Origin of the sequence: Prevotella sp. P4-98 (assembly GCF_002251405.1) — a bacterium.
In the GTDB taxonomy this organism is placed as follows: Bacteria; Bacteroidota; Bacteroidia; order Bacteroidales; family Bacteroidaceae; genus Prevotella.
In genome coordinates this window covers 1-57,671 of sequence record NZ_NPJC01000038.1, presented here as the reverse complement: position 1 = coordinate 57,671, position 57,671 = coordinate 1, and the positions used below count along the sequence as shown (strand labels likewise).

45 protein-coding genes and 2 pseudogenes (1 of these 47 running past the window's edge) are annotated in these 57,671 nt (G+C 45.3%); 20 read left to right on the top strand and 27 right to left on the bottom strand.

The genetic code is table 11. The features are described 5' to 3' along the window. The 8 genes from CIK96_RS06085 to CIK96_RS06050 all read right to left on the bottom strand — a co-directional run. Positions 1-138 carry the 5' portion of a molecular chaperone DnaK gene (locus CIK96_RS06085; RefSeq protein WP_094389907.1) on the bottom strand. Its footprint begins 246 nt before the window's first position, so the window shows 138 of its 384 coding nt (coding positions 1-138); it begins with the start codon at positions 136-138; its stop codon lies off the left edge, out of view. 27 nt (positions 139-165) lie between these two features. Continuing rightward, the gene (gene ileS, locus CIK96_RS06080) at positions 166-3,600 is read right to left on the bottom strand and encodes an isoleucine--tRNA ligase (protein WP_094436172.1); all 3,435 of its coding nucleotides are present in this window, start codon (positions 3,598-3,600) and stop codon (positions 166-168) included. A gap of 86 nt (positions 3,601-3,686) precedes the next feature. Then, positions 3,687-4,265 (bottom strand): YigZ family protein, encoded by a 579-nt coding sequence (locus tag CIK96_RS06075; RefSeq protein ID WP_094389905.1) that lies wholly within the window; start codon positions 4,263-4,265, stop codon positions 3,687-3,689. A 49-nt stretch (positions 4,266-4,314) separates the two neighbouring features. Further along, positions 4,315-5,562 (bottom strand): DUF1015 domain-containing protein, encoded by a 1,248-nt coding sequence (locus tag CIK96_RS06070; protein WP_094389904.1) that lies wholly within the window; start codon positions 5,560-5,562, stop codon positions 4,315-4,317. A 349-nt stretch (positions 5,563-5,911) separates the two neighbouring features. Beyond that, on the bottom strand, positions 5,912-6,829 hold the full coding sequence (locus CIK96_RS06065; protein ID WP_094389903.1) for an NAD(P)-dependent oxidoreductase: 918 nt from the start codon (positions 6,827-6,829) through the stop codon (positions 5,912-5,914). Between the two features lie 11 nt (positions 6,830-6,840). After that, complete coding sequence (serC, locus tag CIK96_RS06060) at positions 6,841-7,908, bottom strand: 3-phosphoserine/phosphohydroxythreonine transaminase (RefSeq protein ID WP_094389902.1); 1,068 nt, start codon at positions 7,906-7,908, stop codon at positions 6,841-6,843. A gap of 161 nt (positions 7,909-8,069) precedes the next feature. Further along, positions 8,070-9,389, bottom strand: coding sequence for a DEAD/DEAH box helicase (locus tag CIK96_RS06055; protein ID WP_094436204.1), 1,320 nt, complete (start codon positions 9,387-9,389; stop codon positions 8,070-8,072). A gap of 59 nt (positions 9,390-9,448) precedes the next feature. Next, positions 9,449-10,066, bottom strand: coding sequence for an OmpH family outer membrane protein (locus CIK96_RS06050; RefSeq protein WP_094389901.1), 618 nt, complete (start codon positions 10,064-10,066; stop codon positions 9,449-9,451). Between the two features lie 306 nt (positions 10,067-10,372). Between CIK96_RS06050 and CIK96_RS06040 the strand changes: the two genes are divergently transcribed. Together CIK96_RS06040 and CIK96_RS06035 are read left to right on the top strand one after the other, a co-directional pair. Continuing rightward, positions 10,373-11,833, top strand: coding sequence for an aminoacyl-histidine dipeptidase (locus CIK96_RS06040; protein WP_094389899.1), 1,461 nt, complete (start codon positions 10,373-10,375; stop codon positions 11,831-11,833). Continuing rightward, complete coding sequence (locus tag CIK96_RS06035; protein ID WP_094440058.1) at positions 11,830-12,204, top strand: hypothetical protein; 375 nt, start codon at positions 11,830-11,832, stop codon at positions 12,202-12,204. The genes CIK96_RS06040 and CIK96_RS06035 overlap by 4 nt, the downstream gene beginning before the upstream one ends. A gap of 27 nt (positions 12,205-12,231) precedes the next feature. Here the strand turns inward: CIK96_RS06035 and CIK96_RS06030 are convergent, their stop codons facing one another. The 5 genes from CIK96_RS06030 to ftsY form a co-directional block, all read right to left on the bottom strand. Continuing rightward, positions 12,232-14,442 (bottom strand): bifunctional (p)ppGpp synthetase/guanosine-3',5'-bis(diphosphate) 3'-pyrophosphohydrolase, encoded by a 2,211-nt coding sequence (locus CIK96_RS06030; RefSeq protein WP_094440057.1) that lies wholly within the window; start codon positions 14,440-14,442, stop codon positions 12,232-12,234. 76 nt (positions 14,443-14,518) lie between these two features. Then, positions 14,519-15,727: an HU family DNA-binding protein gene (locus CIK96_RS06025; RefSeq protein ID WP_094440056.1), complete on the bottom strand. Its 1,209-nt coding sequence runs from the start codon at positions 15,725-15,727 to the stop codon at positions 14,519-14,521. Then, on the bottom strand, positions 15,724-16,008 hold the full coding sequence (locus CIK96_RS06020; protein ID WP_094389895.1) for an HU family DNA-binding protein: 285 nt from the start codon (positions 16,006-16,008) through the stop codon (positions 15,724-15,726). The genes CIK96_RS06025 and CIK96_RS06020 overlap by 4 nt, the downstream gene beginning before the upstream one ends. After that, positions 16,005-17,306 (bottom strand): 30S ribosomal protein S12 methylthiotransferase RimO, encoded by a 1,302-nt coding sequence (gene rimO, locus CIK96_RS06015; protein WP_094436160.1) that lies wholly within the window; start codon positions 17,304-17,306, stop codon positions 16,005-16,007. The genes CIK96_RS06020 and rimO overlap by 4 nt, the downstream gene beginning before the upstream one ends. Beyond that, positions 17,299-18,255, bottom strand: coding sequence for a signal recognition particle-docking protein FtsY (gene ftsY / locus CIK96_RS06010; protein ID WP_094389893.1), 957 nt, complete (start codon positions 18,253-18,255; stop codon positions 17,299-17,301). The genes rimO and ftsY overlap by 8 nt, the downstream gene beginning before the upstream one ends. 279 nt (positions 18,256-18,534) lie before the next feature. Here ftsY and CIK96_RS06005 point away from each other — a divergent pair, with 279 nt between their 5' ends. Beyond that, positions 18,535-19,308 (top strand): EFR1 family ferrodoxin, encoded by a 774-nt coding sequence (locus tag CIK96_RS06005; protein WP_094440055.1) that lies wholly within the window; start codon positions 18,535-18,537, stop codon positions 19,306-19,308. A gap of 21 nt (positions 19,309-19,329) precedes the next feature. Here the strand turns inward: CIK96_RS06005 and CIK96_RS06000 are convergent, their stop codons facing one another. The 3 genes from CIK96_RS06000 to CIK96_RS05990 are packed head-to-tail and all read right to left on the bottom strand — an operon-like array spanning position 19,330 to position 21,784. Beyond that, a complete protein-coding gene (locus CIK96_RS06000; RefSeq protein ID WP_094440054.1) occupies positions 19,330-20,004 on the bottom strand; it encodes a YggS family pyridoxal phosphate-dependent enzyme in 675 nt (224 codons plus the stop codon). A gap of 4 nt (positions 20,005-20,008) precedes the next feature. Further along, entirely contained in the window at positions 20,009-20,497 is a 489-nt protein-coding gene (locus CIK96_RS05995) for a DUF4494 domain-containing protein (RefSeq protein WP_094436156.1), read from the bottom strand. A 45-nt stretch (positions 20,498-20,542) separates the two neighbouring features. Beyond that, a complete protein-coding gene (locus CIK96_RS05990) occupies positions 20,543-21,784 on the bottom strand; it encodes a hypothetical protein (protein WP_094440053.1) in 1,242 nt (413 codons plus the stop codon). A 171-nt stretch (positions 21,785-21,955) separates the two neighbouring features. Between CIK96_RS05990 and htpG the strand changes: the two genes are divergently transcribed. Next, positions 21,956-24,010, top strand: coding sequence for a molecular chaperone HtpG (htpG, locus tag CIK96_RS05985; RefSeq protein WP_094440052.1), 2,055 nt, complete (start codon positions 21,956-21,958; stop codon positions 24,008-24,010). Positions 24,011-25,232: 1,222 nt separating this feature from the next. Next, complete coding sequence (locus CIK96_RS13220) at positions 25,233-25,382, top strand: hypothetical protein (RefSeq protein WP_158214837.1); 150 nt, start codon at positions 25,233-25,235, stop codon at positions 25,380-25,382. A 1,134-nt stretch (positions 25,383-26,516) separates the two neighbouring features. Here the strand turns inward: CIK96_RS13220 and CIK96_RS05980 are convergent. Continuing rightward, the gene (locus CIK96_RS05980) at positions 26,517-27,476 is read right to left on the bottom strand and encodes a LytTR family DNA-binding domain-containing protein (protein ID WP_158214836.1); all 960 of its coding nucleotides are present in this window, start codon (positions 27,474-27,476) and stop codon (positions 26,517-26,519) included. Between the two features lie 193 nt (positions 27,477-27,669). On the opposite strand from CIK96_RS05980, the gene CIK96_RS05975 reads away from it, so the two are divergent. The 3 genes from CIK96_RS05975 to CIK96_RS05965 all read left to right on the top strand — a co-directional run bounded on the left by CIK96_RS05975 (position 27,670) and on the right by CIK96_RS05965 (position 31,346). Then, a complete protein-coding gene (locus CIK96_RS05975) occupies positions 27,670-29,856 on the top strand; it encodes a TonB-dependent receptor domain-containing protein (RefSeq protein ID WP_158214835.1) in 2,187 nt (728 codons plus the stop codon). Between the two features lie 109 nt (positions 29,857-29,965). Continuing rightward, the gene (locus CIK96_RS05970) at positions 29,966-30,298 is read left to right on the top strand and encodes a heavy metal-binding domain-containing protein (RefSeq protein ID WP_094391715.1); all 333 of its coding nucleotides are present in this window, start codon (positions 29,966-29,968) and stop codon (positions 30,296-30,298) included. A gap of 37 nt (positions 30,299-30,335) precedes the next feature. Continuing rightward, a complete protein-coding gene (locus tag CIK96_RS05965; RefSeq protein WP_094440049.1) occupies positions 30,336-31,346 on the top strand; it encodes an acyltransferase in 1,011 nt (336 codons plus the stop codon). A gap of 779 nt (positions 31,347-32,125) precedes the next feature. Here CIK96_RS05965 and CIK96_RS05960 read toward each other — a convergent pair. Genes CIK96_RS05960 through CIK96_RS05950 form a run of 3 tightly spaced genes read right to left on the bottom strand, consistent with a single transcriptional unit; the run spans position 32,126 to position 34,291 of the window. After that, positions 32,126-32,611, bottom strand: coding sequence for a hypothetical protein (locus CIK96_RS05960; protein ID WP_094440048.1), 486 nt, complete (start codon positions 32,609-32,611; stop codon positions 32,126-32,128). A gap of 56 nt (positions 32,612-32,667) precedes the next feature. Next, positions 32,668-33,693, bottom strand: coding sequence for a nucleotidyl transferase AbiEii/AbiGii toxin family protein (locus CIK96_RS05955; RefSeq protein ID WP_173815649.1), 1,026 nt, complete (start codon positions 33,691-33,693; stop codon positions 32,668-32,670). Further along, complete coding sequence (locus CIK96_RS05950; protein ID WP_094440047.1) at positions 33,680-34,291, bottom strand: DUF6088 family protein; 612 nt, start codon at positions 34,289-34,291, stop codon at positions 33,680-33,682. The genes CIK96_RS05955 and CIK96_RS05950 overlap by 14 nt, the downstream gene beginning before the upstream one ends. A gap of 1,057 nt (positions 34,292-35,348) precedes the next feature. Between CIK96_RS05950 and CIK96_RS05940 the strand changes: the two genes are divergently transcribed. After that, complete coding sequence (locus CIK96_RS05940) at positions 35,349-36,626, top strand: replication-associated recombination protein A (RefSeq protein ID WP_094389485.1); 1,278 nt, start codon at positions 35,349-35,351, stop codon at positions 36,624-36,626. A gap of 2 nt (positions 36,627-36,628) precedes the next feature. Continuing rightward, complete coding sequence (locus CIK96_RS05935) at positions 36,629-37,246, top strand: trimeric intracellular cation channel family protein (RefSeq protein ID WP_094440075.1); 618 nt, start codon at positions 36,629-36,631, stop codon at positions 37,244-37,246. Between the two features lie 474 nt (positions 37,247-37,720). Here the strand turns inward: CIK96_RS05935 and CIK96_RS05930 are convergent, their stop codons facing one another. From CIK96_RS05930 to CIK96_RS05905, 6 genes and pseudogenes are all read right to left on the bottom strand, one after another. After that, on the bottom strand, positions 37,721-38,527 hold the full coding sequence (locus CIK96_RS05930) for a hypothetical protein (RefSeq protein ID WP_094440045.1): 807 nt from the start codon (positions 38,525-38,527) through the stop codon (positions 37,721-37,723). Next, positions 38,451-40,418, bottom strand: a complete 1,968-nt coding sequence (locus tag CIK96_RS05925; RefSeq protein WP_094440044.1) for a YgiQ family radical SAM protein — start codon at positions 40,416-40,418, stop codon at positions 38,451-38,453. Before CIK96_RS05925 ends, CIK96_RS05930 begins: the two co-directional genes overlap by 77 nt. Positions 40,419-40,430: 12 nt before the next feature. Further along, positions 40,431-40,778, bottom strand: coding sequence for a hypothetical protein (locus tag CIK96_RS05920; RefSeq protein ID WP_094440043.1), 348 nt, complete (start codon positions 40,776-40,778; stop codon positions 40,431-40,433). A 43-nt stretch (positions 40,779-40,821) separates the two neighbouring features. After that, positions 40,822-43,701 (bottom strand): xanthan lyase, encoded by a 2,880-nt coding sequence (locus tag CIK96_RS05915; RefSeq protein WP_094440042.1) that lies wholly within the window; start codon positions 43,699-43,701, stop codon positions 40,822-40,824. Continuing rightward, positions 43,701-44,254, bottom strand: a pseudogene (locus CIK96_RS05910) (1-acyl-sn-glycerol-3-phosphate acyltransferase). The gene CIK96_RS05915 and the pseudogene CIK96_RS05910 overlap by 1 nt, the downstream one beginning before the upstream one ends. A 9-nt stretch (positions 44,255-44,263) precedes the next feature. Further along, positions 44,264-44,533: a hypothetical protein gene (locus CIK96_RS05905; protein ID WP_094435084.1), complete on the bottom strand. Its 270-nt coding sequence runs from the start codon at positions 44,531-44,533 to the stop codon at positions 44,264-44,266. Positions 44,534-44,734: 201 nt separating this feature from the next. On the opposite strand from CIK96_RS05905, the gene CIK96_RS05900 reads away from it, so the two are divergent. The 10 genes from CIK96_RS05900 to glmM all read left to right on the top strand — a co-directional run bounded on the left by CIK96_RS05900 (position 44,735) and on the right by glmM (position 56,887). After that, on the top strand, positions 44,735-46,381 hold the full coding sequence (locus CIK96_RS05900) for a diphosphate--fructose-6-phosphate 1-phosphotransferase (protein WP_094435086.1): 1,647 nt from the start codon (positions 44,735-44,737) through the stop codon (positions 46,379-46,381). A gap of 8 nt (positions 46,382-46,389) precedes the next feature. Continuing rightward, complete coding sequence (locus CIK96_RS05895) at positions 46,390-47,274, top strand: glycoside hydrolase family 25 protein (RefSeq protein WP_094389477.1); 885 nt, start codon at positions 46,390-46,392, stop codon at positions 47,272-47,274. 34 nt (positions 47,275-47,308) lie between these two features. Then, on the top strand, positions 47,309-47,821 hold the full coding sequence (locus CIK96_RS05890; protein ID WP_094440041.1) for a DMP19 family protein: 513 nt from the start codon (positions 47,309-47,311) through the stop codon (positions 47,819-47,821). A 10-nt stretch (positions 47,822-47,831) separates the two neighbouring features. Continuing rightward, positions 47,832-48,311, top strand: a complete 480-nt coding sequence (gene smpB, locus CIK96_RS05885) for an SsrA-binding protein SmpB (RefSeq protein ID WP_094389475.1) — start codon at positions 47,832-47,834, stop codon at positions 48,309-48,311. Then, the gene (gene metH, locus CIK96_RS05880) at positions 48,312-51,083 is read left to right on the top strand and encodes a methionine synthase (RefSeq protein WP_094440040.1); all 2,772 of its coding nucleotides are present in this window, start codon (positions 48,312-48,314) and stop codon (positions 51,081-51,083) included. Then, entirely contained in the window at positions 51,080-52,597 is a 1,518-nt protein-coding gene (locus tag CIK96_RS05875) for a glycoside hydrolase family 10 protein (RefSeq protein WP_094440039.1), read from the top strand. The genes metH and CIK96_RS05875 overlap by 4 nt, the downstream gene beginning before the upstream one ends. 140 nt (positions 52,598-52,737) lie before the next feature. Next, positions 52,738-53,679 carry a nucleotidyltransferase gene (locus CIK96_RS05870; RefSeq protein WP_094440038.1) on the top strand — a complete coding sequence of 314 codons (942 nt, stop codon included), beginning with the start codon at positions 52,738-52,740 and terminating at the stop codon, positions 53,677-53,679. Continuing rightward, positions 53,679-54,713 carry a bifunctional oligoribonuclease/PAP phosphatase NrnA gene (locus CIK96_RS05865; protein ID WP_094389471.1) on the top strand — a complete coding sequence of 345 codons (1,035 nt, stop codon included), beginning with the start codon at positions 53,679-53,681 and terminating at the stop codon, positions 54,711-54,713. Before CIK96_RS05870 ends, CIK96_RS05865 begins: the two co-directional genes overlap by 1 nt. 70 nt (positions 54,714-54,783) lie before the next feature. Continuing rightward, complete coding sequence (locus tag CIK96_RS05860) at positions 54,784-55,446, top strand: DUF4827 domain-containing protein (RefSeq protein ID WP_094435096.1); 663 nt, start codon at positions 54,784-54,786, stop codon at positions 55,444-55,446. A gap of 25 nt (positions 55,447-55,471) precedes the next feature. Further along, positions 55,472-56,887, top strand: coding sequence for a phosphoglucosamine mutase (gene glmM, locus CIK96_RS05855; protein WP_094440037.1), 1,416 nt, complete (start codon positions 55,472-55,474; stop codon positions 56,885-56,887). A gap of 105 nt (positions 56,888-56,992) precedes the next feature. Here the strand turns inward: glmM and CIK96_RS05850 are convergent. Continuing rightward, a pseudogene (locus CIK96_RS05850) lies at positions 56,993-57,671 on the bottom strand (transposase); the annotation flags it as partial.

Sequence of the window (57,671 nt, the reverse complement as noted above, 5' to 3'; positions counted from 1 at the left end):
AACATCATTAGAGTCTTGATTCATCAGAACTCGCATCATCTGATCGTAATCACGTTTGGCCAATGCCAACTTTTCGTTGATAATCTGACGGAACTCTTCCAGTTCTTCATCTGTGTATCTGGTCTTTTCTGTTGCCATAATACTTAAATTTAGGATTTGTTATAATCAGGATTTTGTTACTTGTATATTCAGTTTGAAATCATCAAATTCCACTTCTATGCCATCATTGGGGCTGATAGTAATATCATCGGCGAGAACCTGTGTCTTGATATAATCACCAAATCCCTTAACAGCCTGCTCAATTTCTGCATTTGGTGCAAGAACGATTTGAATACGGTCTGTGATTTCCAAACCGCTATCCTTACGGATATTCTGCACACGGTTGATAATTTCACGAGCCATACCCTCTTGCTTGAGCTCATCGGTGAGTTCGACCTCAAGGGCAACGGTCAATGAACCCTCGTTAGCAACAAGCCATCCGGGAATATCTTCACTAATGATTTCTACGTCTGCCAGTTCGACATCAAGATTCTGTCCGTCAACCTGTATGGCAATAGTACCTTTATTCTCCAAATCAGCAATCTGTTCCTGAGAGAGTCCACTCATCTGTGCTGCAACACCTTTCATGAGTTTACCATACTTCTTACCCATTGTACGGAAATTGCATTTCACTTTCTTGACAAGGATACCTGCACCTTCAACAAAGTTAAGCTCCTTGACATTAACTTCATTAAGTATAAGATCTTTGACAGCCTCTATGTGACGCTTTTGTTCTGCAGTGGCAGGAATCATGATGCTCTGTAGCGGTTGACGTACCTTGATATTGACCTTACGACGCAAGGCAAGAACCATAGACGTAATCTGTTGTGCCATTTCCATTCTTGCTTCAAGGTCAGCGTCTATCAATGCTTCATCTGCAGTAGGATAAGCATCAAGGTGTACGCTGTCTTTCTCTCCACCAAGGTCACGATACAACTGATCAGAATAGAACGGTGCAAATGGAGCCAACAAGCGGCTTACAGTCATCAGACAGGTATAAAGAGTCTCGTAGGCTGAACGTTTGTCGTCACTCATTTCCTTACCCCAGAAACGTTTACGATTAAGACGTACGTACCAGTTGGAAAGGTCGTTGTTTACAAATGCATCTATTAGACGACCTGCACGTGTTGGATCATAGTTTTCGAGTTCTGCAGTTACTTTCTTAATCAATGTATTCAAGCAAGACAGAATCCAACGGTCAATTTCTGGACGTTTTGCAAAGTCTATCTGCTGCTGGCCTGGTTCAAAACCATCTACGTTTGCATACAAAGCAAAGAAGCTGTATGTATTGTAAAGTGTTCCAAAGAACTTGCGACGCACTTCATCCACTCCCTCTGGGTCAAACTTCAAGTTGTCCCAAGGTTCTGAATTGGTCATCATGTAAAGACGTACGGCATCTGTACCATATTTCTCTATCATATCGAAAGGATTCACCACATTGCCGACGTGTTTCGACATTTTGTTTCCTTTTGCGTCCAACACAAGACCTGATGATATTACATTCTTGAAAGCTACCGAATCGAAAATCATCGTAGCGATTGCATGCAGTGTGAAGAACCAACCACGTGTCTGATCGACTCCCTCGTTGATAAAGTCAGCGGGGAAAGCTTTCTTCTTATCAATAGCATCTTGATTTTCAAATGGATAGTGAATCTGTGCATAAGGCATAGAACCAGAATCGAACCAAACATCGATCAAGTCTGCTTCACGCTTCATTGGCTTACCAGATTGGCTAACCAGAATAATATAATCAACGTAAGGACGGTGCAAGTCTATTTTGTCGTAGTTTTCCTGCGACATATTTCCTGGCACAAAGCCTTGGTCTTTCAATGGATTTGACTTCATGAAGCCTGCAGCCACTGATTTTTCTATTTCATTGTAGAGTTCTTCTACACTTCCGATACAGATTTCTTCTCCTTCTTCTGAACGCCAAATAGGCAAAGGAGTACCCCAGAAGCGTGAACGTGACAGGTTCCAGTCATTGAGGTTGTCAAGCCAGTTGCCAAAACGTCCACTTCCTGTTGATTCAGGTTGCCAGTTGATGGTTTTGTTAAGTTCGCTCATTCTCTCCTTGCAAGCCGAGCTTCGGATAAACCAAGAATCGAGTGGATAATAAAGTACTGGTTTGTCGGTACGCCAACAATGTGGATAGCTATGGACATGTTTCTCAATTTTGAAAACCTTGCCAGCAGCTTTTAGGTCCATACAAATACTGATGTCGAGCGTTTCGTCTTTATCGGTAAGTGTGTCATCGTAGGCATTTTTGACATAACGACCACTATATTTACCCCACTCTTCCAGATTAACATACTTGCTAACAAAATCAGCATCGAGATCTTCAACCAAATAGTATTTACCTTCGAGATCGACTACAGGACGCTCTGCGCCTTTCTTATCGATCAAGACAATGGCAGGAACACCAGCTTTTTTGGCAACAAAAGCATCATCAGCACCAAAGTTTGGTGCAATATGTACGATACCTGTACCATCCTCAGTGGTCACATAATCACCAAGGATAACACGGAATGCGCCTTCACCGATTGGCGAAATCATGGGCAGCAACTGCTCATAATGAATATTCTCGAGATCGGTTCCTTTATAATGTTCTACAACACGCCAAGGAATAATTTTATCACCAGCCTTATACGCTTCAAAATCAGCATTTTTACCTTCTTGCTTAAAGTATGCGTTCAAGCGTGCTTCTGCCATTACGACAGTAACGGGAGCTGCTGTATAGGGATTAAAGGTTTCAACAGCCACATAATCTATTTTAGGACCTACGCAGAGTGCTGAGTTAGCCGCAAGAGTCCAAGGCGTAGTTGTCCAAGCAAGGAAATAAAGCTCGCCCCATCCTTTTTGTTTGAGTGCATCAACGACAGCATTTCCTTCTGCCTCTTTGATTTTGAACATTCCTGTACAAGTAGTATCCTTTACATCACGATAGCAACCAGGTTGGTTCAACTCATGTGACGAGAGTCCCGTTCCTGCTGCTGGCGAATAAGGCTGTATAGTGTATCCCTTATAGAGAAGGTTCTTCTGGTAGAATTGCTTAAGAAGCCACCACAGGGTTTCAATATACTTATTGTCGTAAGTGATATAGGGATGGTCAAGATCCACAAAGTAACCCATACGTTCAGTAAGATCACGCCATTCTGCGGTGTACATCATCACATTTTCACGGCATTTACGGTTGTAATCTTCTGTAGAAATATAGCGTTCGCTCTCTTTATTATCAATATCTGCCTTAGTAATTCCGAGTTCTTTCTCCACTCCAAGCTCCACAGGCAGTCCATGAGTATCCCACCCTGCTTTACGATGTACTTGATAGCCCTGCATGGTCTTGTATCTATTGAAAGTATCTTTTATAGAACGGGCAAGTACGTGATGGATTCCAGGATGTCCGTTTGCTGAGGGAGGTCCCTCAAAGAATACGAATTGTGGGCATCCCTCTCGCTCGTCAATAGAGCGTAAGAAAACGTTCTTATCTTTCCACATCTGCAGGATATCATTGTTAACCTGCGTCAAGTTCAAACCGCCGTGTTCGGCGAATCTCTTTGCCATAGTTTTATTTTGTTTTTTTGTTTCCTTTATTAAATAATGTGCAAAGGTAACTTTTTTTTCTGAAATATCCAAAATTATACGCTGTATTACAACAATTTCGCCAATCTGTCACGTAATTGTTGCGCCTCACTTTTACGGATAGCCATACGGATGACACAGGTATTATCATATGTTTGTGAAATAATACGTGGATTCATATCTTTGACTATACGCATTACATCGTTCATTTGTGGATAGGTAAAGGTATAGCTGACTTCTTCTTCCACCTGTCGCAACTCCATCTTCGCATGCGCCAAAGCATCTGCTGCTGCTTCACGGTAAGCCACAATAAGTCCTGAAGTTCCGAGATTGACACCGCCATAATATCTAACGACAACAATAAGGATATCTGTCAGTTCGTTTGAATTGATTTGTCCCAAGATAGGTTTTCCTGCTGTACTACTTGGTTCGCCATCATCATTTGCACGAAAATCAGCACGTTCGGCACCAAGCATATACGCATAACAAACATGGCGAGCATCGTAGTACTTTTTTCGATACCCTGCCAAGATAAGTTTTATTTCATCATGATTTTCCACATGATGAGCGAAAGCGAGGAACTTGCTCCGTTTTTCGGTGTAGTATCCCTCGCTTGTCGCTGATATTGTTTTAAATTCGTCAGTCATCTAACGTTTTTCAAGGACGTCCCAAAAGACGCCATTATTAACCGTATGTTTATGACAGTTTATGGATTACAAGTCCTGAGCGCAATTTTGGTTCAAACCAAGTTGCCTTTGGCGGCATAATTTTTCCACTATCGGCAATATCCATGATTTGCTGCATTGTTACAGGATAAAGTGCTAAAGCTGCACGCATTTCTCCACTGTCAACACGGCGTTTGAGCTCACCAAGTCCACGAAGGCCCCCCACAAAGTCAATACGCTTAGAAGAACGGAGGTCACCAATGTTGAGAATCTCGTCGAGAATCAAACGACTGGAGATATCCACATCAAGCACCCCGATTGGGTCAGTATTGTCGTAAGTACCCTCTTTTGCTGTCAAAGCAAACCAGTGTCCGTCAAGATAGAGTGAGAATTCATGCAAACGTTGCGGTTTGTAGATTTCTTCTCCTTTGTCTTCAACGATGAAATTAACCTGTAAGGCAGCAAGAAACTCTTCCGAAGTCAATCCATTGAGATCTTTAACAACTCGGTTGTAATCAAGGATGGTGAGTTGGCTGGCTTGGAAACAAACAGCCATAAAATAATTATACTCTTCAGTTCCTTTGTGGTTAGGATTCTGCTTTTGCTTCTCAGCTCCCACAAGTGCAGCAGCCGCAGAGCGGTGGTGACCGTCAGCAATATAAAGGCTGGGCATCTTGGCAAATTCCTCGGTGATGGTCTGAATATCAGCCTCATCAGCAATTACCCAGAACTGATGTCGGAATCCGTCTATCGGAGCTATGAAATCATATTCAGGCTCTGTTGCTGCGTAGCGTGCAATAAGTTTATCGAGCACATCATTGTCTGGATATGCAAAGAACACCGGTTCAATATTAGCATCGTTGACACGTACATGCTTCATACGATCCTCTTCCTTATCTCGACGGGTCAGTTCATGTTTCTTGATATTGCCATTTATGTAGTCATCTACATAAGCACCAACGACAAGACCATATTGAGTTTTGCCGTTCATAGTCTGAGCATAGATATAATAGTGTTCATCGGCATCTTGCACAAGCCATCCCTTATCTTGGAACTTCTTGAAGTTTTCTGCAGCCTTTTCATAAACACGCGGATCATACTCTGAAGTACCTACAGGAAAATCAATTTCCGGTTTGATAATATGGTAAAGACTCTTCTCATTGTCTCCTGCTTCAGCACGTGCTTCTTCAGAATCGAGAACATCGTACGGACGACTCTCCACTTGTTCTACAAGTTCTTTGGGAGGGCGTACACCCTTGAACGGTTTGATTGTTGCCATAGTTGTTTTTGTTTTTGAGTAATACTTGATGCAAAAGTACACAAAAGATACGAGAATGCAAAATGTTTCGCATCATTTCTCTTGTTTATCCGAGCTTTATATCAGGAGTTTCTATTTTGTTGCTATTTTTTCGTATTGCATACTGTACACCAAACATTATTTACCAGTTTACAAAAAAAGAAAAAGAAATAACCTAAAACAAAAAAAAAGAGCCGCCAGAAGCCTCAAAAGCCTCACGCCAGATTGCCCTTATTCTTGAGTTAGCTTATGTCCGATAAAAGACAAAAAAGAACCATCGTGACATACGGCCGAAACCACATATCACGATGGTAATATCAGTTTAGAAAAATTATTTGTTTACCTGGAATTTTGTGCAACCATCCTTAAAGAATGCATTGATTTGCTTTGCAGCAGCAATACCAGCATTGATATTAGCCTCAGCAGTCTGTGCACCCATTTTTTTCGGAGTAGAGAAGTAACGACCTTCAAATTTACGGAATTCCGCATCAGCTTCAGGCATAATGTCTGTTACATATTTCAGGTCTTCTCTTTCTGCCATGAGTTTCAAGAGTTCGGGTTCGTTGATAACTTCCTTACGAGCTGTATTTACGAGCACGCCACCCTTCTTCAGTTTGTTTACCAATGCATAATTAATGCTCTGCTTGGTTTCCGGAGTAGCAGGAATGTGCAACGAAACAACATCGCAAGTTTCAAAGAGAGCATCCTGATTGGCTACTGCATGCACGCCAGCCTGTTCAATGACTTCTGCTGGACAGAAAGCATCATAGGCATAAACATCCATTCCAAATCCTTTGGCGATACGGGCTACGTTACGACCAACGTTACCAAAAGCCAGTATACCGAGTTTCTTACCAAACAGTTCCGAACCGCTCTTACCGTTGTAGAAACCACGAACAGCCATTACCAACATGCCAAATACAAGTTCAGCAACTGCATTTGAGTTTTGGCCTGGTGTATTCTCAGCCACTACCTGATGAGCTGTGGCAGCTGCAAGGTCAATATTATCATAACCAGCTCCTGCACGAACCACAATTTTCAATTGTTTTGCCGCATCAAGCACCTCTGCATCAACCTTATCAGAACGGATAATCATTGCATCGGCATCTTTCACTGCATCAAGCAATTGCGCTTTTTCTGTATATTTCTCCAGCAACACGAGTTCGTTGCCGGCAGCCTCTACTTCGGCCTTGATACCATTGACAGCAGCTGCTGCAAATGGTTTTTCTGTTGCTACTAATACTTTCATTGTTGTCAGAATTAATGTTTAGCTTCAAATTCTTTCATACAAGCTACAAGAGCCTCGCAACCTTCAATGGTCTGAGCATTGTAGCATGATGCACGGAAACCTCCTACAGAACGGTGTCCCTTCACACCTACCATACCCTTAGATACAGCGAAGTCAAGGAATTCTTTCTCCAGTTCTTTGTACTCGTCGTTCATTACGAAACAGATATTCATCAGCGAGCGATCCTCTGTTGCTGCAGTTCCACGGAACAACTTGTTGCGGTCGATTTCTCCGTAAACGATTTCTGCGCGCTTCTGAGCCAACTTATCCATTGTCTCTACGCCGCCGTTTTTCTTAATCCAACGGAGAGTTTCAAGAGCAGAATAGATGGGGACCACAGGAGGAGTGTTAAACATAGACCCCTTTTCTACGTGTGTACGATAGTCAAGCATGGTAGGAATCTCACGAGGAGCTTTACCCAATTTCTCGTCTTTCACGATTACAATTGTTACACCAGCCATAGCCAGATTTTTCTGTGCTCCAGCGTAGATTGCATCATACTTCTTAACGTCAATAGGACGGCTGAAAATATCAGAAGACATGTCTGCAATTAAAGGTACATTTACATCCAGATCCTTACGCATCTCAGTACCATAGATGGTATTGTTGGTTGTAATATGGAGATAATCAACATCAGCGGGCACAGTCCAATCCTTTGGAATGAAAGTATAGTTGGCATCTGCTGAAGAAGCCACCTCTACTACTTCGCCAAACAATTTTGCTTCCTTCATGGCTTTCTTTGCCCAAACACCTGTGTTCAAATAAGCAGCCTTCTTAATAAGGAAGTTGTATGGAATCATACAAAACTCCAGCGAAGCACCACCGCCGAGGAAAATCACAGAATAGCCCTCTGGAACTTGCAGCAGCTCCTTGACAAGAGCCACAGCTTCATCCACTACAGGCTGGAAATCTTTGGCACGATGGCTGATCTCCATCAGAGAGAGACCTGAACCATTGAAGTCTAAACACTGTTGAGCGGTCTTTTCAATCACCTCACGTGGGAGCATTGAGGGACCGGCGTTAAAGTTGTACTTCTTCATTTTGATTGTGAATTTGAGTTAGTATTTATTTTATTATTCTGTCACTGTTTTGTTAGACGGCGCGAAGTTACACTTTTAATTTGAATTGGACAAATTTTTGCACAAAAATCAAGCATTTTTAGTTATTTTCTTACATTTTGCCACTCAGAAGTAGCAAATTTCTATCTTACAGGCTCTATTACCGTCTTAATTCCTTTAATTTTTTCGCCTTGGGTCTGACGCAGAACCTGATTCATTTTTGCCCGACTAACCGCTACATATGTATAACGGTCATTCACATCGATCTTGCCGATTTCAGCAGCTTCAAGTCCTCCCTTCTTGCAGAGGAATCCGACAATATCCCCACGGCTCACCTTATCTTTTTTTCCTTTACCTATATATATAGTGGCCATCCGAGGCACAGGCACGTTTTTTTTCTCGTTGCTCGGGACATACGACTCTACGTTTCCTTTCACATAGTCTGGAATATGTTCTTCAGGTCCAGTAATAAAGAATGCTTTGCCTTTCGCATCCCAACGGGCAGTACGCCCCACCCGATGAACATAACCTTCTTCACTCTCTGGCATGTGATAATGAACGATATTGGCAATATCAGGAATATCAAGTCCACGCGAGGCAAGATCCGTACTTACCAACACATTAGCCGAACCGTTAGAGAATCGGTAGAGTGCAGCCTCACGCTCCTTTTGTTCCAACCCGCCATGGAAACAACTTGTAACAAATCCGTTGTTTTTCAAGAATCCATCCACACGTTCTACACTATCACGGTAATTAAGGAATACGATGGTACTACTATCTCCAAATCCCAGCAACAATTGCCGCAACGTTTCCAACTTATCTTTGACAGGACTCTTGACTTCGTAAAGTGTTACACGGTCCGAGGTTTGTTCCTGATTATCGAGGAACGAGAGTGTATGGGCTTTCGCCAATGAAACAAAAGCAGGGATTTCTTCGGCATCTGTTGCAGACAATAAAATGCGGCGACGCAAACCTGGTAAAGATTGAATAAGCCGTTGCATTTCATCCTGAAATCCCATCTGCAAGCATTTGTCAAACTCATCTATAATGAGCCAACGCACACCATAGCGAGAGATATTTTCCTTACCAAGATGATCGTTCAGGCGTCCAGGTGTTCCAAATACCACTTGTGGCTTAACATCCTTCAGCATCCGGTGTTCTTCCATGGCAGTACGTCCCCCATAACAACTGGCAGAACGGATTCCACATCTCATACTTCGAAGCACCTGGTCAGACTGCAGGGCCAATTCTCGGCCAGGCACCACGACCAAGGCCTGCACGTCTTCCGATGAGCTATCGATCATCTGAACCAAAGGCAGAAGATATGCTAATGTCTTACCCGAACCTGTGGGCGAGAGCACTACCACATCATTTTTCTCATGAAGGATAACTTCCCCCACCTGCTTTTGCATTTCGTTAGCCTCTTCGATATGCAATTCCCGGAATATCTTCTGAATGTCCATCTTGAGCATAAATCAAAACAGGCGTGCCACAACAAGACACGCCCATTTTAATCAGTTTATTATTTCTTATCTTCTTTCTTGTCAGCCTTTTTAAACGTTGACTTATAATGCTTATTCAAACCGTTTATCACGTCTTGCGTAATATCATAACGTTTTGCTGCGTACAGGATATTGTCACCCTGCTTGGTCAGAATAATATCGTATTTCTTATCCTTGTTGTAAGCGGCAAGGAAATGCTGCAAACTGTCACGAAGACCGTCATTATAGGTTTGGGTCTCGTTGGCCAGTTCGTTTTCCAGGCGAGCCTGCAACTGTTGCAAGTCATTCTGTTGACGCTGAATGGCCAACTGCTGGCTTTCTGCCTGTTCTCGGCTTGCAAATCCATTATTGTTAAGTTTCTGCTGGAAATTGTTCATTGCATTCTGCAACTGCTGTCCCTTTTGATTAAGGGTATTGCGTGCGTTATTGCTTTTTTTCTGAAGCACAAGAGTGAAATCCTTGCAGAAATCATACTGTGTCATCAGAGAATCAACCTCAACGTAGGCGATTTTAATTCCTGACTCACTACCATTAGCTTCATTTGCAGGCTGCTCATCCATCTTTGGTGCAGCGTTATTACAAGAAGCGAGTGCAACAATGGCAGCAAAGGCCATTGTGCTGAAAACGTACTTTTTCATTGTTTTTTTCTATTTTTATTTTATTATTTTTCTATTCGCTCAGAAACTGCAAACCGACTTTTCCGACGCATTTCGCGATCTTGATCCATGACACAATGGATTCCCCGATCTTTCATGGCCTTACTGTCGTGAATATGTTGCGACTCAAAGCGGCCATTTTTCCGAAATATCAACTTCACACATAAAAAAGTGACGCTGATAGCAATTATTAACGCTGTCGATAGCAATATTTCAATCATTTTTCTTACTTTTGTCGCTGCAAAGTTAAACAAATAATTCTGAAATCCACAATAATAAACATTAATAATGAATAAAAGTGAGTTAAAACCTGCTGTTGTCTTCGAACAATTCGCGAAGATCAACGAAATTCCACGTCCATCAAAACGTGAAGAGAAAATGATTGAGTACTTGACTAACTGGGGTAAAAGCCATAGTCTGGACACTCATGTCGATGAAGTCGGCAACGTCATTATCCGCAAGGGAGCCACTCCAGGCTATGAAAACCGCAAGACGGTCGTACTGCAAAGCCACATGGACATGGTTTGCGATAAACTTGTCGATGTAGAGTTTGATTTCGACAAAGACCCCATCAAGACCTATATTGATGGCGAATGGCTTACTGCTGAGGGCACCACTCTTGGTGCCGACGACGGTATTGGTTGCGCCATTGAACTCGCCATTTTGGAGAGCAATGATATTGAGCATGGTCCAGTGGAGTGTGTCTTTACCCGTGATGAAGAGACTGGTCTGAGCGGCGCTGTGGGTATGAAGTCCGGATTCATGACAGGCGATTATCTCATCAATCTTGACTCAGAAGATGAGGGCGAGATTTTTGTATCATGCGCAGGTGGTCGCAACACCACAGTAAAATTCACCTTCAAGCGTGAAGCAGCTCCTGAGGGCAGCTTTTTCCTCCGCGCCCAAGTCAAGGGTTTGGTAGGCGGTCACTCTGGCGACGACATCAACAAGAAGCGTGCAAACGCTATTAAACTGTTGGGACGTTTTCTTTTTGCCGAGATGATGAAATACGAAGGCATCCGTTTGGCCCAGTTCAACTCCGGCAAACTTCACAATGCCATTCCCCGCGACGGTTCTTTTGTCATTGCCGTCCCCAATGCTTTGAAGGAGAACATCCGCGCAGACTGGAATATTTTTGCCAGCGATGTAGAAGACGAATTCCACGTGACCGACCCATCTATGGAATGGTTCATGGAATCTGCCGATGCCGAGCCTGTTATTGAGGAGCAGGTTGCTCGCAATTTCATCTATGCCGTACAAGCCGTTGACAATGGTATTTTAGCCATCTGCCAAGACGAGGCTTTGGGCGGTATGGTTGAAACCTCCAGCAACTTTGCCAGCGTTGCAACATCTGAAAACGAAATCAACATCGTCACCTCTCAACGTTCAAATGTAATGTCCAATCTCGACAACATGTGCAACACCGTAAGTGCAGCCTTCATGCTGGCAGGAGCCGAAGTACATACCGGTGACGGTTATCCTGCTTGGAAGATGCGTTCAGACAGCGACCTTCAGAAAATCGTCGTTGCATCGTATGAGAAGCTCTTCGGCAAGACACCTGTTGTACGCGGCATTCATGCAGGTTTGGAGTGTGGTCTTTTCTCTGAGCGTTATCCCAACCTCGACATGGTGAGCTTCGGTCCCACCCTGCGTTTTGTCCACACCCCCGACGAGCGTCTCTACATTCCTACCGTACAGATGGTATGGGATCATCTGCTTGATATACTGAAAAACATTCCTGCCAAATGATCAAGTCATTATCCATTACAATAGTCTCACTCGTGCTGTTACTCACATCTTGTGGGCAACAGCACGAGGCTGAGGCCTTGGTGGAGGACTTCATGGATAAGAACATGAAAGATGAGGTCAGCATCAATGCCCGTCGCTTCACCGACATTGACTCTACATTTCTACTTACCAACGACGTCATCCAGAAGATGCGCAACAAGGCGGCAAATGGAGGTCAACGCTACAAGAAGGGCATAAAATATGCGGATGGCAATCCCACCCGCAAATTATTCATCACCCGTGTGAAATATTATGTTGACACATTGGAATGTTCCGACACTTATTATCTCAACGCCGACCTGACACACATTGTGGCATTCAAAGAAAACTGAACCTTGTTTTCCAGGATGCTGTTTCGGTCAAATGCGTTCCACTTGCTTCACACCTTTCACGGTGCGAAGCTTTTTTATTAGTGTTTCCAACCGTGTCGTGTCGTCCAGCATGACCACCAGACTTCCACTAAAGAGACCATCGTGTGAGTCGATATTGATACCTCTCAACACCAGTTTCTCTTCACGCGAGATGATGTTGGTGAGATTGTTCACAATACCAATATCATCGTTTCCTATCACCCGAAGTGTAATGGTGTACTGCGAGGCCCCCTTTCCGCTCCATTTAGCTTTCACGATACGATATCCGAAACGTTTGCGCATCTCTGGTGCATTGGGGCAATCCTCCCTGTGAATCTTGATACCTCCTGTGACGGTTACAAAACCAAACACCTTGTCTCCATAAATCGGTTGACAACAGCGTGCAAGCTGATAATCCACTCCTTTGAGATTTCGGTCGATAACAAGCACGTCACTTTGTATGGCATCTTGATGCAGATGAGTATTGTCCAACACGAAGTCGGCAGCAGTCTGTGCCACATTATTTCCTGTGACAGGCTGTTCTCCCTGCTGGATTTCCACATATTTATCTATGACGGAGTTGACATCAAGCAACCCATCAGCAATCTGCTTGTAAAAATCGCTAACCTCTTTGAATCCCAGTTTTTTGATGAGGTGCTGCATGGTAGAGTCTTCCAACTCCAGTTTTCTGTTTTTAAACTTTCTTTCCAGCATCTCCTTGGCAAAGAGTCCCTCTTTCACCTGGGTTTCTTTCAGCGCCAGTCTGATTTTCGATTTGGCCCTTGATGTTTTTACAATATTGAGCCACTCCTGTCTTGGTTTCTGATTCGTCGATGTGATGATTTCCACCTGGTCTCCGCTTCTCAGCTGCTGACGTATGGTCACCACCCTATTATTGATGCGTGCTCCAGTACATGCGTTTCCTATCTTAGAGTGTATGTGATAGGCGAAATCAAGAACTGTTGCCCCTTTCGGGAATTTATAGAGATCACCTTTCGGTGTAAAGACAAAGACTTCATCTTCGTAGAGATCCATTTTAAACTGGTCCATGGCCTCTACTCCGTCACTTGTCTCAAGCATCTTTCTGACATTCGTCAGCCATTCGTCGAGTCCGCTTTCCCCTTTTATTCCTTTGTATCTCCAGTGTGCCGCCACACCACGTTCCGCCACTTCATCCATGCGTTCGGTTCGAATCTGCACCTCCACCCATTTCTTTTCCGGTCCGAGCACGGTGATATGCAGACTTTCGTATCCGTTTGACTTCGGCACGCTCAGCCAGTCACGCAGTCTTTTGGGGTTTGGCTGATACATATCCGTCACGATCGAATAGACCTGCCAACAAAGCATTTTTTCCTTTTCGAGTGGTGAGTCAAGGATGACGCGTATGGCAAAGAGGTCATAAACACCCTCGAAGTCACACTGCTGTTTCTTCATTTTTTGCCAAATAGAATGTATGGATTTTGTGCGTCCTTTAATATGGAAGCTCATCCCCGCCTCTTTCAGTTTATCGCTGATAGGTTTGATGAAGTCAGCAATATAGGCATCTCGTTTTTCTTTCGTTTCGTTGAGTTTTTCTCGAATATAATAATACGCATCGTGCTCAAGATATTTGAGCGACAGGTCTTCGAGTTCACTTTTGAGTTTATAGAGACCGAGTTTATGTGCGAGTGGCGCATAGAGATATATGGCCTCTTCGCTGACTTCTCGTTGCAGTTCTTTATCCTGAGCGTCCCGTATTTGCCTCATGAGGTTCACTCTGTCGGCAATCATAATCAGTATGACGCGCATATCTTCCGCAAAGGACAGTAAGAGGTTTCTGAAGTTTTCTGTTTCTATCACAGGATTCTTCAGATAGAGTTCTTTGATACGTTTCAGTCCTCGTAGAATGCGGAACACGGCAGTCCCAAACTCTTTTTCTGTTTCTTCCGGTGTGATGAGTCCACACTCCACACACGGGTTGAGCAACACAGCGAGTACCGCATCGCGTTTCAGTCCTATTTCCTCTACTATCAGTTTAGCGGTCTGAAAGGCCAGCATTACGGGATTCAATCCAAACACGTCACGTTGCAGTTCCTTCGACTCTATCAGCCATGTGATTTTTTGCCGCATTTTCTCTTCATCACCCTCTTTGAGCGATGTAGCTATTTCTTTGCGCAACAAATTGTAGAGCGTCATTGACGTATCTTTCTCTTGTGTTGTGAAATCGATTTTGTCTCCCATAAGGCTAATCCTTTCTATTTGTTAACGTTATCCTTTTAGGCCTGACAACATTCTATGTTCGTGTTGTGGCCTGTTTTTAATCGTCTCGCTGTTTCTTTTTCTTCAGTTTCAAAGCAGGAATCTTGATGGTCTGTCCCTCTTTGAGTTCAGCACTTGCATTCATTTTGTTGAACACCTCAATATAGCACACCATATCGTCGCTTCCGAGTTCACGCCGTGCTATGCGTTTTAAGTTATCTCCAGCGCGTACCTTGACTTCTCTGTCCAGTCCGGTTATTTTGTATGCTCCTGTACGCACACGGGCGTCCATCTCCGCATATTTGTCGTGCAGATTCTGACTTGTTTTCTCTTGAGGCTGTTCTTCTGAAGCTGCCTCATCTTCGTGCTTTGCCTCGGTCTTAACGGCAACCGAGTCGGCTTTCAGACTATCGTTTACCAATGTGTCTGTCACAACAGGATTGACCTTGACCACAGAAACTGTATCAGCCATTGCTGTCTGACTTGGAATTTGTCCGACACCATATAAGTAGCCGCCTACTGCCGATGCTACCATCAGCACCAAGACCAAGAATGCCCAACCAATATTGCGATGCCAATGCGATTCTTCTTCATCTTCTTCGTAGCATGTCTGCACAGCTGATGTATTTTCTTCCGATTCCTCATCGGCAGAAGGTACTGTAGGTTCGGGAACCTCTCGGGTTGGCTCGGGAGCAACTATGGGAGTTGGTTCAGGAGCAACTTCGGCAACTGGCTCGGGAGCAACTACTGGAGCTGATTCAGGAGTAGGTTCGGCAACTGGCTCTGGAGCAGGTTCAGGAGTAGGTTCGGCAACTGGCTCTGGAGTAGGTTCAGGAGCAGGTTCAGGCGTTCCCCCTTCACTTACAACATCAACCAAGGATTCCGATTGTTCAGAGTTATTTGTTTCGTCGGTAGTTTCTTCACTCTTCATGTCGGTAAACTCAACATCATCGTTAAGCACAACGGTTTCAAATTGCGAGAAAGGTTTGTTGACCAGTTCCTTCATCACCGCATCGGGTGTGAATGTAATTTTTGCATGACTGTCTATCAACACACGTTCACCGGTTCTGACATTGATACTCTCTCTTGCTTCTACCCGTATCATTTTGAATGTGCCGAGTCCCTTCACCTTGACAATTCCCTCTTCGTTGAGTCTGTCGTGAATCAGATCGAACATAGCCGTAGTAAACATCATGGCCTCTTTAGGTTCCAATCCGTTTTTTTCGACCAACACCTTGGCAATATTGTTGAGTGTGAGTTTATTCATAGTCTGTCTCCTTTCAGTTTTTCTTTCCAGGTTTGTGTAGGCTTGAATGTCAGCACCAGTTTAGGTGGTACAAGCATACGTACTCCCGATGCAGGATTGACCATGATGCGCTCCATTTTCTTTTTCGTTTCAAAGAGTCCGAAATTGGGCACCACCACGCTGTTGTCATCCACGAAGGCGTCGCTCATGGCAGTAACGATATTACTCACGAGTTTCTGGGTGATTCTCTGGTCGTAACCAGTGCGCTGTGACAGCATGCTGATAAATTCCTTATTGTTCATAGTCGTGTTGTTGCATATAAGTCAAATTCCTCTGCGTCGGTAATCCGAACATCATAGAACTCCCCGATTGTCAATTCTGTTTCGCTAACTGGTATCAGGACCTCCGGGTCAACCTCTGGTGAGCAGAATTCGCTTCTTGCAATATACCATTCCCCTTCTGTTCTGTCGATGATGACGCGCATGATTTTACCCACCTTTTCCGCCTCCACCTCTGCGCTAATATTCTGTTGAATGCGCATCAGTCTATCGAGTCGGTTCTGCTTCACGTCGTCTGGCACATCGTCTTTATAGTGTTTAGCCGAGTATGTTCCGTCTTCTTCGGAGTATGCAAAAGCCCCCATTCTTTCGAATCGTGCCCATTTGGTAAACTCGATGAGTTCCTGGAAGTCCTCATCTGTTTCCCCAGGGAATCCCACCATGAGTGTTGTTCTGATGTGTATTCCCGGCACTTCCTCTCTCATTTTTCTGATGAGTTCATAGGTTTGCTCCTTGCTGACGTGTCTATGCATTCTGTCGAGCATATTGTCGCTGATGTGTTGCAAAGCAATATCGAGGTAGTTGCAGACATTCTTTTTCTCTCGCATCACTTTCAGCAGTTCCCATGGGAAGTGTGCTGGATAGGCATAATGCAGTCTGATCCACTCCACGCCTTCTATGTCTGCCATTTTCTCCACGAGTTCGGCAATATGCTGCTTTCCGTCAATATCCACCCCATAGTAGGTCAACTCCTGTGCAATAACCTGAAACTCCTTCACGCCTTGTTTTACGAGATATTTCACCTCGTCGAGTATTTCCTCAATAGGTCTGCTTTTGTGTCGTCCCGTGATAATGGGAATGGCGCAGTATGCACAGTTTCTATCACATCCCTCAGCTATTTTCAGATACGCATAGTGTTTGGGAGTAGTAAGATGTCTGTGTGCCCCATCCGGCATTGACTCTTCCAGGTCAGCCAACAGTTGTTTGTAGTTGAATTTTCCATACCATCCATCCACTTCCGGTATTTCCGCCTCAAGGTCAGCCAGATATCGTTCCGAAAGACATCCCATGACAAAGAGTTTTTCGAGTCGTCCTTCCGTTTTAGCCTGTGCCATTTCGAGTATTGCGTCAATGCTTTCCTGCTTAGCATCTTCAATGAATCCACAGGTATTGATGACCACAATATCTCCTTGAGGTTGCTCACTATCGTGAGTCACCTCGTAGCCTTTGGCTTCGAAGAGTCCTATGAGATTCTCGCTGTCAACAAGATTTTTCGAGCACCCCATGGTGATGAAATCTATGGTTTTCTTCTTTTTATTCATGCTTAAAGAGTGAATCTACGAACTGGGTTTTATTAAACAGTTGGAGGTCGGTCATACCTTCTCCGAGTCCGATATATTTCACAGGCACTTTGAGTTGGTCGCTGATACCTATTACCACTCCTCCTTTTGCTGTTCCGTCGAGTTTGGTAATGGCGAGTGACGAGATTTGAGTGACTGCCGAGAACTGCTTAGCCTGTTCGAAGGCATTTTGTCCTGTAGAACCGTCGAGCACCAGCATCACCTCGTCAGGTGCTTCAGGCATCACTTTCTTCATCACGTCTTTGATTTTCTTGAGCTCATTCATGAGACCCACTTTATTGTGTAGTCTTCCTGCGGTGTCTATCAGTACCACGTCTGCGCCATTGGCTTTAGCCGAACTGATGGTGTCGAACGCCACACTGGCAGGATCACTTCCCATCTGTTGTTTGACAACGGGCACTCCCACCCTTTCTCCCCAGATGCAGAGTTGTTCTACGGCAGCAGCGCGGAAGGTATCCGCAGCTCCCAGATACACTTTCTTGCCCGCCTGTTTGAATTGCCATGCGAGTTTTCCGATGGTAGTGGTTTTTCCCACTCCATTGACTCCCACCACGAGGATGACATAGGGTTTGTGGTCTGTTGGCAGATCCCACGAGTCGTTGTCGTCTGTATTGTTTTCAGCGAGAAGTGCAGCAATTTCTTCACGGAGTATTCCATTGAGTTCACTTGTGCTGACATATTTATCCCGAGCGACTCTTTCTTCGATTCGCTCAATGATTTTGAGTGTAGTATCCACTCCCACGTCGCTTGTGATAAGCACCTCTTCAAGGTCGTCCAACACATCGTCATCGACTTTTGATTTTCCAGCTACTGCACGTGCCAGTTTGTCGAACACGCTTGTTTTCGTTTTCTGCAGACCTTTGTCCAGTGTTTCTTTTTTGTCTTTATTAAAGAATCCAAATATTCCCATGATTTTTAATTTTTCTTTTTGCAAAGGTACGATTAAGCGAGCAGAATACAAAAAGAAAAAGCAATTTTCTTTTTTTATTATCGAGCGAGAGTACCTAAGAGCATAGCTCAAAGGTAGTGCAAACCGAGCGAAATACAAAGAAAAACACATTTTTTCTTTTATTTCCGAGGTGCAGCCTACCTAAGACCGCAGGTCATAGGTAGTGCAAACCGAGCGAAATACAAGAAAAACATTCGATTATTGTGCGCATTTACATCAATAATCATTACCTTTGCACCCATGATATTCTATTTCTCCGGAACAGGCAACACCCGATGGGTTGCCCAACAATTGTCACAAGCCACGGGCGAGCGCTTGGTGGATATTGCCCAAGCATTAAGACAGAATGCTCTCCACTACACGTTGGAGCACGACGAGCGTTTAGGCTTTTGTTTTCCCACTCATGGATGGCAACCGCCCCACATCATGCGCAACTTTATCGAGAAAGTCGCGATCACCTGTTCCACAAACACTTACACCTACGCCATCACCACCTGTGGCGATGACACGGGTGAGACCATGACCATCTTCAACAACGACTTACGGAAGAAGGGCTTCCATGCCTCCACCTTGTTTTCGGTCATCATGCCCGAAACCTATGTTTGCCTGCCTTTCATGCTGACCGACACACCAGCGCGCGAGCATCAGAAGATTGCCGAGGCACGCACTGTCGTGGAGCGTATTGCCGAGACCGTCAAGCGTTGCGAGACCGGTGTGGTTGAACTGGAGCGTGGTGCTACTCCCCGCCTCTATTCCTATGTGATTGGTGCGTTTTTCAACCGTTGGATGATAACCGACCGCAAATTTACTGTCGATAGTCAGTCCTGCATCCAGTGTGGTCTTTGTGCCAAGGTTTGTCCTGTGGGAGATATAGCAGGTGCACCGCCCGTGTGGTTACACAACGGACAATGCACCTGTTGTTTGTCTTGTTACCACCATTGTCCCACGCATGCCATCAATTACGGCAGCATTACGCGGAAGCGTGGCCAGTATTATTTCAAGTCCGACCAATAACCGTGGGCTGTTCCCAGGTGGTCAATAGACCCTTGGACCGAAAATAGCAGTACCCACGCGCACCATCGTGCTTCCCTCTTCCACGGCAATAGGATAGTCGTGGCTCATGCCCCATGAGCGCTGTGTGAAGTATGGCGATTCAGCAAAATAGCTTTGCTTCACCTCATCGAAGAAGTTGTGTGCGGTACGAAATTCCTGGCGTATCTGCGCTTCGTCCTCCACATAGGAAGCCATCATCATGAGACCGCAGATGCGCACATGCGCCATATTGCGCCATTCGCCCTCTTCGAGCAGTTGGCGACAGGCATCGAGTGTCAGTCCGTATTTAGTTTCCTCTTCGGCAATATGGAGTTCGAGCAGCACGTCAATCACGCGGTTGTTTTTAGCACCCTGCTTCTCTATTTCCTTGAGCAGTTTGAGCGAATCCACCGCTTCTATCATCGACACATACGGAGCGATATATTTCACCTTGTTGGTCTGCAGATGTCCGATGAAATGCCATTGTATGTCGTTGGGCAGCACCTCCACCTTCTGTCGGAGCTCCTGCTCATGGCTTTCGCCAAACACGCGCTGTCCTTCTTCGTAGGCAGCCTGGAGATACTCCACGGGATGGTACTTGCTGATAGCCACCAGACACACTCCTTCGGGCAGTCGTGAGCGCACTTCGCGAAGATGACCTTTCACATCGTAATCCATATTCTTATGCGTTTTGCTGTTCGTATTCGGGTTTGTCGTCCACCTTTGTCTTGTTGTATTCAAACACATCCATCAGGGTTGTTTCAGCCACCGATGCGATGACGTAGTCGATCATGGTTCCGCCCATCACGGCATCTATGTTGCCCACAGCGCCTTTCAGCGTTCCAGCCTGCACCAGGTAGTTGACAGCTGTACGCTTCTCCTTTTCCGTTTTTTCGTCGATGGTGATAAACTGCAGTTTAGCCTTATACCATCTGTCAGCCATTTCCTCGTCGCTGAAGAAGATTTCCTTATATGGAGCTATTTTGATGTCTTTGATAGTAAACTCGCCACTGATGTATGAGGACATTTCCTCCATGATGCGTTTCTCAGCTTCGGTGAAACTGAGTGCATCAACGGTGTATGACTCGGTCACCTTCTTCTGAAGTCCATCTTCCATGGTTTTTTCGTATTGAATCTTACATTCAAACCAAATTGCTGTTCTGCTTCTCATTTTTTCTGATTATTATTTATATGTGTAATTGTATGAAAAATTCTATTATTTCTGCACCCCGTTGGCATTAGACCCCATGCCAATGGCAGCTTTCTTCTGATTGGTCAGCCGTTCGATGATTTCCGTAGCGATGGCGTGACTTCTGGCGGGGTCGATGGCAGCATCGGCAGCCAGCTCCTCCTGTGCTTTGAGCAGTTCTTTCACGTTTGATTCGCTCATCGCTCTGAAGTTTTTCTCCGTATTGCCCATATTCTTGCTGTTGTAGATCTTGGACAGTATGCGGTCGGCTTCCTTTTCATAGCGCTTGCGGAATATCTCTTCCGCCTTGGCATTGTATTCACGCTGGGTAGCCACAGCCTCTTCCGACATCGAGTCGGCAGGCACCACTCCGAGGTCTTCCGGTCTGAATCCATCGTCTATCAAGTCGTCGGTGGCGGTATGTGGGGCTGGTTTGACAAACTCGATATTCTCCTGTTCGGGCATGAGGTCGAAATAGAGCCCTACCACGAGCAACGCCACCACGGCAGCCACAGCCAGCGTCACCAGCGACCGATAGGTTCCCCGTCTGCGGTCTATGCTGCGTAGCATGTCTTCTGGCGAGGCATAGCGGTCCTCCGGCATCTGTGCGGTGGCTTTTTTGAAAGCCTTCCGGTAAGCAAACGGCAGTTGTGCATCGGCAAAGACCGTCTCCAACAGTTTTCCTATCGAATAGATGTCGCAACGCTCGTCCACGGTTCCACCTTCGAGCACCTCCGGTGCCACATAGTCAGCTTTTCCGTCGGCATAGAAAGCCTTCTGGTCGCTCAGCGCCTGATAGTAGGAACCACACGAGAGGAGCATGACGGCCTGATCGCCCTTTCGGAGGAATACGGTCTGTGGCGAGAAGCACACATAGCGCAGTCCGTGACTGTGCAGGAAGGCGGCAGCCTCCAGCAGTCCGCGCGTAAACTGCTCCATGAAATGGGGTTCAGCCACAATGGCAGGATGCTCGTTGAGCACATGACACAAAGGCACATACTGACCAGGTTCCAAGTCGAGTCGTGTAATCTCGCCCTGTTCCACCACAGGACGGAAGTGTATGATGTGACTGTCAGCAAGTGACAGGTTGCGGTCACACTCGGCTTTCAGAGCTTCACCAAACTTGATGTTGTCGAGCATTTCTTTTCGCACATGGACCACACTGCGATACTTACCGTCGATCTGCATGCGGCAGAATTCGCCAATCGGCAGTTCTGTCTGATAGAGTCGTCCTTGTCGGCGTGTGGCCAGAAGTTCTTCGTAGTTCATCGTTGATGCTTTTAGAATTATGTGGCACAAAAGTAATCATAATTTCTGAACCGAACAACAATAGTGCTGTTTTTTTCATCCCTTTTCTCAAAAATCGATGACAGCATCAGAAGATTGGCACGCAATTTGCAAAGTGTATGTCATAGCAAACAAAACATAAGATATACTATCATGCAAAAAGGTAATATTGGGGTTACTACAGAGAACATCTTCCCCGTCATCAAAAAGTTTCTCTATAGCGATCATGAGATTTTCCTTCGTGAAATGGTGTCCAACGCTGTCGATGCCACTCAGAAGCTCAAGACACTCGCTCAGCAGGGTGAGTTCAAGGGAGAACTGGGCGACCTTGCCGTGCGTGTCAGCCTCGATACCGAGAAAGGCACTATCACCATCAGCGACCGCGGTATCGGTATGACCGAAGAGGAAATCGACAAATACATCAATCAGATTGCATTCTCTGGCGTGAACGACTTCTTGGAGAAGTACAAGGACAATGCCAACAATATCATCGGACACTTCGGACTCGGTTTCTACTCTTCGTTCATGGTGGCGAAGCGGGTGGATATCATCACCAAGAGCTACAAAGATGGCGCAAAGGCTGTCAAATGGTCATGCGACGGCAGTCCTGCCTACGAGATCGACGAGGCAGACAAGGCTGACCGCGGTTCCGACATCGTGCTCCATGTAGATGACGACTGCAAGGAATTCCTGGAGAAGAACAAGATTGAAGAATTGCTCAATAAATACTGCAAGTTCATGGCCGTGCCCGTGGTATTCGGCAAGAAACAGGAGTGGAAAGACGGTAAGATGCAGGATACCGATGAAGACCATGTCATCAACAGCGTAGAACCCCTCTGGACCAAGGCTCCCTCAACCCTCAAGGATGAGGACTACAAGTCGTTCTACCGCACCCTCTACCCCATGCACGACGAACCCCTTTTCTGGATTCACCTCAATGTGGATTACCCCTTCAACCTCACGGGTATTCTCTATTTCCCACGCATCAAGTCCAACATCGAACTGCAGCGCAACAAGATTCAGCTCTACTGCAACCAGGTGTTTGTCACCGACCAGGTGGAAGGCATCGTGCCAGAGTTTCTCACCCTGCTCCATGGCGTCATCGACTCACCCGACATTCCTCTGAACGTCAGCCGCAGCTACCTCCAGAGCGACCGCGAGGTGAAGAAGATTTCCACCTATATCACCAAGAAGGTTTCCGACCGCTTGCAAGCCATCTTCAAAGAAGACCGCAAGGGCTATGAGGAGAAATGGGACGACCTGAAACTCTTCATTAACTACGGTATGTTGAGCGACGAAAACTTCTACGACCGCGCCAAAGACTTTGCCCTGCTCAAAGATACCGAAGGCAAATACTTCACTTTCGAGGAATACAGACAACTCATCGAGAGCACTCAGAAAGACAAGGATGACACCCTCGTCTATCTCTATGCCACCGACCGCGAAGAGCAGTACAGCTACATTCAGGCTGCCAAAGACAAGGGTTACAGCGTGCTCCTGCTCGACGGACAGCTTGACGTGCCTGCCATCCAGATGCTCGAACAGAAGTTTGAGAAGAGTCGCTTCACCCGTGTCGATGCAGACATCATCGACCGCCTCATCGTGAAAGACGATGCGCCAAAAAGTACCTTGAGCGACGACGAGTCTGCCAATTTGTCATCTGTGTTCCGTTCTCAGCTTCCCCATCTCGACAAGACCGAGTTTATGGTCGAAGTGCAGGCGCTCGGTGCCAATGCCCGTCCTGTCATGATCACCCAGAACGAATACATGCGTCGTATGAAGGAGATGAGCCGCTTCCAGGCTGGCATGAATTTCTATGCCCAGATGCCCGACTCGTTCAACCTCGTGCTCAACAGCGACCATCCCCTTGTGAAACGCGTACTCGACGAGTGTGGTTCATCTACTGCCGATGCCCTCAAACCCATCGAGAGCGAATTGCGCGGACAAGAGGCTCGTTTGGCTGCCCTGCGCCAGTCGCAAGAAGGCAAGAAGCCCGAAGAACTCTCACAGGAGGAGAAAGACGACAAAGCCAACACCGAGAAGGCCATCGCCGAGCAGAAAAACAAGAAGCAGCAGTTGTTTGCCGACTTTGGCAAGCAGAACGCTGTCGTACATCAGCTCATCGACCTTGCACTTCTGCAGAACGGCATGCTCAAGGGCGAAGCGCTCGACAAGTTCTTGCAGCGTAGCGTTGAGCTCATCAAATAAAGCGTTTTCATACGCTCCATGATCACAATCCCGACCCGCTCTCAACCGGTGTGGTCGGGATTTTTTTTGTTTCTTCTCGTCGGTCTTTATCTTTTTATCGACCTCGCCCCCCCCTACCATTGCCACCCGTTTTTGCTTTTCAAAAACTGTTATACTGTTATATTGTCACGCTTATATTGTCACACTGCGTTAACATGTCCTTGATGCGTCCCATTGGAAAATGGCAAGTCGTTTTCCCGTTTTTTCGATTAGTTTGTTGTAGCAATAAATTAGCAATATCGCACCCATTCCCACATCGTCGGTTTCTCCTTTTCAGTTCCCATGTTCCTCCCATTTTGTCCCATCGTTGTCCGCCTAATTTTGGGATTTAGTGCGGATTCACTGGTGACCTACTAAGGAGTTGCCCACGTCTGTGTGCGGACGGAATGTTCAGTGCGATGAGTGATTCTCTCTTGAATCGCAGTGCCGCCTATCTTGGACTGCGGTGCAAAGATAGTGCAAACCGAGTGGAATGTAAAAGAGAAACTCGTTTTTCTTTTCATTTCCGAGGTGCCGCCTATCTTGGACGCCAGTGCAAAGGTACGAAGAAAAATAATCGGTTCACCCATTTGTCCGTCAACTTGTGACCATTTTTCCCACGGCTTGTTACATTTATCTGTGTATCAATGCGTTACAAAGTCTAATTTTGGAGTGTAAATCTTGGCGGTTATTGTATGTTGCTGAATATAAGGCAGATAGGTGGAGCACTATACAATTATTGGCTTGAAACTGTGGTAAGATCATGGGTATGATGTTAGGCGCTGTAAAGAAAAGAGCCAAAAACGGCATTTTTCAGTAAAACGCAAAAAATGGCAATAACAAATAACAGATAACAGATAACAGTTTTGATAAACCGAAAATCAAAACTTCGAGCCAAAAATTTATATATAATATATATATATATTTATATATATATATATATTTATATAAGTTATATATGTTATAATTTGAAAATTGACTTCTTCTCTCTCTGAGGTGCTATTTATTTGCTTTACGGAAACTGTTATCTGTTATCTGTTATTTGTTATTTTCGTCATAAAGTAAATAGTTTTCATCGCTCACCAGTATAGATTTAATCCAAAATAGAAAATTCAAGCGCTATTCTTCCCATTTCCTTTTTGTGGTCTCGAAATTATTTACTACTTTTGTCGCTAAAATAAAAAGCCCACAAAAAATCCTGATCATGACCACATACAGATTCGCGATTACCGGACTACGTCACCATGACTTTGCCAACAGACTCGAAGAACTCTACGACAAGGCTATGGGGAAGCGTATGTCTAAGAAAAGCATTCCATTTTATGGCACCTTTTCTCTCCATGGCAGAGTTTAAGCGAGCTTAACTCTGCTCATTTGGCTTAACGAAAACGTTCTTTGAGTGCCATAATCAGGTAAAGTTATTAACAATATATTATCACTTTCCTAACATTGTGTATGGACAAAAAACGTACATTTCCGACATCATAAGAGCAAAACCAATGTCAATCGCAAGCGTTACAGTTTGACAGTTGACAGTTTCCATAAACCATTTTTGCGTTCAAGCGTTACAGTTGACCTATGGTGTAAATCTAAAATAAAATCTTAAAAATAATCTTTAACAAAAATCTTTTCTGTGTCATCCGTGTGATCCGTGTGCTCCGTGGATTTTTTTAGGGAATGTCACAGGGACTGGTCATTGACATCATGACTTATAATTCTTACAGCTTACAGTATTACAGTTATTGAAAAGGAAAAATAGGTTTCAGATTCTTAAAACACGAGGACTGTTCCTGTTTTCTTGGACCATGCCAATTCACACCAGACGTTACAGTTTGACAGTTTTCTATAAGCACATCCGTAAGGGATGGCACGTAGTAAGTTGGCATGTTACATGGGACAAAGTTATAATTTTATCCCTGGCATATCGTGTTACATAGAGAAATTTGACTTACAGAAAACCATGAACTTCGTTCTTCGTTTTCTCGTCATGGCAAAATCCGAATAAAATTCGGTTGTGCTCATTTGACTTAACAAAAACGACCCGCACATTTGAGCATCGTTGAGAGGCTTGGCGGGTTCTCGTGCTCCAAAGATACGAATAATCATTGATAATACAAACTTTTTAGAAAGAAAAATCACACAAAAGTGGAATTCTTTGACATATTTATGTTTGATACTGTTAAATCAAACCTTGAAATCATACTTTGCCAGCCAAACAAAGTGGTTTTCAAGGTAAAAATATTATCTTTATAACGTCTATACTCATACCGGAAGCCCCGATGGGCAGAGGTTGGGCAGACATACATATGGTAAAAGGCGTTTTTGTACGCTTTGGCTCTTAATCTGTGCCAATCTGTGCTAATCTGTGGTCTGAAAAACCAGACTATGCTCTGAGTCTTTTTTGTCCACAGATTATCACAGATTTTTAAATATCAAAGATATTTTAATTATCACAGATTATCACTTCAGAAAGTCGAGTAACTTATTATTATTCTCTGTGCCTCTGAGTCTCTGTGTTCAATAATAACTTTTCCTTTACCACAGAGGTGTTGTTGCGCGATACGGGGATGGGTTTGTCTGTACCGAATATCTGCAGCTGATAGGCAGAGTTGCGATTAGACATCGACACGACGAAGTTGAGATTGACGATGAAGGCGCGATGACACTGCACCATAAACGGTTCGCTGCCAATACTCTCCATAATCTGCTTGAGCGTGATTCGCATCATCTTGTGGCGCACCTCGTCTGATTCCATATAACATATATTGGCATAGTTGGACATCGACTCTACATATATTATATTAGAGGGAGGAAGAATGAGTGTGCTGTTGCCCGTGGCTCCCACGAGGTGGCACTGGCGCACTTCCTCGCAGGGAGTATTGTCGCTTGTTTCATCCTCCTTTTCTGTCTGTTCGGCAATGGCTTTCTGCCGTTCCTCAAGCAGGGCATTGATGGTGCGCACCTCTTCGAGCTGATGGCGCAGATGCCAGTTGCGGTTGCGCACGTAGGTGCCGATATACAAGAAGATGCATGTGGCTGAGACGTAGTATATGTAGTCAAAGAAATAATCAAGGTGAAATTGTTCGTCGTACCACCAGGGTTCGATGGGATTATTGCAGAAGAAGAATCCCCCGAAGAGAGTGAGTGCGAGGGCGAGGATGGGGATATTGATTATATAGTTGACGATAGAGTTGCGATGGACAGTGTTGAGCGGCAACTTGGGGTCCATGGGCATGTGGAGAATGTGGGCAGTGAATATACAGGTTATCATACTGACCGCAGTGGTTATGACACTCTGTGCGAGGAAGAACAGAGGGCGACCTTCGTGGATAGTCTCGACATTGAATGGCATGGTGAGCCATAACAAAAGGAATACGAATATGCCGGCATACACGCTTTCGTGAATGATGCGGATATTTATTGGTTCTTTTAATTGTCTTTTCATCATCGTCATAATTTCAAAATCGATTGCAAAGATACACCATTTATCCCATATTTCTAAATATTTGGGACAAATGGTAGGGATATGTGACGAATGGAAGACGTAATATCCCATTTCCTCTGCCTTATATCCCACGCTATTGAAGAATCCAAATATCCAACGTAACTTTGCAACGGAAAATTTTTAAATGAACAAAGATATGACGACATTGAAATTATGTTTGGCGGCAATCGCCGCAATGTTGGGAGTGGCAACAGCCAATGCCCAGACGGAGAAGAAAGATTCGGTTAACTACTCGCTCAACCTACAGGAGTTTGTGGTGAAATCCACTGCTCCGCGAACAAAGATGAGAAACGGTGCGATGGTCACTCGCATTGTGGGTTCGCCATTGGAGTCGGCGGGCTCGGTTGAGGACATGCTCTCGCGTGTGCCTGGTATGATGCGTATGGGTGGTCAGTTGCAGGTGATAGGAAAGGGTTCACCTATTTATTATATTAACGGACGAAAGGTGCAGGACCTTGAGGAACTGAAAAGATTGAGAAGTCAGGATATACGTGAGGTGGAGGTAGTCAATAGTCCGGGAGCTGCATACGATGCCTCGGTGAACGCCGTGGTGAAGATAAAGACGCGTCGTCAGCAGGGCGAGGGGCTCAGCGGTCGCTTCGACGTGAGCGACGAACAGGCATTGAAATCGGGCAACAACAACCTGACGTCCACCCTCAATCTCAACTATCGTCATGAGGGACTTGACTTCTTCGGCGGTGTGACATTCCAAAACGACTATCTCGATGGTTACAGGTCTCTGCTCGAGCAGAACACATACCTCAAGCAGAATACAAACTCAATTGTTTCCCATACCCAGACAGGATATACCCAATCCGACCAGAAATTTTCGCGTATGTTCTTCAACGCCGGAGTCAACTGGCAATTTGACGATGACAACTTCATTGGAGTGAAGTTGGAGAGAGGTATATGGTTGAAAAACCGCTACTGGTTTGAGATGGAGGAAGACGTGCTGCGCAATGGCATGAAGGAGGATTACCTGAAGTCGGAGAGCGACATCAAATACAAAAATCCCAATACCCTACTTGTGAATGCATATTACAACGGAAAGATAGGCAAATGGGGTATTGACGCCAATGTGGATTACTACTCGCAATGTGACAAGAACGACAATCATGTCAACGAGCAGGCTATGTCGGGTATGCGCACCGTGGAGTCGATGACCGAGAACAAGAGCCACCTCTTTGCCGCGCGACTTATTGCCGAACATCCTCTTTGGACAGGCAAACTGCAGTTGGGTGGTGAAATGACCACCGTGTGTCGCGACAATGACTATCGCATCAGCGGTGTGGATAATATCTTCGATAGGATGTCGAAGGTGAACGAGCAGAACTATGCCGCTTTCTTCGAATATGGCATCATGATACCCAAGGCAGGAATGTTGACTCTCGGAATGAGATATGAGCATGTGGCATTCGACTTCGATGATAAGACCGACCCATCGCGCTCGGTGAAGAGAAATCATGACGATTTCTTCCCCTCGTTATCTTTCGGCACTCGCCTCGGAACCGTGGAGATGCAACTAAGCTATGGCGTAAAGACCACACGCCCGTCATACTATCAGTTGAGAAGCGAAATCGACTATGGCAGCAAATACACACTGCAGACGGGTAATCCTCTGTTGGAAAACGAGATACGCCACACCCTCGACCTCTCGGGACGATGGAAATGGATAGCCTTCAATGTCAACTACCTGCATATCAAGGATGCCATATACGACTGGACATCGCCCTACGACGACAATGGAGTGGTTATGATTGGCATGGTGAACTTCGACCGTCCTATCGACGTGTTCTGTGCCTTCGTGAACTTATCTCCCACAGTGGGAGTGTGGACCACGAGCAATACAGTGGGAGTGCAGAAGCAGTGGCTCTCGTTTAATCTCGACGATCCGCGCGAGGCAACAGGCAAGCGCCATGTCACTTACGACAAACCTATGCTGATATTCAATAGCGACAATGCCTTCAGACTGAAACGCGACTGGCAGTTGGAACTCAACTCGCAGTTCTATAGCAAAGCCCACTACCGCAACGTGCGCCTGCTGCAGGCATATTGGAACTTGACCGCCGCAGTGCAGAAATCATTCCTAAAGGACAAGTCGCTCGTGGTGCGCCTCTCATTCTGCGACATATTCAACACGGCAAAGCAGGATGCGGTTATCGACCTCGGCAACTATACGCTGAAGCAAGGCGACGTATTTGGAGAGGGACGCGGCAACTACAGTTTCCATCGTGTGGCACTGTCGGTGCGCTATGCCTTCAATGCCACCAAGAGCAAGTATAAGGGCAAAAGTGCAGGCGAAGCGGCAATCAAGCGTATGTAAAGATGTCACAGGGACAGGTCATTGACATCATTATTTTGTAGTAAATCGTTGACGTTTATCGTCTAATGAATAAAAAAAATTTTGTTTCACATTTTAAAACGAGATGATTATGATAGTAACAACAACGCCCACTATTGAGGGGCATCCAATTAGAGAGTATAAGGGTTTGGTGACTGGTGAAACCATCATTGGCGCCAACTTCGTGAAGGACTTCTTTGCCGGCATCCGCGATATCGTAGGCGGACGCAGTGGCTCATACGAGAGCGTATTGCGCGAGGCCAAGGACATAGCATTGCGCGAGATGCAGGAGCGTGCACAGATGATGGGAGCCAATGCCGTCGTAGGTGTCGATCTCGACTATGAGGCTCTCGGGGCCAACGGTTCGATGCTGATGGTGACGGCAAGCGGTACTGCAGTAGTGATATCTTCGTTTGTTGAATAACTGATACACGATTACACAAGCATACTTACCTAGTATTATGGTACGACTGAATTATCTTGATAATCTGAAGGTGGCATTGACCTTCTTGGTTATATTCCATCATGCGGGACAAGCGTATGGTGACGGTGGCGAGTGGGGATATACTCCTTCAAATCCTGCGGAGGTGATGCCTTGGATATGGCATTTCTTCTCTACTAATGCTGCGTTCTTCATGGGGTTGTATTTCTTCATATCAGGGTATTTTATACCTGGCAGTTATGACAGGCAGGGATTTGGCACCTTTGTCAGGAAGAAAATACTTCGTCTCGGAGTTCCATTGTTGTTGATGGGTGGTCTTTTGACATATGCTACAGGAAAAGTCGAGATAGCCCACATGTGGTTTGTGGAAAGTCTTTTGATATTCAGCTTCTTCTATGCCGTAGTCAGGAAAAGATGCCCGGCAATATCTAAAGACTGCGACTCACGACCGACGCTAATAGGACTGTTTATAGTAGCATTGGTTATGGGCATCGGTAGTTATTTCATTCGTCAGGAGAGTCCACAAGATCATTGGATTAGTCTTAGTATATGGACATTTGAACCTGCCCACTATCTTCAGTATGTCATGATGTTTGTATTGGGCATACTTGCCTATCGATTTGACTGGCTCGACAAGATGACCAAGACGACGGGTGTTGTGGCATTGTTGATAGGTGGAGCATTGGCTATAGGAAACTATGTCCGACAAGACGGTGAGTGGAATGATTTCGTTTGGCAATGGTTTGGAATCTATGAGTCGCTGATGTGCGTTTTCATCAGTTTTGGCTTGTTATGGCTGTTCCGCGAGAAAGTCAATATGGGCAATAAAGCACTCTCTTGGCTCTCGGCTCAGAGCTATGGCGCATATATAGTCCATTTGCCGTTGATGATTTGTATTCAGAATATGTTTGATGGTGTATGGATGGGAGCCTTTGGCAAGTTTATGTTCGTCGGTGTTGTCTCAACTGTATTGTCATTCGCCTTCACATGGTTATTGCGCCTGTTGCCGGGAGTGAAAAGGGTTTTATGAATGATATTTCTTGCCCTAGGATGTCACAGGGACTGGCCATTGACATCATGACTTATAATTCTTACAGCTTACAGTATTACAGTTATTGAAAAGGAAAAATAGGTTTCGGATTCTTAAAACACGAGGACAGGTTTCTGTTTCTTGGACCATGCCAATTCACACCAGACGTTACAGTTTGACAGTTGACAGTTTCCCAAAATGAATTTTTTGCGTTACAAATAACAGATAACAGATAACAGTTTTGGGAAAGCAAAAAAACTTGATGTCATTGACCCGTCCCCGTGACATCAGACGAAGCAGAAAGTCGCAGGACTTTTCCGTACGTTCCTTGGAGCCGAAGCGTATGCAGTAATACACTCCGTCATTGATACTGCCAAAAAGCAAGATCTTTCTCCGTTCCATGAGTTGCAATTAATAGCACAACTCAAACCGAGCATGCTGACATTATAAACAGCTTCATATTTTGTAAAAGAACGATTTACTCTCGTTGGTTGCAACGAGGGAAGTTGTGCATGGGGGAGTACGGCAAACCTACCTGAGTAGTTACCACTTGGATTTGCCTACCGGAAATATATGTGGACAAAAAGTAATGCACCCAAAAGGGCTTGCGGAATTCATTTTGGGAACAATAAACCCACTGACAATCGGCATCACTGCTGTAAATCAGTGGGTTTATATTTTCAGTTGTCAATCTTAATAAGATGAATCACTGATTTTTGCTGTTGGGGTGGGCATTTATTATTGCAATGTAAAACTATAGTACTCATCATTGCAAATTGCTATTTGTTTTTAAATTTGATAAGTTCTTCCTCGCATTGTGCAATGAAATCATTACAACTACCTTCAAATCCCAACTCTGGGGCAAGTATATCTGTTTTACTCATTTTAATGGATAGTTTCATGTTCCATCTTTTAATCAGATTTGCAGCTGCTAATCTTTCTTCTACATTGTTTGTGAACACCAATACGCCTCCATTCCATTTGCCGAAACCCTCGATGTTTTCCCAATGTATCAAGGTCTTACCGATAAGAAGGCCTTCGTTAAGTATCAGAACCCAGCATCTTCCTTTTATATTATAAATTAGGTCTCGAACAAAGGCATACGTTCCTCCTATTCCGAAAAAGAACGTGCCAAACCATCCAATGATTATATAAAATGTCAAATCCGTTTTTAGCGCACAGAAAAGGGATGTCACGGTCAGTAGAATTGTAAAAAACAATTGTTTGACGAGTTTCACCCATCTGTTGTTGAGTATTGTTCTCATTTTTTATATTATTATATTTCTGTATTATAGTGTTTTATGCAAAATTTGTTGCTGTATCAACATACAGAATTAGAACTCCGGAACCTTTCTTGAAGTTCTAACATGGCAGAAATGAGTTCATCAAATGAAGGTTTATCACCATAGATCATCGTCTCCATCATTGCCTCATAGTCAGCTTTCCACGCGTCAATTATATCTGGACGTGGCACCAACTGCATTCGTTTACGGACTTCTGGTGTATAGTCCATTCCACTTACAGAAGTGAATATCTCACGATGATGACGAATACTTTCCCATAATTGGTCATCACTGGCTGCTTTCACCGCAAAATCCATGTTCATCATACGATACAAGTCATACAAGTGACGGCTCTTACGTTCTGCTTTAAGTCCATGACCTTCAACTGAGAACATTTCGTGAATGAGAAACACCTTTTCGAGGAAAGTCTTGCCAGGGATAGACGTTGCAACTTCTGAATCAACGAGTGAAGTCTGGATTGCTGGGAACTGCTGTTCAAGCATACTTTGGATATGGCATTTCTCATTGGGCTCAAATAGTGACCTTGAACCAATTTCCAACATCACAACTGGTTGCAGATATGTGGCAACATCTGCTAAGGCACTTTTATATCGGATGAAGATTTTGCGTGGTTCAGGATATGTTCCATCACCTTCACCGTCAGGTTCTGCATCCATGGTACAAAGCTCTGCAAGACCATATTCTTCAATTTTCTTCTGAAGTTCTGTGGCAAATTGTTCCCTAACAAATATGGAAGAAGCTTTGCGTAGCTTCTTGATTTTCTTCTTTGTAAGGTCGCCTTCAAGATCAAATAAAGACCTATCAACAGCAAGATCAATGTCCTCTGAGAAACGATTGATAACTCCCCAAACTTTGGACAGAGACGTACCTCCCTTGAAAATCAATTTATCTGCAAAAGGCAGAGTGAATACTATTTGAAGAATAGTTGAGACCCAAACATCCTTCTCTATGGCTTGTGGTGGTAATCCGGTCTTAGGAGATGTTTGATTCAACACCATGATTTGCTGCTCTTTTGACAATAAGAAAAAGTTATTCTTGTTCATATGCTTTCATCACTATATTTCTAATCCATACAGGCATTAAAGCCAAATCCTTGACAATGCTGTCTTTATTTTCTAATCTGAGTAATTTATGAATATGGTCTATCTGGTCTTTTGTAACATTACTCTGCCCATAGTCTTTGAGGGCATACGTAATGAGCATAGCCAATTTGTTCTGAAAGGAAATATTCTTTGAAGATGTCTGCTTAAATTTTACTTTGATATTTCCCAAAACTGTTAAATTCTTGGCATAGCCATTGGTAAGGAACACATAATTCATAGGAACCTGCGTAGAAAGACCTAATATATTCTGTGCATGTACACCTGTTGGTACAACTTTTATATGGTCACGCTTGGCTATTGCATTTACAATATCATCGACAGATGGTAAGATTACCCCAAGTCCCAATAGCTTGTCAATTTTAGGATAACAATATATACCCCGGGCAACATTTATAATAAGCTCTTTGGACTTTAATATCTCAAGAGCCTTGCGTATGTTATCCGATGATGAATAGCGAGCAAACCTATCCGGAAAGAATACAGTACCCCTTCCGCACTTCTTTAAGCAGCTAAGTATTTTATTCTCAATCGTTACCATTGTAGTTTAATACAAATCTATTCACAAACTTATCAAATATTTGTGAATGCAAAGTTACTACTTTTATTTCAATATCAATCAAATCATAGAGAAAAAATGAAGATTTTTATAATTTTTCTCCATAAATGCAAGATATATTACTCACTTTTGACTGATTTTCTCAGATGTCACAGTGACAGGTCATTGACATCATGACTTATAATTCTTACAGCTTACAGTATTACAGTTTTCGGAAAGGAAAAATAGGTTTCGCGAGGACTGGTTCCTGTTTCTTGGACAACGCTAATTCACACCAGACGTTACAGTTTGACAGTTGACAGTTTCCCAAAATGAATTTTTTGCGTTACAAATAACAGATAACAGATAACAGTTTTGGGAAACGGTATTTTTTGGGGTAGCCTGAAGGCTAGAAATCTTTGGAGGAAATCTTAGAGAAAATATGGCCTTTGGCCAGAAATCAATCATCGGATCATCGGAATTTATACGGAATTTATACGGAATGTTTTTTAGTTGCTTCGCAAGAAATCTTTGGAGGAAATCTTTTTTAAGATGTTGCTTCGCAAGAAATATTTTAGGGATTCGCAGATTATCTCCCTTGTAAAATCTTTAATATAAATCTCAACTGAAAATGCGCTCGAGTTCCTCGCTTCTGGGAGGAATTTTATTATGGATCGCCTACGGCTCGACATCTTAACTATAATCTTTACAAGAATCTTTAACTATAATCTTTCCGTGTTCTCCGTGTGTTCCGTGGATTCTTATGGGGGTTGCTTCGCAAGAAATCTGTTTAAGTTCCGTTAGGATCCGATGATGATAAAGAGTCTTGAAAAAAAATCTTTTGGAAAACCATGAACTTCGTTCTTCGTTTTCTCGTCATGGCAAAATCCGAATAAAATTCGGTTGTGCTCATTTGACTTAACGAAAACCATGAACTTCGTTCTTCGTTTTCTCGTCATGGCAAAATCCGAATAAAATTCGGTTGTGCTCATTTGACTTACAGAAAACGATGGTATTATAAAAAAAAAGAGTACCTTTGTATCAAAATTGATAAGAATCTATGGCAGAACCATTGGCAGAACGCTTGCGTCCAAGGACGCTCGATGACTATATAGGACAGCAGCACCTTGTTGGACAAGGGGCTGTCTTGCGCAAGATGATAGACGCTGGGCGGATTTCCTCGTTTATATTGTGGGGACCACCGGGAGTCGGCAAGACTACCTTGGCGCAGATCATAGCACATCGGCTTGAAACTCCATTCTATACGCTCTCTGCCGTGACGAGTGGGGTAAAGGATGTAAGGGATGTGATAGAACGTGCACAGAAAGGGCGCTTCTTCAACGAGGCATCACCGATATTGTTTATCGACGAGATTCATCGCTTCTCTAAGTCGCAACAGGATTCTCTGTTGGGGGCTGTCGAGAAAGGTGTGGTGACGCTTATTGGTGCTACTACCGAAAATCCTTCGTTTGAAGTGATACGACCTCTACTTTCCCGCTGTCAACTCTATGTGCTGAAATCATTGGAAAAAGATGATTTGTTGCAGTTGCTCGACAGGGCCATCACGAAGGATGTCTATCTGAAAGAGATGGATATTACGCTGCAAGAGACGGATGCCTTGTTGCGGTTCAGCGGTGGCGATGCGCGTAAGCTTCTCAATATCTTGGAACTGGTGATAGAAGCATCGGACAAGAGTAAGCCTATTGTTATTGACGACAAAATGGTGGCTGAGCGCTTGCAACAGAATCCGCTGGCTTACGACAAGGATGGTGAGATGCACTACGATATTATCTCTGCTTTCATCAAGAGTATCCGTGGGTCTGATCCCGATGCGGCACTCTATTGGTTGGCGAGGATGATAGAGGGTGGGGAAGATCCTAAATTCATAGCACGCCGTTTGGTGATTTCAGCTTCAGAAGATATCGGATTGGCCAATCCTAATGCGTTATTGCTGGCTAATGCAGCCTTTGATGCGGTGCAGAAGATTGGATGGCCCGAAGGGCGCATTCCGCTTGCAGAAGCTACTGTGTATCTGGCAACGAGTCCGAAAAGCAACTCTGCCTATCTGGGTATTGATGCTGCCTTGGAACTTGTCAGACGGACTGGCAACCAGCCTGTTCCGCTTCCTATTCGCAATGCGCCTACGCAACTCATGAAGCAGTTGGGCTATCATGACGGTTATCTCTACCCGCATGACTATCCCGGTCATTTCACACCACAGCAATATATGCCTGATGCTCTTGTTGACGAACGGATATGGCATGGGCAACACTCGCCGGCAGAAGAAAAACTCTATGAAAGAATGGTTAACTATTGGGGGGAAAGGTATAAACAATGAATATGGAATATGATATCCTGGTGCAGCAGATTATTGAGTTTCTCGGAACATTTGCCTTTGCGATATCTGGTATTCGGCATGCTGCATCCAAAAGATTTGACTGGTTTGGCGGCTACGTTTGCGGAATTGCGGTGGCTATCGGCGGCGGTACGATACGTGACGTGATGTTGGGAACTACTCCTTTCTGGATGACCAATCCTATTTATATGGAATGTACGGCAATGGCGTTATTGTTTGTGATTGTCTTTGCCCGACACCTTAAAAGGTTGAGCAACGCATGGTTTGCTTTTGACACACTGGGTCTGGCTCTCTTTAATATTGCCGGTATTCAGAAGTCTATCGTCTTTGGACAGCCGTTTTGGGTCGCCATCATCATGGGATGTATTACAGGGGCGGCTGGAGGAGTGATCCGTGATGTGCTTCTCAACAACGAACCTGTGATTTTCCGCAAGGAGATCTATGCCATTGCTGCCGTTGCCGGCGGTCTTGCGTATTGGGGACTGGTGGTCTTGAATGTTCCTATTGAGGTGACTGTCATCGTCTCGTTTGCCACAACCTGTCTGATACGTTTCATGGCGGTGAAGTATCATTTATCACTACCCAAGCTGAAAAACGAATGATGAGGTCTGAGGTCTGAGGTCTGAGGTCTGAGGGAGTGGTCTTTATCATCCTACGAAAATCTTTCTCTGTGTTCTCCGTGTGGTCCGTGGATTTTTTTAGTTGCCTACGGCAAGAAATATATCATCGGAATTTAGACGGAATTAGACGGAAACAAAATCATTAACGAAAATCTCGATTGAAAATGCGCTCGAATACCTCGCTTTTGGGAAAGGTTTTGTTATGGATCGCATCGGAGATGCTCGAAATCTTAACTAAAATCTTAAAAATAATCTTCAAATAGAATCTCTAACCTTTAACCTTTAACCTTTAACCTTTAACCTTTAACCTTTAACCTTTAACCTTTAACCTCTAACCTTTAACCTCTAACCTTTAACCTCTAACCTATAACCTTTAACCTCTAACCTTTAACCTCTAACCTAAACACTCCGTGGATTTCTGATGATTAGCCTGCCATTGTTTCTGGAACGATGGAATCAGATTTCGAAGCGGATGTAACTCCTGTCGTCGAATGAATCCTGGCCGTTGAGGAATGCCTTGCAGGCTAAGAACGTGTCGATATTGAGTGGGTCGTTCTCCTGCTGTTGACGGAGCAGCCGTTCGCTCTCGTCGAGTGTCTCACGCAGGAAGGGGTAGCCATCGCTTGCCATGACGATATGGTGAGGTTGGAAATCGAGGGTGATGACCTTCACAAACTGTTCGGCAATGCGAAAACCGTCTATCACGGCATAACTGACGTTCTGTTGTTTCATGCTCTCCACCATATCAGCCATAATATATTCGCGACTGGCGTCCTTGGTGAGCAGTTGATCTACGGTAGTGCCCTGACTCAACAGCTTTTTGGCATATTCAGACCGTTTGGCGGCATGAACAGCCTCTTCGGGTTTCGGATTGTCTATCAGTTCGCCGTCTATCAAGCATTGGCAGTCGCCCACCAGCCATAATTGCCGTTGAAGGCGACTATAGATGATGGCAGAACAGGTGAGGCGATCTTCCGGATGCAGGAGGAGGTGTTCTGTTTCCGATTTCTTATACTCTCTACGGATATAGTTGGTCACCCCTATCAGAAACTGATGGCAATCAATTCCCTTGGGCATTTTCTTGATGTATTTGCCGGTCAACCGCATGGCCTGTCGCCCGTTGGAACGAAACCGGCTGTGCCGGTAGTTGGTCTTGGCTGTTGACCCATCAATGACTGCGATGAAATCATCTGTTACGACGATTCCGTCCTCGCATTTCTTTTCCGGATCCTTTCCCTGTATTTTCTGTTCGATGATTTTCATTGTTGTATTTCTTATAGTGAGGCATTCCTGTCGGCTGTTGGCGGTATGTGTTTCCGCCAGACCCTGGGCATAGTTCTCTAATCAGATCGGAACGCCCGATGCGTCGCAGACTCTGTTCTATGGATTTGCGTTCCTCTGGTTTGTACCAGAAGAAATATTGGCGTTGGGCAAGTTTCTCCTTCTGGCTATGGGCACTATACACCTCCTGGAGGGTGTAAGGGTCGTAGCCTGTGTACCATGTCTCGGTAGAAACGGTCATGGGGGTGGGTGTGAAGTCTTGCACTTGCTCCAACTGGAAATCGAGGCGTTTGGTGAGCACAGCCAGTTGCGCCATGTCCTCTTCTCTGCAGCCTGGATGGCTGGAGATGAAATAGGGGATGATCTGTTGGTTGAGGTGTGCCTCGCGATTGATGCGGTCGAAGATGTGCTTGAAATCGTCAAACTGTCTGAATGGCGGTTTGCGCATCAGCTGCAATACGTTGTCGCTGGTGTGTTCTGGAGCCACCTTCAGTCGTCCGCTGACATGTTTGGTGATGAGTTCGCGGGCATACTCCATGGCAGCCTTGTTGCTTTCTTCGTCTTTGCTATGATGCAGAATGAGGTCGTAGCGCACACCGCTGCCGATGAAACTCTTCTTGATGCCGGGAATAGCATCGACGCTACGGTAGATATCCAGCAGGGCAGTATGGTCGGTATTGAGATTGGGACAAATCTGCGGGTGGATGCAACTGGGTCGTTTGCACTTCTCGCACGCATTCAGATTGCGTCCTCGCATGCCATACATATTGGCAGAAGGTCCGCCAAGGTCTGAGATGTAACCCTTGAAGCCAGGCATCCCCATGACCTGTTTAACCTCGCGCAAGATGCTCTGTTTGGAGCGACAGGCAATGAATTTTCCCTGATGGGCAGAGATGGTGCAGAAAGCGCATCCTCCGAAGCATCCTCGATGGATGTTGACGGAGTATTTGATCATCTCATACGCCGGAATCCGCTTGTCTTTGTATTTCGGATGCGGTTGGCGCGTGTAGGGCAGATCAAACGAGGCATCCAGTTCTTCGGTTGTCATGGGCGGATAGGGCGGATTGACAACAGCATATTTGTCGCCGACGGCTTGAATGAGGCGTTGGGCGTGCATCATATTCGACTGTTCTTCGATGTGCCGGAAATTCTCGGCTTGTTTCCGCTTGTCTCTAAGACAGTCTTCGTGGCTATGGAGCACGATATCATGATCGCTGATGCCATCGACAATTTCGTTGCGACGGGCAAGATAGACGACCTGGGGCAATTCGTGAAGCGAAGATAGGGGCAGTCCATCGTTTAAGCAACGGGCAATTTCAAGAATGGTTTTCTCTCCCATACCGTATGAGATGATATCAGCCGGTGCGTCACAAAGCAGGCACGGCCTTAATCGGTCTTGCCAATAGTCGTAGTGAGTGAGGCGTCGCAAAGAAGCCTCGATGCCTCCAAGTACGATAGGGACATCGGGGTAGAGCTGACGGAGAATATTACTATAGACCACCGTTGGATATTCAGGACGCATATCATGTCGCCCGTCAGGGGTGTATGCATCTTCGGAACGCAACCGTCTGTTGGCTGTATATTTATTGACCATGGAATCCATACATCCCGGTGAGATGCCGAAAAACAGGCGTGGTCGTCCCAGTTTCTTAAAGTCACGATAGTCACCATGCCAGTCGGGCTGTGGTACGATAGCCACTTTATAGCCGGCGGCTTCCAGTATGCGTCCGATGACTGCTGCGCCAAACGACGGGTGATCTACATAAGCGTCTCCGCTGAACAGAATAACGTCGAGTTCTGTCCAGCCGCGTAGTTCTATTTCTTTCTTCGTAGTAGGAAGAAAGTCTGTCAGTTGATATTTGCTGTTTGCCAATGTATATGTATTTTAGTTGAGGGGAGTGCCCTGTATGACGTCAGCGTCCACTCCGATAGGATCTTCGTTTTGGTTCTTCCAGTTGATGAACAGCAGAATGAGCTGTTGCAAGCCGAAAGCTTTCATGTTATGATGGTAGATGACGTCGAGGCAAAGGTCAAGAAGTGCCTTGTCTGCTGTGGCTTCAGATTCGAGCAGGGCGCGAATGTTGAGTTTGAGTTTGTCTAAGACCTGTTCGTCAATATACCCATTGGAGTCAATAAGATCGCGGAAGAGTTGATACTTCTCGATTGTTGCAAGGTGTTGCCCGCTGACTTCTATACTGCGGGTTCCTGTGGGGTTGCTCTGGATTCTGTACATAGATTGTTGATTTTTTGAGTTAATATTGTTTTGTTTTGAGTTATTACTGTCTGTTGATCAGGAAATTGATCATGCCACGCATGAGTGTATTGCGCTTTTTATCGCTTTTGATGCATTCGAAGGGGAATCCCATGGTCAAGGCGCGATAGTCGTTGCCTTGATAGGCAACAGCTGCCGTTTGACCGTCTGCATAGCGCATGGCGGCAAAGGATTTCCCTACGGGGTTTATCACGTCTGCTGCCGTTGCCGCATAATGCTCTTCGTTCATCTGATGGTAAAAATCGAAGGTGGTTCCCATGCCCGTGATGCTGTCGTTGGCAGCCTTGTAAGGCGAGGCACTTTGACATTTCAATACCTCTGCGAGCATGTTCTTGTCTTCGTCTGATTTCATATCAGAACCGACGTAGGCGCCGCTCACCAGTAGAGAACCGCCCTGGTTGGCGTACTGGCGCAACAGATGTTGCAGGGCGGGCTTCATGGTTTTATAATATACCAAACTGTGTGCATCGTCACGCTCCAGTCCTAATAGCAGGTCTATCATGTCGAATTGCTCCAACGGCAACTGTTTGCTTTCCACGGCTTTTACCGAAGCGCTGACGATATTGTATTTTCCTGCCGCAACAATCGCCTTGGCATGAGTTGAAACATAGTTGAAGTCGTTACCAGCCAAGAAAGTCCCAGCCATCTCGTCTCCGCTGTCGCCAAAGCTCCTGCTGTTATTGTCGAAATTCAACTGGCGTCCCATCCATCCAGGCATGCAACCTCTTGTTACTCCAGGGTCTTCGTCCAGGTCGAAACCCTGTTCGGTGTCAGAGAATCTCACGGCAGGTGAAGACAGTCGGTTGAATCCGTTGATGATGAGAATGTTTCCCTTTGCTTCAGGCTGATAGACAGCTGAAAGAGTCTCTGTTGTGAAACTCTTGCCGCCATCGTTGAAGGCAGCCACTTTGAAGTGGTAAAGCAATCCGGGTTCCAGTCGGACCTCGTAATTGTTTCTGCTGCGGACCACGGTACCATTGTCGAAATCCATGCCTTCTATACCTTTATATATAATGTATCCAGAGGGCGAGGCTGTCTTCTCCTGTGGATCATCCACACCGTCCCATTCCAGACGCGCCATACCTTTGTTGTCAAGGCTGATGCGGAAATTGGTAGGAGCCAATGGGGTGACGACATATTCTTTATTGTGCATTTCACTCATGAAGCGCAACGTAGTCTTGTAGAGTGAACGTGCCAGCGTGAAGCGGAAATTGGGGTCGAGGGCATAGCGCATATCCGCAAAATTCTGGTGAGAGAGCGTTTCGATGATAGCACTCGGCACTTCGGGTTGACGGGTTTCAGAGTAGTTGCGGTCGTATATTTCACGACGGTTCCATTTTCCATACTTATACCGCATGTCAGTAACAATACCATCCAAAAGGGCATCGGCATAATCACGCGAAGCCAGTCGGGACACTTTGCTTCCCAGCAGTCCTTCGTTGAAATCGGTAGTACAGATTGATAGTGTGCCTATCAGACTTCGTCCGTCGCGACGGAGTCCTGCATCGGAATGGACAGCCAATGAGAGTTCTATGGGTACATGGAGTCCGGCACTATCGGGCATGAATGGTGAACCGCCCCCCAGATAGTTGACCATGTTGGATCTGGCGTTGATATCGTCGCCATAGTCATCCTGTCCGTTTTTTGAACTATAGACGCTGTATGGCATTCCTGCCCATTGGGCATAATAGCGTGCGCCTTCCAAAGCCCGAGGCATTCCGCTGACCCGATCTCCCCGTTGAATATTGCCCATTCCTCCGCCAAACCTGACAGCATCGGTTGTAATCACGCCGTTCTTGCTGCTGTGGTTGGTGAGGGTTATCCGGTTGAATTCACTATACCCTTTGTCAAATTCGAATGTTCCGAGATAGACCCATGTTCCTCCGCCCATGCGTTGGTTGATACGAAATTCAGTTCTTTCTCCTCGGTGCCATACGGTATAGTGAGCATCGTCAATACTGTTGGGTAATGTTTGATAGCTGACATAAACGGCATATTTTCCAGTACGGGGAAATTCGGGCTGATAACTGACAAGGGAATAGCGGGTTTTGCTGCCCGTCGTCTTCACCATGCGTGCTGTACCCGCCTGAAAGGGATTCTCCCCATCTACATAAGGCCCCTGGTGGAAAGCAAATCCGCTGTTGGGGGTGTTTTTCCATTTGTTGCTGGCAGTCGCTTCGATATAGTTGCGCTTCGAACCGTCGTTATCCACGATGATTTCTTCTTTCTGCCATACTCTTTCGCGCGGGGTAAACACAATGGCTCCTGCATTTTCCAACATAGGAATGAGGTAGGGCACTACGATGGTTTGCGTATATAAGTCCTCGCTTGTGGCGAAAAGGCGTGGACGTTGCCATTCCCATTCTTCTTTGGCAATGTTGTAATAATAGCCATGGCTTGCCCATAATGCCACATGACGTCCATCCAGACCATGTCGGATACTAATAGGTGAGGAAACGTTTCTGACCCATGGTGCTCCATGGTAGTCGATATTGTTCCATTGGCGTTTCTTATCCGGTTTTTCGCGTAGTCGGTTGGGGATGAGTTCGTGAATATCTCTGTTGTGGGTAAGTATCGAGAAACTGTAGTCCGCATACTGTCCAACCAACAGTTTTCGTACTTCCTGTTCGATACGTTCTACCGACTGCGGCGTGAATGCCTGTTCGGCAAACGTCTCATTGGCCAGTATCGTGATGTTTCTCTCAGTAGTATCAATTTCGCATGCAGACAGATGGGCGCGCCGTAAGAACTGCGCGCCAATGGGTTTGTAGTGAGAAAAATATGATTCTAAGCGATTACGTAATAGTGCATCGTCTGTAGTCTGTCCATATGTCCCTTTTGGCAGCATACAAACCAGCAATAGTATCAGCGTCAGTTTTTTCATCAGATGTCTCCTAAACAGAAATTCTCAGGTTTCTTACCTTGGAAATCTTTGAAATATATTTTTATTTCATGCATCTGGTCGTCAATATTGCCATTAGGAATAATGGTCTTGGTGCACTGGATGCGTCGTTTCTTGTAATCTACTCCATAAAGCAGAATAGGTATTCCTGCTTTCAAAGCAATATAATAAAAGCCTTTCTTCCACTCTGGATTGGGCGATCGTGTTCCCTCTGGTGTAATGGTGAGATGAAAACATTTTGACTGCTTGGCATATTCTGCCAAGTTATCGGTCATGCTTGTGTGTTTTGAACGCCACACAGGATGCCTCCCATACGTCGGAAAATAGGTCCCAGAGGCCAGAAGAACCATTCTTTCTTCATGAGAAAGTTACTGCTGATGCTATTTGCTCCAGCATACAGTTGTCCAATAAGAAAGTCCCAGTTGCTGGTGTGTGGAGCTAAGCAAATGATGTATTTGTCGGGGTGGGGTTCTGTGACATCTACAGTCCACCCCATACGTTTATATAACAGCCAGTTACAGAATGATTTCCACATATTCATTATTTAGAGATTGCTGATTTGATCTGCTATTTCAAGGACAGAAGTCTTGAATTGTATTTTGAGGTCTTTGAAATATTTGCCTTTGCTCATGCCTGGTTCCGGATGAGAAATGCGGCTGAGCGTATTGCTTTGCATCTTGTCTATTGTCTCTAGAATATTTGCTAAAATTTTATCGTCATGGGTATTGCCATAAAGTGAAGCGGCAATAAAATCGATGTAAAGTTCATCACAGATCAGATTGACGTTCTTTTTTAGTGCTCTTTTGTTTGCCATAATATTCCTCCTTTGTTTTTTTGTGATTTATTTTAATTTTTGTTCAAAGATACAGATAATATTCTAATTTACAATCTTTATCGTTTAAAAAAATATTAAAAATGTGTTTTTTGCCATTTTAATTCTTATTTTTTGAAGAAAATGACTACTTTTGTAACCCAAAAAAGAGTTCATTATTCAAAAAGTAAATAAAATCAACTTATGGAAAAAAGTGCATTGCAAATTGCAAGAGCTGCTTATCAGCCCAAATTACCCAAGGCTCTTCAGGGAGCTGTAAAAGCTGTAGAGGGTGAACCAACACAATCAGTAGGAAATCAGGATGAGATCAAGGCATTGTTCCCTAACACTTATGGAATGCCTGTAATTACCTTTGAACCAGGTGAAGCCACACAGCTGCCTGCATTTAACGTAGGTGTTATCCTTTCTGGTGGTCAGGCTCCTGGCGGACACAATGTTATTTCTGGTCTTTTTGACGGTGTTAAGTCTCTTAACCCAGCAAATAAACTGTATGGATTTATTCTTGGTCCTGGCGGTTTGGTTGACCATAATTATATGGAAATAACAGCCGAGATCATGGACAACTACCGTAATACCGGTGGTTTCGATATTATCGGTTCTGGACGTACCAAATTGGAAAAGGAAGATCAGTTCGAGAAGGGTATTGAAATCCTTCGTGAGCTTGGCATCAAGGCTTTGGTTATCATTGGCGGTGACGACTCTAATACAAATGCCTGTGTTCTTGCAGAGTATTATGCTGCAAAGAAATACGGCGTACAGGTAATTGGTTGTCCTAAGACTATTGACGGTGACTTGAAGAACGCTCAGATTGAGACCTCGTTTGGTTTTGATACCGCTTGTAAGACCTATAGTGAACTCATTGGTAATATTGAGCGTGACTGTAACTCAGCCCGCAAATATTGGCACTTCATCAAACTGATGGGTCGTTCTGCTTCACACATCGCTTTGGAATGTGCACTTCAGACCCAGCCAAATCTCTGTCTGATTTCAGAAGAGGTAGAGGCTAAGGAAATGTCACTTGACGATGTTGTAACCTACATCGCAAATGCAGTGGTAGTCCGTGCCAACGAAGGTAATAACTTCGGTACCGTACTTATTCCAGAAGGACTTATCGAGTTCATTCCTGCTATCAAGAAACTGATTGCCGAACTGAACGAAGTACTGACTGATCCTGCAACAGGTGAGCCTCGCGTATTTGCTAATGCAGAAGAACAGATTTCTTTCGTAAAGAACGCTATTGCCAAGGACAACCTCGCAGTACTCGAATCACTTCCTGCAGACGTGGCTCGTCAGCTTTGTCTCGACCGCGACCCTCATGGAAACGTTCAGGTGTCATTGATCGAGACAGAGAAGCTCCTCTCTTGCATGGTTGAGGCTAAACTTGATCTTTGGGCGAAAGAGGGTAAGTACAATGGTAAGTTTGCTGCACAGCATCACTTCTTTGGTTACGAAGGCCGTTGCGCTGCTCCATCAAACTATGATGCAGACTATTGCTATTCACTCGGTTTCAACGCTTCACGCCTGATTGCTAATGGCAAGACTGGTTATATGTCAATCATCAAGAACACAACAGCACCTGCAGAACAATGGATTGCCGGTGGTGTGCCCATCACTATGATGATGAACATTGAGCGTCGTAATGGTAAGAACAAGCCCGTTATCCGCAAGGCTCTTGTAGAGCTTGATGGTGCACCATTCAAGTTCTTTGCCGCTCATAGAGCGCAGTGGGCTAAAGAGACTGCTTATGTTTATCCCGGCCCAATCCAGTACTGGGGTCCATCAGAAGTATGTGATCAGACAACCAGAACACTGGCTTTGGAGCAGGCTTAATCTGATTTATGCCGACTTCACGTAGAAAGCAACATAAAAGACGCATATCGAGTCCTGTCCGCCGCAAGCGGCCAGGGCTCTTTGTGCGTTTGTTACGTCGTCTTCCAGGATGGTCCTGGTGGTTAGGCGGATTCTTACTTGTAGCGGCGTATATTTGGTTTTTCTACTATATCTTTGTTGGACCCTTCGGCTTCCGATGGCGTGCACTCTATGGTGACGTCAATTACCCTGAAGGTTATGAAATTCACGGTATCGACATCTCTCATCATCAGGGAGAGATTGACTGGGACGAACTTCGTGACAATGGAATGATAGATAAATACCCCATCCGGTTCGTTATGATCAAAGCCACAGAAGGTGCCAGTCTGATAGACGAAAACTTTCATGATAATTTCGAACAGGCTCGAGAACACGGCTTTACACGAGGCGCCTATCATTTCTATAGTGTTCGGTCATCGGCAAAAGACCAAGCCGAGCATTTTATCAGCGAAGTGAAACTGGAGAATGGCGATTTGCCACCGGTATTAGACGTAGAGAAGAAACCAAACACTCAAACCGACCAAGAGTTTAAGGAGAGCATTCTACTCTGGTTGCAGCTGGTAGAACACCAATATGGTGTGAAGCCCATCATCTATACTTATTATAAATTTAAGATGCGTTACCTCAGCGACCCCGTCTTCGACCAATATCCCTATTGGATTGCTCACTATTATGTGGACAAGGTGGAGTATCAAGGTAACTGGAAGTTCTGGCAACATACCGATGTGGGACGTTTGCCGGGCATCAAAGGGGATGTTGATTTCAATATCTACAACGGTTCTTATTACGACTTACGCAAACTCACTATCGGTGCACGTGAGCAGATAGGAGAAGAGGCCTATCAAGATAACTGATATAATCCATAACTATACATCAAACAAAATATCTATGTCAAACGAAGTTAAAATACAAGACCTGACGCTGAGACAGGCTGCCGAAGAAGGTATGGATGCCTTCGTCGATGCTTTCGTCAACGCCATACACCAAGCCATAGGAGGACAGCTTACAGCAGATAATATGGGCATGCTCAATGCAGACCAAATAACCCTGTTGGCGTGGAATGCACTCCATGAAGAGGTAATGGACGGTGGTTTTGTACAGCTCATCCACAATGGTTACGGACCTTTTATCTTCATAAATCCATTTGCCAAGGCCATCAAACAGTGGGGACTTCGTGACCTCTCCAAACTCATATATGATGCACATACGCTCTATGAGAAATATCATGTTACCATTGAGCGGGAGTGCAGTGAAGAGGAGTTTATGGCACTTTTTGAGCAAATGCCGGAGTTTGATGACCTTGACGATACTTTTGTAGAAAAGGAAGAAGAGTGGACCTCACAAATTGCAACATATATAGACCAACACATCGATCATTTTGTCGTTGTGACAAACGAATGAGAAGATTGCTATGAATAAGGACGACGAGAAAATACGTAAGAAAAGTCCTGTGCAGATAAGAAACAAGAAGGCTTCGTTCGAATACTTCTTTATTGAAACATATACCGCAGGAATCGTACTGACAGGTACAGAAATAAAGTCTATCAGACTTGGTAAAGCGAGTCTGGTAGATACCTATTGCTTTATACATAATGGAGAAATATGGGTCAAGGGCATGAATGTGTCACCCTATTTCTATGGTTCATACAACAACCATGAGATGAAACGAGACCGCAAACTCCTGCTTACCAAACGTGAGATACAGAAATTGCAGTCTGCCACCAAACAGACGGGTTATACTATCGTGCCGCTTCTCGTGTTTATTGATGAACACGGACGCGCTAAGATGGATATTGCACTCTGTAAGGGTAAAAAGGAGTTTGACAAGCGTCAGACCCTCAAAGAGAAAGAAGACCGCAGGGAAATGGACCGTGCAATGAAACACTACTAAATGACAACACTCAAAGAAATTGCCAAACAACGCATCCTTGTGCTTGATGGAGCTATGGGAACGATGATTCAGAAGTATGAACTTACTGAACAGGACTTTCGTGGAAATATCTATACCAACCAACGTGGACAGATGCGTGGGAATAACGATATCCTCTGTCTGACACGTCCTGATGTGATAGAGGATATTCACAAAAAATATCTTATTGCAGGGGCTGATATCATCACGACAAATACTTTCAATGCACAACGTATTTCGCAGGCGGACTACCACATGGAAGACCGTTGTCACGAAATGGCCCTTGCCGGTGCTCGTATCGCCCGACGTATGGCAGACGAATTTTCCACACCCGATAAACCACGATTCGTGGCTGGTAGTGTGGGACCTACCAATAAAACCTGCTCAATGTCTCCCGATGTCAGTAATCCTGCCGCCCGCGAATTGACTTACCCCCAACTCTATGATGCCTACGTAGAGCAGATGGACGCACTTGTTGAGGGTGGGGTGGATGCTATTCTCATCGAAACGGTATTTGATACGCTGAACGCTAAAGTGGCTATAGATGCTGCCATGGCGGTAATGACACAACGCAATATCGAACTGCCTATCATGGTTAGCGCTACCGTGAGCGACCTTGCAGGACGAACGCTCAGCGGACAAACACTTGAGGCTTTCCTTGCCAGCATCAGCAGTTACCCTATCTTTTCGGTAGGTCTCAACTGCTCTTTCGGTGCAGACCAGATGATAGGATTCCTTCGCCAACTGGCACGACGTGCTCCTTATTATATTAGTGCCTATCCCAATGCAGGACTCCCCAACTCAATGGGACTCTATGATGAGACTCCTGAGTCCATGGCTCCGAAGATTGGCGCTATGATTGACGAGGGACTTGTCAATATCATCGGCGGATGCTGCGGTACTGACGAACACTTCATTGCCGAATACCTCCCGCTTGTTGCTGGAAAGACACCGCATCGTCCGGCTGAAGCGTCTCCCTATATGCAACTGAGTGGACTTGAATTGCTGGAGGTGACTCCAGAGGTCCATTTTGTCAACGTTGGTGAACGGTGTAATGTGGCAGGATCGCGTAAGTTCTTGCGACTCATCAAAGAGAAACAATACGATGAGGCTGTTGCCATTGCCCGCAAACAAGTGGAGGATGGGGCCTTGGTCATTGACGTCAATATGGACGATGGACTGCTTGATGCGAAGAGCGAAATGGTCAATTTCCTCAATCGCATTGCGTCAGAGCCCGATATTGCTGCAGTTCCTGTGATGATCGACTCTTCAGATTGGCAGGTGATTACTGCCGGACTGCAATGTGTACAGGGTAAATCCATCGTCAACTCCATTTCGCTGAAAGAAGGAGAAGAGGTGTTTATACGCCATGCACAGGACGTCAAACGCTATGGGGCGGCAGTTGTGGTGATGTGCTTCGATGAACAAGGTCAAGCGACCAGTTTTGAGCGACGTATTGAGATTGCAGAGCGGTCATATCGTATTCTTACAGAACGTGTTGGATTTAATCCACTCGATATAATCTTCGACCCTAATATTCTGGCTGTGGCAACAGGTATGGAAGAACATGACAGTTATGCGCTCGACTTCATCCGTGCTGCCGAATGGATCAGGAAAAACCTTCCTGGTGCCCATGTGAGCGGGGGTGTCAGCAATCTCTCTTTCTCCTTCCGTGGAAATAATTACATCCGCGAAGCCATGCATGCGGTATTCCTCTATCATGCCATTCAACGGGGAATGGATTTCGGTATTGTCAATCCTGCCACGAAAGTGCTCTATTCCGATATTCCTGCCGATGAACTGAAGGTTATTGAGGATGTGATTCTTAATCGTCATGCAGGAGCTGCCGATGAACTCACGCAGTTGGCAAACAAACTCTTGGAACAACAACAGACCCTCAAAGCACAGACACCTGCTGATGCCGCAACAAACCAACGCAAAGAACAATGGCGTGAAGGGAATGTGGAAAGTAGGTTGCAACAGGCGTTGATAAAAGGTGTGGGCGACTATCTTGCCTCTGATCTGGAAGAAGCACTGCAACAGTACGCACGTGCGGTAGAGATCATCGAAGGACCGCTAATGGCGGGTATGAATGAGGTGGGACGACTCTTCGGACAAGGCAAGATGTTTCTGCCACAGGTGGTAAAAACTGCACGAACCATGAAACAGGCTGTGCAGATTCTACAACCCTATATCGAACAACAGAAGGGCGATAGCGACCGTAAGGCAGGAAAAGTATTGTTAGCTACGGTCAAAGGCGACGTTCATGATATTGGTAAGAATATCGTAGCGGTCGTCATGGCTTGTAATGGTTATGATATTGTAGATATGGGTGTCATGGTTCCTGCCGAACAGATTGTGGCGAAAGCCATAGAAGAGGGCGTAGATATGATAGGACTCTCAGGACTGATAACACCCAGTCTGGAAGAGATGGTCAACGTGGCGCGTGAAATGCAACGTGCAGGACTTCATATCCCGATCATGATAGGTGGAGCCACAACGAGCGAACTCCATGTGGCATTGAAGATTGCACCCGTCTATGGAGGCCCTGTGGTGTGGATGAAGGATGCTTCGCAAAACGCAACCGTTGCTGCCCGCTTGATGAGCGAAACCGAAAAGACTCAGATCGTCAACGGACTTGACGAGCGTTACCAACACCTGCGCGACGATTATCAACAACAACAGCAACAACTGCTTTCGCTCGACGAAGCGCGTAGTCAGAAAAAAGATTTCTTTAAGGATACTGCACAATGAGCAATATGAGAAAAAACATTATCCTCCTCGGCATCATGTGTATGCTGATGTTTTTAGGACTGTCGGCACAGTCTGTAAAACGTGAATTCCGTGGCGCATGGATTCAATGTGTCAACGGACAGTTTCAAGGCATGGGAACGCAACAGATGCAGAAAACACTTGCCTACCAACTGGATGAACTGCAGAAAGATGGTGCCAACGCCATTATATTTCAAGTTCGTCCAGCATGTGATGCACTCTACGAAAGCAGCATAGAGCCATGGAGTCATTTTCTGACAGGAGTACAGGGAAAAGCACCTGTGCCTTATTGGGATCCTTTGCAATGGATGATTGATGAATGTCATAAGCGGGGCATGGAACTCCATGCCTGGATCAACCCATATCGTGCCAAGACTAAGTCGTCTTACATGTTGGCTTCAAACCATATCGTGACAAAACATCCAGAATGGAGCTTTCGCTATGACGGATTAGTGGTGATGAATCCTGCTCTTCAGGAGAATCGTGATTATATCTGTAAAGTAGTTGAGGACATCGTGAAACGTTACGATATCGACGGACTTCATATCGATGACTATTTCTATCCTTATCCTGTGGCAGGAGTGGATATTCCTGATGACGCACAGTATAAGGCTGATCCCCAAGGCTTCAGCAATCGTGGTGATTGGCGACGCTATCAGGTTGACCTGTTGATAGAGCAACTCAACACAACGATCCATCGGGTCAAGCCATGGGTGAAATTTGGAGTGAGTCCTTTCGGCATCTATCGTAATAAAGCGAACGACCCAGAAGGAAGCCGTACACGCGGTCTTCAAAACTATGATGATCTCTATGCCGATGTCATCAAATGGATAGACAACGGATGGGTTGATTATACAGTTCCACAGCTGTATTGGCAGATTGGTCATCCTGCGGCTGATTATGCCGAACTCGTGAAATGGTGGAATGATCATGCCGCTGCGCGTCCGCTATTTATCGGCGAGGATGTGGAGCGTACCGTGAAGTTTCCTGACCCGGAACAACCCAGTCGCAATCAGTTGCCTGCCAAGATGAAATATCATGCAGAATTGCCTGGAATACAAGGTACGGTGCTATGGTACGCGAAAGCTGCCGTAGATAATGTTGGCAACTATGGCACCAATCTTCGACAGGTGTATTGGAAGAAACCCGCACTTCAACCCCTTATGCCCCATCTGTGTGATAAGGCTCCTAAAAAGGTACGTAAACTCAAACCTTTACGTATTGCCAACCAGCAGGTGCTTTTCTGGACACCACCCAAGGGTAAGGCATGGCAGAATGAGGCTGTACGCTATGTGGTATATCGCTTTGCAAAAGGCGAACCGGTCAATCTCGATGATGCCTCACATATCGTTTGCATCACAGCTGATTGTCATCATGAGATTGTTGGAGAACCAGGACGATATGTCTATTATGTAACGGCACTCAACAGACTTGCTAACGAGAGCCGTCCCGTAAAAGCTAAAGTTACGGTGAAAGAGAAAGAACCTCAGAGCTAACGCGCTTTGGTTCTTTCTTTCGCTTGTACCAAGGTACTTTCGTTCGGGAATAAAAAAAGAAAAACACGTTTTCTTTTTGTATTCCGCTCACTTATTCGTACCTTTGCAGAAAAATATAATCTATCAGAATTAACAGAATTATGAAACCTACATTATTCTTATTGGCTGCCGGAATGGGAAGTCGTTACGGCGGACTCAAACAACTTGACGGACTGGGACCTAATGGTGAAACCATTATGGACTATAGTATCTATGATGCCATACAAGCCGGATTTGGCAAAATCGTATGGGTAATCAGAAAAGACTTTGAAGAGCAGTTCCGTACACAGATTCTTGCTAAGTATCAACATAAGGTTCCATGCGAACTCTGCTTCCAGGCACTTGACGCATTACCCGAAGGCTTTAGCGTTCCAGAAGGACGACAGAAACCATGGGGTACCAATCATGCCGTACTGATGGGTAAGGATGTTATCAAAGAACCATTCTGTGTCATCAACTGCGATGACTTCTATAATCGCGACGCCTTTATGGTCATCGGAAAGTTCCTTAGCGAACTTCCTGAAGGTGCTAAAAACCAGTATGCTATGGTTGGATTCCGCGTAGGAAACACCCTGAGCGAGAATGGTACCGTAGCACGCGGCCTCTGCTCTACCGATGCAGAAGGACATCTGACAACCGTTGTTGAACGTACCGAGATTGTACGTTGCGCAGAAGATGGTTCAAATGCCGGTGCAGTAACAGAAGCCATCCGCTATAAGGATGAAAATGGTAAATGGATTGAAGTAGCAGACAATACTCCTGTGTCAATGAACATGTGGGGCTTCACTCCCGACTATTTCAACTATTCACAGGATGAGTTTAAAGCATTCCTCTCAGATCCGAAGAACATAGAAAATCTGAAGGCAGAATTTTTCATTCCATTGATGGTCAACAAACTCATCAACGAGAAGACTGCTACCGTTAAGGTACTAGACACCACCTCTAAGTGGTTTGGAGTGACCTACGCAGCCGACCGTGAAGATACCGTGAAGAGAATTAAGAAACTGGTAAATGAAGGTGTCTATCCTAACAAATTGTTTTGATGCTGAATAACATTATGACTGAAGGGGAGTGCAGTAAACTGCGCTCCCTTATACATCATGCCAACAACATCGTTTTATGCTGTCATGTCAGTCCTGATGGTGACGCCATAGGTTCGGTATTGGGAATGGCAGAAGTTCTCAAGTGCATGGGCAAGGAACCCGTAATGGTGGTACCTGACCAGTTTCCAGACTATCTGCAATGGTTGCCTAATACCGAAAAGATAGTACGCTACGATAAGCGAAGCGATTATGTCGATATGGTGTTGAAAATAGCTGACCTTGTAATCTGTCTCGATTTCAACGCTCTGTCTCGTACCGACGATATGGAAGCCGCCCTGGAGGCATGTACTGCACCCCGTGTACTCATAGACCATCATCTCAACCCCAGCATAGCGTGTCAGGTCTGCGTGTCCCATCCCAATATGTCATCTGCCAGCGAACTTGTGTTCCGTGTGGCTTGGCAGTTGGGACTGTTTGAACAGCTCGGACGCCATTTTGCAACAGCCGTCTATTGTGGCATGATGACAGATACAGGAGGGTTTACTTTCAACTCCAACTCGCCTGAGACATTTTATATCATCAGCCAACTCCTGACCAAGCACATCAATAAGGATAAGATTTATCGTAATGTCTATCATAATTACAGCGAGTCGCGCCTGCGCCTTGTAGGCCATGTGTTGTGCAATCGCCTCGTGGTTGATGCTAAGCGTCACGCTGCCTATTACACCCTCACGCGTGAAGACCAAAAAAACTTCAACTTCATTAAAGGAGATGCGGAGGGAATTGTTAATATGCCATTGCAAATTAAAGGATTACGACTTTCTATCTCGCTTCGAGAAGATACTGAGAAACCCAATCTCGTTATGGTAAGCCTTCGCTCGGTTGATGATTTCCCATGCAACTTGATGGCTGCCGACTTTTTCAACGGGGGAGGACACCTCAATGCCTCAGGTGGCAAGTTGCATTGCACCATAGAAGAGGCCGTGAAAGTGGTGGAAAGAGCTTTTTTGGCATACGAAGACAAGTTAAAGTAGTCTAAACGTGACAATAATTGCGGAATAATTCGTAATTTTGTGCCGATAAACCCAATAGTAACAACAAAGAATGAAAAAAACATCCTATCTGATGCTACTGGCGATGGTCGTATCGCTCTTTGCAGCTTGTAACGACTATGAAACCTATAGCGACTTGAAAAAGAAGGAACGACAGGCTATCAGCAAATTTCTTGTCGATTCGGCTATCAACGTCATTAGTGAAAAACAGTTTGAAGAACAAGGACAAACCACTGATCTTAAGAAAAATCAATATGTGTTGCTCGACAAGAGTGGCGTCTATATGCAGATTATCCGTAAAGGCTGCGGACAGCAGGTAGAGAGTGGAAAAACCGTCAACGTGCTCTGTCGCTTCTCTGAAACAAATATCCTGACCGACTCTATGCTCATCCGCAACGATATAGTAGGAACCATCTATATGAATGGTCAGTATATCGACGTGTCACAGTATGTGGATAAGATGACCGTACAGCGCAATGGAAGCACCTTCCAGGCATCCTTCGTTTCGGGCATGATGCAACTCTACCACGGCACATCTTCCGTACCCTCCGGATGGCTTGTTCCCTTGCTTTATATCAACGTAGGACGCCCCCTCCAGGAAGGTGACGAGATTGCTAAGGTGAAACTTATCGTACCCCATTCACAAGGCACACAGACTGCCAGTCAGTCTGTTTATCCTGCCTTTTACGTCATTACCTATCAACGAGACAATTAAAATCACACTAATATAAACCAACATCATGACACTCATCAAGTCTATCTCTGGTATCCGTGGAACTATAGGAGGTCCCACAGGCGATACGCTTAATCCTCTTGACATTGTAAAGTTCACAACGGCTTATGCCCAGTTCATCAAAAAGCAGGGCAATAATGGTGCTAAAGCCGATTTCAACAACCATCGTCCAACCATCGTCGTAGGACGTGACGCTCGCATGTCGGGAGTAATGGTCGATAATGTGGTTTGTGGCACACTCATCGGTATGGGATTCGATGTGGTCAATATCGGTCTCGCCACTACACCTACCACAGAACTGGCTGTAAGCATGCTCGGTGCCGATGGTGGTATCATCATTACCGCCTCACATAATCCACGCCAGTGGAACGCCCTCAAATTGCTCAACAGCAATGGAGAGTTTCTTACCGCTGCAGATGGCGCTGAAGTGTTGGCAACGGCAGAAAGTGAGTGCTTCGATTATGCCGATGTAGATTACCTCGGTCATTATATCAATTGCGACGAAGCCGACAGTTGGCACATAGAAGAAGTACTTGGACTTGACCTCGTAGATCAGGAAGCTATCAAAAAGGCTGGCTTCAAAGTATGTGTCGATACTATCAATAGCGTAGGAGGCATCATTCTCCCTAAACTCCTTGATGAGCTGGGAGTGGAATACACCATACTTAATGGCGAACCTACAGGTGATTTCGCCCATAACCCCGAACCCCTGGAGAAAAACCTTCAAGGCATCATGGACGAGATGAAAACCGGTAAATACGACCTCGGTATTGTTGTTGACCCCGATGTTGACCGCCTCGCCTTCATCTGTGAAGATGGTCGTATGTTTGGCGAAGAATACACGCTCGTCAGCGTGGCAGACTACGTCCTGTCGAAGACCAAAGGCAATACCGTCAGCAACCTGTCATCCACTCGTGCCCTGCGCGATGTCACAGAGCGTCATGGAGGAACCTATTACGCATCAGCCGTAGGCGAAGTAAACGTGACTACCAAGATGAAGGAAGTAGATGCTGTTATTGGTGGCGAAGGAAACGGTGGAGTCATCTATCCCGAATGTCATTACGGTCGTGATGCCCTTGTAGGCATAGCCCTCTTCCTTACCTCTCTTGCCCAGAAAGGCTGTAAGGTTAGCGAACTGCGTGCTCAGTTCCCCGACTATCAGATAGCCAAGAATCGCATCGACCTCACTCCTGATACCGATGTTGACGCCATCCTCGTCAAGGTGAAGCAGATGTTCTCTGCCGACGCCACAGCCCATGTTAACGATATCGACGGTGTGAAGATTGATTTCCCCACCAAATGGGTACATCTGCGTAAGTCCAATACCGAGCCTATCATCCGGGTGTATAGTGAAGCCCCAACCATGGAAGAGGCTGACGAAATCGGCAAGAAGCTCATGCAGGTTGTATATGATATGCAATAAGCAATAGCATGCAACAATATAGAGTAGGAGAGAAGCATCGTTTCTCTCCTATTTATTTTTGCAAGTTCCCTCCCATTTAATGGCGCACCCGACAAACCAGGGGGATTAAGCATATAGCTTTGTAAGTCTGAAAAGAAAGAACTTTATATCCGTTACTCCCCTTGAAGCAGCTCTAAACGCCTTAATTTTAGCATTGAATGACTCTGCAAAAGCATTAGTTGCACTGTTGACAAAGAAGTTCAAGACTTCATCATAATGCTCGTAAAGCGTGGCGGCAATAACATTGAAACTCTTAAAGCCAGAGTCGTCCACTTTGTTATACCAGCGTGCAAGCGAGAGTCTTGCAGCATCTCTGACGGTATTCTTGGAAAATATCATTCTTAATGAATATGCGTAAGCGAATATGCTTCTTTAAGATCAGGATACGTTTCAAAGAGCACCTCAGCTCTTTGTCTCTGACTTTCTGTCCATTTGTCGGCAGATTTGAAAAGCAAATATCTGCTGCGAGCCAACAACTGCTTGTGGGTGTCACCGTTTGCAAGCACAATTGGAGTGTATGCTTCACCCAAACATTTGGCCTCTTCCCTGGCGTCCGTGTCTGCTTGAATAGCGTCCCATCTATGTGCGATGCGCATCTCCTGTACGGCATCACAGGCAAGTTTCTGAATGTGAAAGCGGTCAATGACACGTTGGGCTTTCGGAAAAGCAGATCGTACAATCTTGTGCATGGAGTCAGACAGGTCAAGTGTTATCTCCGTCACTGCCTCGCGTTTCTCTTCGGGAA

Excerpts from the sequence above, each read along its gene's own strand:
- ileS (WP_094436172.1), bottom strand. The coding sequence starts at position 3,600 with ATGGCAAAGAGATTCGCCGAACACGGCGGTTTGAACTTGACGCAGGTT.
- CIK96_RS06075 (WP_094389905.1), bottom strand. The coding sequence starts at position 4,265 with ATGACTGACGAATTTAAAACAATATCAGCGACAAGCGAGGGATACTAC.
- CIK96_RS06070 (WP_094389904.1), bottom strand. The coding sequence starts at position 5,562 with ATGGCAACAATCAAACCGTTCAAGGGTGTACGCCCTCCCAAAGAACTT.
- CIK96_RS06065 (WP_094389903.1), bottom strand. The coding sequence starts at position 6,829 with ATGAAAGTATTAGTAGCAACAGAAAAACCATTTGCAGCAGCTGCTGTC.
- serC (WP_094389902.1), bottom strand. The coding sequence starts at position 7,908 with ATGAAGAAGTACAACTTTAACGCCGGTCCCTCAATGCTCCCACGTGAG.
- CIK96_RS06055 (WP_094436204.1), bottom strand. The coding sequence starts at position 9,389 with ATGGACATTCAGAAGATATTCCGGGAATTGCATATCGAAGAGGCTAAC.
- CIK96_RS06050 (WP_094389901.1), bottom strand. The coding sequence starts at position 10,066 with ATGAAAAAGTACGTTTTCAGCACAATGGCCTTTGCTGCCATTGTTGCA.
- CIK96_RS06040 (WP_094389899.1), top strand. The coding sequence starts at position 10,373 with ATGAATAAAAGTGAGTTAAAACCTGCTGTTGTCTTCGAACAATTCGCG.
- CIK96_RS06035 (WP_094440058.1), top strand. The coding sequence starts at position 11,830 with ATGATCAAGTCATTATCCATTACAATAGTCTCACTCGTGCTGTTACTC.
- CIK96_RS06030 (WP_094440057.1), bottom strand. The coding sequence starts at position 14,442 with ATGGGAGACAAAATCGATTTCACAACACAAGAGAAAGATACGTCAATG.
- CIK96_RS06025 (WP_094440056.1), bottom strand. The coding sequence starts at position 15,727 with ATGAATAAACTCACACTCAACAATATTGCCAAGGTGTTGGTCGAAAAA.
- CIK96_RS06020 (WP_094389895.1), bottom strand. The coding sequence starts at position 16,008 with ATGAACAATAAGGAATTTATCAGCATGCTGTCACAGCGCACTGGTTAC.
- rimO (WP_094436160.1), bottom strand. The coding sequence starts at position 17,306 with ATGAATAAAAAGAAGAAAACCATAGATTTCATCACCATGGGGTGCTCG.
- ftsY (WP_094389893.1), bottom strand. The coding sequence starts at position 18,255 with ATGGGAATATTTGGATTCTTTAATAAAGACAAAAAAGAAACACTGGAC.
- CIK96_RS06005 (WP_094440055.1), top strand. The coding sequence starts at position 18,535 with ATGATATTCTATTTCTCCGGAACAGGCAACACCCGATGGGTTGCCCAA.
- CIK96_RS06000 (WP_094440054.1), bottom strand. The coding sequence starts at position 20,004 with ATGGATTACGATGTGAAAGGTCATCTTCGCGAAGTGCGCTCACGACTG.
- CIK96_RS05995 (WP_094436156.1), bottom strand. The coding sequence starts at position 20,497 with ATGAGAAGCAGAACAGCAATTTGGTTTGAATGTAAGATTCAATACGAA.
- CIK96_RS05990 (WP_094440053.1), bottom strand. The coding sequence starts at position 21,784 with ATGAACTACGAAGAACTTCTGGCCACACGCCGACAAGGACGACTCTAT.
- htpG (WP_094440052.1), top strand. The coding sequence starts at position 21,956 with ATGCAAAAAGGTAATATTGGGGTTACTACAGAGAACATCTTCCCCGTC.
- CIK96_RS13220 (WP_158214837.1), top strand. The coding sequence starts at position 25,233 with ATGACCACATACAGATTCGCGATTACCGGACTACGTCACCATGACTTT.
- CIK96_RS05980 (WP_158214836.1), bottom strand. The coding sequence starts at position 27,476 with ATGATGAAAAGACAATTAAAAGAACCAATAAATATCCGCATCATTCAC.
- CIK96_RS05975 (WP_158214835.1), top strand. The coding sequence starts at position 27,670 with ATGACGACATTGAAATTATGTTTGGCGGCAATCGCCGCAATGTTGGGA.
- CIK96_RS05970 (WP_094391715.1), top strand. The coding sequence starts at position 29,966 with ATGATAGTAACAACAACGCCCACTATTGAGGGGCATCCAATTAGAGAG.
- CIK96_RS05965 (WP_094440049.1), top strand. The coding sequence starts at position 30,336 with ATGGTACGACTGAATTATCTTGATAATCTGAAGGTGGCATTGACCTTC.
- CIK96_RS05960 (WP_094440048.1), bottom strand. The coding sequence starts at position 32,611 with ATGAGAACAATACTCAACAACAGATGGGTGAAACTCGTCAAACAATTG.
- CIK96_RS05955 (WP_173815649.1), bottom strand. The coding sequence starts at position 33,693 with ATGAACAAGAATAACTTTTTCTTATTGTCAAAAGAGCAGCAAATCATG.
- CIK96_RS05950 (WP_094440047.1), bottom strand. The coding sequence starts at position 34,291 with ATGGTAACGATTGAGAATAAAATACTTAGCTGCTTAAAGAAGTGCGGA.
- CIK96_RS05940 (WP_094389485.1), top strand. The coding sequence starts at position 35,349 with ATGGCAGAACCATTGGCAGAACGCTTGCGTCCAAGGACGCTCGATGAC.
- CIK96_RS05935 (WP_094440075.1), top strand. The coding sequence starts at position 36,629 with ATGGAATATGATATCCTGGTGCAGCAGATTATTGAGTTTCTCGGAACA.
- CIK96_RS05930 (WP_094440045.1), bottom strand. The coding sequence starts at position 38,527 with ATGAAAATCATCGAACAGAAAATACAGGGAAAGGATCCGGAAAAGAAA.
- CIK96_RS05920 (WP_094440043.1), bottom strand. The coding sequence starts at position 40,778 with ATGTACAGAATCCAGAGCAACCCCACAGGAACCCGCAGTATAGAAGTC.
- CIK96_RS05915 (WP_094440042.1), bottom strand. The coding sequence starts at position 43,701 with ATGAAAAAACTGACGCTGATACTATTGCTGGTTTGTATGCTGCCAAAA.
- CIK96_RS05905 (WP_094435084.1), bottom strand. The coding sequence starts at position 44,533 with ATGGCAAACAAAAGAGCACTAAAAAAGAACGTCAATCTGATCTGTGAT.
- CIK96_RS05900 (WP_094435086.1), top strand. The coding sequence starts at position 44,735 with ATGGAAAAAAGTGCATTGCAAATTGCAAGAGCTGCTTATCAGCCCAAA.
- CIK96_RS05895 (WP_094389477.1), top strand. The coding sequence starts at position 46,390 with ATGCCGACTTCACGTAGAAAGCAACATAAAAGACGCATATCGAGTCCT.
- CIK96_RS05890 (WP_094440041.1), top strand. The coding sequence starts at position 47,309 with ATGTCAAACGAAGTTAAAATACAAGACCTGACGCTGAGACAGGCTGCC.
- smpB (WP_094389475.1), top strand. The coding sequence starts at position 47,832 with ATGAATAAGGACGACGAGAAAATACGTAAGAAAAGTCCTGTGCAGATA.
- metH (WP_094440040.1), top strand. The coding sequence starts at position 48,312 with ATGACAACACTCAAAGAAATTGCCAAACAACGCATCCTTGTGCTTGAT.
- CIK96_RS05875 (WP_094440039.1), top strand. The coding sequence starts at position 51,080 with ATGAGCAATATGAGAAAAAACATTATCCTCCTCGGCATCATGTGTATG.
- CIK96_RS05870 (WP_094440038.1), top strand. The coding sequence starts at position 52,738 with ATGAAACCTACATTATTCTTATTGGCTGCCGGAATGGGAAGTCGTTAC.
- CIK96_RS05865 (WP_094389471.1), top strand. The coding sequence starts at position 53,679 with ATGCTGAATAACATTATGACTGAAGGGGAGTGCAGTAAACTGCGCTCC.
- CIK96_RS05860 (WP_094435096.1), top strand. The coding sequence starts at position 54,784 with ATGAAAAAAACATCCTATCTGATGCTACTGGCGATGGTCGTATCGCTC.
- glmM (WP_094440037.1), top strand. The coding sequence starts at position 55,472 with ATGACACTCATCAAGTCTATCTCTGGTATCCGTGGAACTATAGGAGGT.